The sequence below is a fragment of the Allorhizobium sp. NPDC080224 genome (genome assembly GCF_050281005.1).
Lineage (GTDB): Bacteria > Pseudomonadota > Alphaproteobacteria > Rhizobiales > Rhizobiaceae > Allorhizobium.
The window spans coordinates 113,335-153,820 of sequence record NZ_JBNNWJ010000005.1; the positions used below are offsets into that span (position 1 = coordinate 113,335).

The 40,486-nt window shown below is 62.4% G+C and carries 33 protein-coding genes and 2 pseudogenes (1 of these 35 cut by a window edge); 18 read left to right on the plus strand and 17 right to left on the minus strand.

The genetic code is table 11. The annotated features are described in order from the left end of the window. Positions 1 to 1,692 carry the 3' portion of a heavy metal translocating P-type ATPase gene (locus ACQKP1_RS22735; protein WP_077546193.1) on the plus strand. The gene continues 426 nt to the left of window position 1, outside the view, so only the last 1,692 of its 2,118 coding nucleotides appear in the window; its start codon lies off the left edge, out of view; its stop codon occupies positions 1,690 to 1,692. A 276-nt stretch (positions 1,693 to 1,968) separates the two neighbouring features. Next, positions 1,969 to 3,207 (plus strand): MFS transporter, encoded by a 1,239-nt coding sequence (locus ACQKP1_RS22740; RefSeq protein WP_427277130.1) that lies wholly within the window; start codon positions 1,969 to 1,971, stop codon positions 3,205 to 3,207. A gap of 60 nt (positions 3,208 to 3,267) precedes the next feature. On the opposite strand, the gene ACQKP1_RS22745 is transcribed toward ACQKP1_RS22740, so the two are convergent. From ACQKP1_RS22745 to ftsH, 4 genes are all read right to left on the minus strand, one after another. Then, positions 3,268 to 4,395 (minus strand): ABC transporter permease, encoded by a 1,128-nt coding sequence (locus tag ACQKP1_RS22745; RefSeq protein WP_077546191.1) that lies wholly within the window; start codon positions 4,393 to 4,395, stop codon positions 3,268 to 3,270. Positions 4,396 to 4,397: 2 nt separating this feature from the next. Further along, positions 4,398 to 7,166, minus strand: a complete 2,769-nt coding sequence (gene rbbA / locus ACQKP1_RS22750) for a ribosome-associated ATPase/putative transporter RbbA (protein WP_427277131.1) — start codon at positions 7,164 to 7,166, stop codon at positions 4,398 to 4,400. Continuing rightward, positions 7,156 to 8,142 (minus strand): HlyD family secretion protein, encoded by a 987-nt coding sequence (locus ACQKP1_RS22755; protein ID WP_077546189.1) that lies wholly within the window; start codon positions 8,140 to 8,142, stop codon positions 7,156 to 7,158. Before ACQKP1_RS22755 ends, rbbA begins: the two co-directional genes overlap by 11 nt. Before the next feature lie 63 nt (positions 8,143 to 8,205). After that, entirely contained in the window at positions 8,206 to 10,080 is a 1,875-nt protein-coding gene (gene ftsH, locus ACQKP1_RS22760) for an ATP-dependent zinc metalloprotease FtsH (protein WP_427277132.1), read from the minus strand. Between the two features lie 418 nt (positions 10,081 to 10,498). On the opposite strand from ftsH, the gene ACQKP1_RS22765 reads away from it, so the two are divergent. The 10 genes from ACQKP1_RS22765 (at position 10,499) to cls (ending at position 25,239) form a co-directional block, all read left to right on the plus strand. After that, positions 10,499 to 11,530 (plus strand): ribose-phosphate pyrophosphokinase, encoded by a 1,032-nt coding sequence (locus ACQKP1_RS22765; protein ID WP_235864173.1) that lies wholly within the window; start codon positions 10,499 to 10,501, stop codon positions 11,528 to 11,530. 47 nt (positions 11,531 to 11,577) lie between these two features. Continuing rightward, positions 11,578 to 13,965, plus strand: a complete 2,388-nt coding sequence (locus ACQKP1_RS22770; RefSeq protein ID WP_216331576.1) for a xylulose 5-phosphate 3-epimerase — start codon at positions 11,578 to 11,580, stop codon at positions 13,963 to 13,965. Between the two features lie 8 nt (positions 13,966 to 13,973). Then, positions 13,974 to 15,332, plus strand: a complete 1,359-nt coding sequence (locus ACQKP1_RS22775) for an MBL fold metallo-hydrolase RNA specificity domain-containing protein (RefSeq protein WP_427277133.1) — start codon at positions 13,974 to 13,976, stop codon at positions 15,330 to 15,332. Then, entirely contained in the window at positions 15,329 to 16,855 is a 1,527-nt protein-coding gene (locus ACQKP1_RS22780) for a thymidine phosphorylase family protein (RefSeq protein WP_112585230.1), read from the plus strand. The genes ACQKP1_RS22775 and ACQKP1_RS22780 overlap by 4 nt, the downstream gene beginning before the upstream one ends. Beyond that, positions 16,852 to 17,376, plus strand: a complete 525-nt coding sequence (locus ACQKP1_RS22785) for a cytochrome b (RefSeq protein ID WP_278025777.1) — start codon at positions 16,852 to 16,854, stop codon at positions 17,374 to 17,376. The genes ACQKP1_RS22780 and ACQKP1_RS22785 overlap by 4 nt, the downstream gene beginning before the upstream one ends. Before the next feature lie 43 nt (positions 17,377 to 17,419). Further along, positions 17,420 to 18,691: an MgtC/SapB family protein gene (locus ACQKP1_RS22790; RefSeq protein ID WP_427277134.1), complete on the plus strand. Its 1,272-nt coding sequence runs from the start codon at positions 17,420 to 17,422 to the stop codon at positions 18,689 to 18,691. 595 nt (positions 18,692 to 19,286) lie between these two features. Then, a complete protein-coding gene (locus ACQKP1_RS22795; protein ID WP_112585228.1) occupies positions 19,287 to 20,801 on the plus strand; it encodes a multicopper oxidase family protein in 1,515 nt (504 codons plus the stop codon). 169 nt (positions 20,802 to 20,970) lie between these two features. Further along, positions 20,971 to 22,011: a type II glyceraldehyde-3-phosphate dehydrogenase gene (locus ACQKP1_RS22800; protein WP_313014740.1), complete on the plus strand. Its 1,041-nt coding sequence runs from the start codon at positions 20,971 to 20,973 to the stop codon at positions 22,009 to 22,011. 39 nt (positions 22,012 to 22,050) lie between these two features. Then, positions 22,051 to 23,649: an ABC1 kinase family protein gene (locus ACQKP1_RS22805; protein WP_112585226.1), complete on the plus strand. Its 1,599-nt coding sequence runs from the start codon at positions 22,051 to 22,053 to the stop codon at positions 23,647 to 23,649. 153 nt (positions 23,650 to 23,802) lie between these two features. Beyond that, positions 23,803 to 25,239 (plus strand): cardiolipin synthase, encoded by a 1,437-nt coding sequence (cls, locus tag ACQKP1_RS22810; protein WP_112585224.1) that lies wholly within the window; start codon positions 23,803 to 23,805, stop codon positions 25,237 to 25,239. Between the two features lie 148 nt (positions 25,240 to 25,387). Here cls and ACQKP1_RS22815 read toward each other — a convergent pair whose 3' ends face one another. From ACQKP1_RS22815 to ACQKP1_RS22840, 6 genes and pseudogenes are all read right to left on the minus strand, one after another. Continuing rightward, positions 25,388 to 26,056, minus strand: a complete 669-nt coding sequence (locus tag ACQKP1_RS22815; RefSeq protein WP_077546179.1) for a DUF6629 family protein — start codon at positions 26,054 to 26,056, stop codon at positions 25,388 to 25,390. A 1-nt stretch (position 26,057) separates the two neighbouring features. Continuing rightward, complete coding sequence (locus ACQKP1_RS22820) at positions 26,058 to 27,068, minus strand: hydroxyacid dehydrogenase (RefSeq protein WP_050747022.1); 1,011 nt, start codon at positions 27,066 to 27,068, stop codon at positions 26,058 to 26,060. After that, positions 27,065 to 27,718: a CBS domain-containing protein gene (locus ACQKP1_RS22825; RefSeq protein WP_112585223.1), complete on the minus strand. Its 654-nt coding sequence runs from the start codon at positions 27,716 to 27,718 to the stop codon at positions 27,065 to 27,067. Before ACQKP1_RS22825 ends, ACQKP1_RS22820 begins: the two co-directional genes overlap by 4 nt. Before the next feature lie 12 nt (positions 27,719 to 27,730). Beyond that, entirely contained in the window at positions 27,731 to 29,425 is a 1,695-nt protein-coding gene (gene glgP / locus ACQKP1_RS22830; RefSeq protein ID WP_427277135.1) for an alpha-glucan family phosphorylase, read from the minus strand. Positions 29,426 to 29,483: 58 nt separating this feature from the next. Next, the gene (locus tag ACQKP1_RS22835) at positions 29,484 to 29,687 is read right to left on the minus strand and encodes a DUF2934 domain-containing protein (protein ID WP_050747024.1); all 204 of its coding nucleotides are present in this window, start codon (positions 29,685 to 29,687) and stop codon (positions 29,484 to 29,486) included. 190 nt (positions 29,688 to 29,877) lie between these two features. After that, a pseudogene (locus ACQKP1_RS22840) lies at positions 29,878 to 30,126 on the minus strand (efflux RND transporter permease subunit); the annotation flags it as partial. 297 nt (positions 30,127 to 30,423) lie between these two features. Here ACQKP1_RS22840 and ACQKP1_RS22845 point away from each other — a divergent pair. Continuing rightward, positions 30,424 to 30,882 (plus strand): DUF2933 domain-containing protein, encoded by a 459-nt coding sequence (locus ACQKP1_RS22845; RefSeq protein ID WP_112585221.1) that lies wholly within the window; start codon positions 30,424 to 30,426, stop codon positions 30,880 to 30,882. A 36-nt stretch (positions 30,883 to 30,918) separates the two neighbouring features. Beyond that, positions 30,919 to 31,851, plus strand: coding sequence for a LysR family transcriptional regulator (locus ACQKP1_RS22850; protein ID WP_427277136.1), 933 nt, complete (start codon positions 30,919 to 30,921; stop codon positions 31,849 to 31,851). A gap of 70 nt (positions 31,852 to 31,921) precedes the next feature. Here ACQKP1_RS22850 and copM read toward each other — a convergent pair whose 3' ends face one another. Both copM and ACQKP1_RS22860 read right to left on the minus strand, forming a co-directional pair. After that, complete coding sequence (copM, locus tag ACQKP1_RS22855; protein ID WP_427277152.1) at positions 31,922 to 32,236, minus strand: CopM family metallochaperone; 315 nt, start codon at positions 32,234 to 32,236, stop codon at positions 31,922 to 31,924. Positions 32,237 to 32,342: 106 nt separating this feature from the next. Continuing rightward, complete coding sequence (locus tag ACQKP1_RS22860) at positions 32,343 to 32,537, minus strand: heavy-metal-associated domain-containing protein (RefSeq protein WP_427277137.1); 195 nt, start codon at positions 32,535 to 32,537, stop codon at positions 32,343 to 32,345. Between the two features lie 161 nt (positions 32,538 to 32,698). Here ACQKP1_RS22860 and ACQKP1_RS22865 point away from each other — a divergent pair, with 161 nt between their 5' ends. Continuing rightward, positions 32,699 to 35,203 carry a heavy metal translocating P-type ATPase gene (locus ACQKP1_RS22865; RefSeq protein ID WP_427277138.1) on the plus strand — a complete coding sequence of 835 codons (2,505 nt, stop codon included), beginning with the start codon at positions 32,699 to 32,701 and terminating at the stop codon, positions 35,201 to 35,203. Positions 35,204 to 35,257: 54 nt separating this feature from the next. Continuing rightward, positions 35,258 to 35,707, plus strand: a complete 450-nt coding sequence (cueR, locus tag ACQKP1_RS22870) for a Cu(I)-responsive transcriptional regulator (protein ID WP_080843336.1) — start codon at positions 35,258 to 35,260, stop codon at positions 35,705 to 35,707. 31 nt (positions 35,708 to 35,738) lie between these two features. On the opposite strand, the gene ACQKP1_RS22875 is transcribed toward cueR, so the two are convergent. Together ACQKP1_RS22875 and ACQKP1_RS22880 are read right to left on the minus strand one after the other, a co-directional pair. Then, positions 35,739 to 36,779 carry a type II glyceraldehyde-3-phosphate dehydrogenase gene (locus tag ACQKP1_RS22875; protein WP_427277139.1) on the minus strand — a complete coding sequence of 347 codons (1,041 nt, stop codon included), beginning with the start codon at positions 36,777 to 36,779 and terminating at the stop codon, positions 35,739 to 35,741. Positions 36,780 to 36,856: 77 nt separating this feature from the next. Next, the gene (locus ACQKP1_RS22880) at positions 36,857 to 37,201 is read right to left on the minus strand and encodes a methyltransferase family protein (RefSeq protein ID WP_427277140.1); all 345 of its coding nucleotides are present in this window, start codon (positions 37,199 to 37,201) and stop codon (positions 36,857 to 36,859) included. Between ACQKP1_RS22880 and ACQKP1_RS22885 the strand changes: the two genes are divergently transcribed. Next, positions 37,200 to 37,913, plus strand: a complete 714-nt coding sequence (locus ACQKP1_RS22885; RefSeq protein WP_037095196.1) for an IS6 family transposase — start codon at positions 37,200 to 37,202, stop codon at positions 37,911 to 37,913. The two genes, ACQKP1_RS22880 and ACQKP1_RS22885, sit on opposite strands and share 2 nt — an antisense overlap. A 3-nt stretch (positions 37,914 to 37,916) precedes the next feature. On the opposite strand, the gene ACQKP1_RS22890 is transcribed toward ACQKP1_RS22885, so the two are convergent. The 3 genes from ACQKP1_RS22890 to ACQKP1_RS22900 form a co-directional block, all read right to left on the minus strand. After that, entirely contained in the window at positions 37,917 to 38,645 is a 729-nt protein-coding gene (locus ACQKP1_RS22890) for a hypothetical protein (RefSeq protein WP_427277141.1), read from the minus strand. A gap of 241 nt (positions 38,646 to 38,886) precedes the next feature. Continuing rightward, a complete protein-coding gene (locus ACQKP1_RS22895; RefSeq protein WP_427277142.1) occupies positions 38,887 to 39,327 on the minus strand; it encodes a universal stress protein in 441 nt (146 codons plus the stop codon). A 302-nt stretch (positions 39,328 to 39,629) separates the two neighbouring features. Further along, on the minus strand, positions 39,630 to 40,211 hold the full coding sequence (locus ACQKP1_RS22900; RefSeq protein ID WP_142589705.1) for an adenylate kinase: 582 nt from the start codon (positions 40,209 to 40,211) through the stop codon (positions 39,630 to 39,632). A 115-nt stretch (positions 40,212 to 40,326) separates the two neighbouring features. On the opposite strand from ACQKP1_RS22900, the pseudogene ACQKP1_RS22905 reads away from it, so the two are divergent. Then, positions 40,327 to 40,486, plus strand: a pseudogene (locus ACQKP1_RS22905) (IS5/IS1182 family transposase); the annotation flags it as partial.

Sequence of the window (40,486 nt, forward strand, 5' to 3'; positions counted from 1 at the left end):
GTCACGTTCGGTTTTCCGGGCGAAGCGTTCTACTGGGAGCTCGTCACCCTCATCGCCATCATGCTGCTCGGTCACTGGATCGAAATGCGTTCCGTGATGGGCGCGTCGCGCGCCCTGGAAGAGCTCGTTCGCCTCTTGCCCGATAGCGCGACCCGCATCGACGACGACGGCAAGATGCACGAGGTACCGATCTCCGCTCTCAAGCCCGGTGATCGCGTCATCGTCCGCCCGGGCGCCAAGGTTCCGGTCGACGGCGAAATCGTCGAGGGCTCGTCCGGCTTCAACGAGGCGATGCTGACGGGCGAATCGCGTCCCGTCACCAAGACGGTCGGCGCAACGGCGATCGGCGGTGCGATCAACGGCGCCAACGCCGTGACCATCAAAGTGACGAAGACAGGCGATGCGACCTATCTCGCCCAGGTCATCGATCTCGTGAAGAAAGCGCAGGCAACGCGTTCGCGGACACAGGATATCGCCAACAGGGCGGCCGCCTGGCTGACCTACATCGCCCTGGTCGTCGGCTTCGGAACGCTGTTCGTCTGGTGGCTTTGGCTTGGCGCGCCGCTTGAGTTCGCACTGGAACGCATGGTCACCGTGATGGTCGTGGCTTGCCCGCATGCCCTTGGGCTTGCCGTGCCGCTGGTGGTCGCCGTCAGCACATCGCTGAGCGCCAGCAATGGTCTTCTGATCCGTGACCGGGCGGCGTTCGAACGTGCCCGCAATCTTCAAGCAGTCGTTTTGGACAAGACCGGCACACTGACCGAGGGGCGCTTCGGCGTCAGCGACGTCGTGCTGCTCGCGGGTGGCGACGAGAACGCTGAGCTTGCCTTTGCCGCGGCAGCTGAGAGTCAGTCCGAGCACCCGATCGCTCACGGCATCGTGGCTGAAGCGAAACGCAGGAATATCAACATTCAGAAAGCCAGCGAGGTGAGCAATATCACGGGCGAAGGCATCGTCGCGAAGGTCGACGGGCAGGACATTCGCATCGTCAGCCCCGGCCATCTTGCACGACAGGGCAAACCCATCACACATGAAAGGCTGAAGCAGCTCGAAGCGCAGGGCAAAACGGTGGTGGCGCTGGTGCGCAACGGCGAAGCGCGTGCGCTCTTCGCGCTCGCCGACATCGTCCGACCGGAATCGAAAGACGCCATCGCGGAACTCACCCAGCTCGGCATCAAATCGGTCATGTTGACGGGCGACGCAAAGGGCGTAGCCGAGAGCGTGTCGAAGGAACTGGGGATCGCCGAGTACTTCGCGGAGGTGCTGCCCGATCAGAAGTCCGACAAGATCAAGGAGCTTCAGGCTCGGGGCCTCTCGGTGGCAATGGTCGGTGACGGCGTCAACGATGCGCCGGCGCTCGTCCAGGCGGATCTCGGCGTGGCCATTGGAGCCGGCACGGATGTGGCCGTGGAGTCGGCGGATGTCGTGCTCGTCAAGAGCGATCCGCGCGATGTCGCGGCGATCCTCGGTCTGTCACGTGCGACCTACCGAAAGATGGTGCAGAACCTCATCTGGGCAACCGGCTACAATACCATAGCCATCCCTATGGCCGCCGGCATCACGTTCGGCACGGGCTTTCTGATGACGCCGGCCATAGCCGCGGTGTTCATGTCAGCCAGCACCATCATCGTTGCCATCAATGCGCAGTTCCTGCGTTTTTACAGGCGCCAAGGCATGAAGGCCGTTTCATGACAAGCGTCCGCTCTTTGAGCTGCTCGCCAGACCAGCCAGGCCTCAGTCTGTTCCTGGCCGTCACCGTTCCTGACGTCTCAAATGGCACGGGGGATCGGATTCTTGTCGACGAGGCTTACCCTCACGTATCCTCACCGTTGACCTCGCCAGCGATGGCTGGTGCAGGGTGGCCTCGAATGCCCGAAAGATTCGGCCAGCTCTTCGTTCCGCCCGATCTGCGGATGTCGACGATGCCCGATCGCTCGGGCTGCGGGCTGGGCAGCAGGTCGCATCGGCATGGATCTGGCTGAACCCACCCGACTGAGCTGGAGCGCGCTCTCAGCGGTCCTCGTCGCGATGTTCGCGATCACCGTCGGCTATGGTGTCGCGTTGCCGATCCTGCCCTTCCTGATCGAGCAGATCGCCGGCAGGAGCACGCCGAAGGCTCTTTCATGGCACACGGGGCTGCTGACGGGCGTCTACATCATTGCGATCTTCGTCGGCGCGCCGGTCTGGGGACGCATTTCCGATCGCTGTGGCCGCAAGCCGATCATCCTGATGGGCCTTCTGGGTTTTGCCGCGACCTCCGGATTGTTCGCCATCACAGCAAGCCTGCCTCTTCTCTATCTCGGCCGCTTTCTTGCCGGGTTCTTCGCCGCCGCCATCACCCCGGTCGCGTATGCGCTGATCGGCGACTATGCCCCGTCGAAAGAATGGCGCGCCCATCGCTTCGCGCTGATCAACATCGCTGGAACCGCCGGCTTCTTCATCGGGCCTTTGCTCGGGGGGCTGGCGGTGCGTGTCGCTGGAAGCCTCTGGACACTCCCTCCCGACAGCTCGCTGGCAATGCCATTGCTAACGGCGACAGGCCTGGCCGTGATCGCGGCCGTGTTGGTGCTTTTCCTCCTTCCCTCCGGAACGCGGCGCGAGAGCGGCGATGCACCAACGGACGCCACACAGCTCGAACGGCGGGCGATGCTGCGGCTTCTGGCGATCGCGCTGGTGACGGCGCTCGCGATCGGCGTTTTCGAAGTCGGACTGGCGCTGCGCGGCAAGGTCCTCGGCCTAGATGCCGCACATATCGGCATCATGTTCGCCGAATGCAGCCTCGTGATGGCGGTCGTCCAGGCCCTGGTGTTCTCGCCTCTCATCAAGCCGGAGCTCACGCGCTGGTTCATCGCGCCTGGTTTGGCGACGCTTGCCATCGGGCTGGTCGTCGTTTCGGTCGTTAGTACCTCGGTCTTGATGTCGGTCGCCGTCGCGCTGGTGGCCGCGAGTGCCGGCATGCTGTCTCCGGTCGCAACCTACTGGGCGTCGTTTGGCATCCCGGCCAGCCAGGGAGCGCAACTCGGCCGCATGACCGCCGCCGCGAGTTTTGGTCAGGCCCTTGGATCGGTCGCAGGCGGCGCGCTGTTCAATCTGCCGATCCTGCCCGATGCGAGCTTCGTCCTCGCCGCGCTGCTTGTTCTGGGGACACTGCTGGCCAGTATCCGGCTGCCCCGGCTCCTGATGCCGGAACCGGCAGCGAGCCGATAACTGCCGGAACAGGAATACGCGCAGTTGCGCGTGTCGTGCGATATGCTTAGACGGCGATCGTCACGATTGGCGGGCGAGCATGGCTTTGAAACGATAAAGGGCAATCGCGACGAAGCCCGCGCCAAGGCCCGCCATGATCAGAAGATCGCGCCAGACCACATCGAGACCGGCGCCGCGGTAGAGCACAGCTTGTGCGAAACGCACGAAATGCGTGGACGGCGAAAGGTCCATAATCAGCTGCAGGGCTCGGGGCATGCTCTCGAACGGCGTGAAGGAGCCGGACAGCAGGAACATGAGCACGAAGACCGGGATGGAGAGCAGCGCAAATTGCGGCATGGAGTTCGCGACCGTGGCGAGGAGGATGCCAAGCGACGTCACGGCGAAGAGATAAATGGCCGTTCCGGCAAGAAACAGTTCGATCGAGCCGACGATCTGTGTGCGCAGGACAACCTCGACCACGACGTGAAGCGAGAACGCGGCTGCCAGCAATATGACCAGCCCGTTTGCCCAGATCTTGCCGGCGATGATCTCGCTGGCGCTCACCGGCATAACCAGAAGATGCTCGATTGTTCCATGCTCCCGTTCCCGCATCACCGCGGCACCGACCAGAATGATGGCGAGGATGGTGACATTGTTGATGACGCCCATGCTGGCCGTGAAGCTGATGGCTTCGAGGTTCGGGTTGAACATCGCGCGGATCACCGGCTTGACGGGGGCGAGCGTCTCGACGGGGGCCTGCTTGAGGAAGCGTGTTGTCTCCTGCGCGACGATCTCCTGGATATAGGCGGTGCCGACGCCGGCCTGTGAGATGCTGGTGGCATCGACATTGACCTGAACGGTCGGGTTGCGGCCGGCGAGAAAATCGGCTTCCAGACCATGCGGAATGTCGAGAACGAACGTGAAAGCGCCCTTGTCCATCAAACCGTCGAGGCTCGAGCGGTCGATCTCGACCGCCGGCCGGAAATAGGGAGGCCGCAGCGCGTCCTTGATCCGGCCCGAGAGGGTCGAGCGATCGCCGTCGATGACGGCCACCTTGGCGTCGTCGACGTCAGTTCGCATCGCTGTCGCTTCGGAATAGACAGCGAAGGTGAAGACGTAGCCGATGAGCACCACCATCACGACATCGCGCGACAGACTGGCGAATTCCTTGACGCCGAGACGGAAGGCGTTTTCGATCCAGCGCCGCATCGCTACGCCCCCTGCTTGCGGATCAAGAGCCGCGCCAGCAGCAGGAATCCAAGCGCGAACGCCGCCAGCACCAGAAGCTCGCGGGCGAACGCTGGCGTTTCGAGACCTTTGGCGAACACGCCGAGGCTGATGGTCTGGAACCAAAGCGGCGGGAAGGACAGGCCCATGATGCGGCCCGGCCCCTCGAGCGAGGAGGCCGGGATCAGGAAGCCCGAATAATGCGCTGCGGTCATCGCCGTCATAATGGCGGTGCCGAAGATCGCGGCGACCTGGGTCGAGACGAAGGCGGAAACGAGAAGCCCGAATGCCGTCGCGGCGTAGACATAGACCAGGGCTGCGAGCGAGAGCGCCAGCAGCGAGCCCTTCGGCACGACGCCCAGCACGCCACCGGCGAAAGCCAGCAGGCTGAGATAGCTCAGGACGCCGATCACAACATAAGGGAGCTGCTTGCCGAGTAGATACTCGCCGACCGTCGCCGGCGACGCATAGACATTCGCGATCGACCCCATCTCCTTTTCCCGCACAACCCCGAGGGCGGTCAGCATCGCCGGGAAGATGATCAGCAGCAGCATGATCGATCCCGGCGTGATCGCGAAGACGGAACGGAAATCCTGATTGTAACGAAAGCGCGGCTCGACCCGCAGCGTCTCGGCCGGCAGTCCGTTGGCGCCACGAGGGGCGCGCGCCAGCATGCCGGCATAGGTCTGAAGCGTGCCAAGAATGTAGGCGCGCGCGGTCTCGGCGGGGAAGGTATTGCCGCCGTCGAGCCAGAAGCCGACCTCGGGCCGGCGGCCTTGCAAGAGGTCGCGGCCGAAGCGGGGCGGGACGTCGATGGCGAATTTCATCTCGCCGGCGCGCAGGCGCCGGTCGATCTCGACATCGTCGTTCAGACGTGCCTGCTCGACGAAGTACCGCGAGTTCGAGAACTGGTCGAGGAACGCCCGGCTTTCCAGAGATTGGTCGCGGTCGAGCGCCGCGTAGCGCAAACCTTCGATATCAAACGATATCCCGTAGCCGAACGCCGCCATGAGCAGCAGCGGACCGATCAGGGCGAAGGCCAGCCGGATGCGATCCCGGCTGAGCTCGAGCGCCTCCCGGCGTGCAAACGTCCAGATCCGCTTCATCGAAGCAAGGCGCGGCGTTTGCGCCACCTCGGCATTGTTGTTCAGCCTCACTGAGGTCGGCTCGACCATGCCGACCGCTTCATCAGTCACGGACGGCTCGCCGGCACCCGTACCCGCCGCATCTTCCAAACAGGCGACGAAGGCATCCTCGAGGCTTGCGGCCTTACGTGCGGCCTGGAGCTCGCGTGGCGCGCCGACCGCCAGCACGCGGCCCGCATGCATGAGAGAGACGCGGTCGCAGCGCTCGGCCTCGTTCATGAAATGCGTCGAGATGAAGATCGTCACTCCGTCGCGGCGCGACATCTCGAGCAGAAGGCTCCAGAAGCGGTCGCGGGCCGCCGGATCGACGCCCGATGTGGGCTCGTCCAGGATCAGGACGTCCGGCCGATGCAGGCACGCCGCCGCCAGCTGAAGGCGCTGGCGCATGCCCAAGGGCAAGGCGTCCGGCAGCATCTCGGCGACATTGCCGAGCTCGAAGCGCGACAAGGCCTCATCGACCCGCTCACCCAGCCCCTTGCCGCCGATGCCGCAGAGTCGACCGTGCAGTTCGAGATTGCCGCGCACGGTCAGCTCTTCGTAAAGCGAAAAAGATTGCGAGACGTAGCCGATTCGCGTCCTCGTCGAGATGTCGCGCGCATCGACCGGCTTGCCCAGGAGCTCGGCATGACCTTCGGTCGCCGGAAGCAGCCCGGTCAACATCTTCATCGTCGTCGTCTTGCCGCAGCCATTGGAGCCGAGGAAGCCGAAGATCTCGCCGCGCTCGATGCGAAAGCTGACATGGTCGACCGCGGTGAAATCGCCAAACCGCATCGTCAGGCCTTCGGCCACGATGGCTGGAGGGCCGCCGTCGGGTTCGAGACGTGGGACGGACGGCGCCGCGCGCACCCCGCGCCGTTCCGGACGCTGTAGCTCGATATAGGCCTGTTCGAGAGTGGTGGCGCCGGTGCGCGCAAGCAGGTCCGTCTGACTTCCTTCAGCGATGATCGCGCCATCGTCGATCGCCACGATTCGATCGAAGGCGCCAGCCTCCTCCATGTAGGCGGTCGCCACGATCACCGTCATGGTCGGCCGCTCGGCCTGGATACGTCCGATCAACGTCCAGAACTGGCGGCGCGACAACGGATCGATCCCGGTCGTCGGTTCGTCCAGAATGAGGAGATCGGGATCATGAACCAGCGCGCAGCACAGCCCGAGCTTCTGCTTCATCCCGCCGGAGAGTTTCCCCGCCGGTCGTTCGGCGAACGGAAACAGCCCCGTGACCCGCATGAGCTCGTCGATCCGTCGACGCCGACCATCGTCCGGCTGGGTGTAGAGCCGGGCGAAAAAGTCGATGTTCTCGTAGACCGACAAGGTCGGATAGAGATTGCGTCCGAGCCCTTGCGGCATATAGGCGATGCGGGGCGCGGCCTCGTTGCGGTGCGCCGCCGAAGCCATGTCGCCGCCCAGCACATTGACCGAACCGCGCTGAATGCGGCGAACCCCCGCGATCAAGCCGAGCAAGGTCGACTTGCCGACCCCATCCGGGCCGACGATGGCGAGCTTGCACCCGGGCAGAACGGTCAGAGCCAGATTGCGAAGAGCGATCACCTTCCCATAGGCATGCTGGACGCCCGACAGGCTGACGGCAGTGGCGGGCTCAGCCTCCATCGGGCAGCCTCGGCGCAAGTTCGGTCGGCCAAAGCGCGTCTGGGGTCACCGGAACATAGGCGTTGCCGGTCATCCCCGCCTTGACATAGCCGCGCTCGGAGGTGACCAGCGCCGGGTCGAGATGCAGCTTGACGCGATACATCAGCTTCTCGCGCTCGTTCGCCGTCTCCACGAATTTCGGTGTGAACTGCGCGTCGGCCGAAACGAACGACACGATCGCCGGCAAGACGTAGCCGCCTGGGCCGTCCAGCACGAGGCGGGCCTGCGAGCCCACCGCCACACGACCGGCGGAGGCCGTCGGAAGATAGATCGTCATATGGGCGTCCGAGAGGTCGAAGACCGTCAATATGCGCCCCCCGGCGCCGACGACCTCGCCGGTTCGGGCGAGACGGTACTCGACGCGGCCGGATACCGGGGCCTTCAACGTCATGTCGGCAATGGCGGCTTCGATCTGGCTGACCTGCGCCTCGGCAACCTCGACCGAGGCCTTGGCGTCCTCAACCGCGGCTTTAGCGGTCTGCAGAGACGCGCTTGAGATGTCGCGTTGCGCCGTGCGGCGATCGAGCTCGGCCTGGGTCGAAGTGTTCGTTCGCATGAGGTTGACGACCCGCTGGAGTTCGATTCGCGCAAGATTGAGTTCAGCCTCGCGCAGGGCAACACTCGCTTGCGCACTGGCGACGCTCTGATGGCTGCGATGGACGGCGGCGCGCGCGGCCGTCAACTGGGCCTGGATCTCGCTCGTATCGAGGCGGGCAAGCACGTCGCCCTTGTTGACGTTCGCGCCCTCGTCGACCAGGACTTCAGCCAGTCGCCCGGCATACTTGCTGGTGATGTCGACCCGCTCGACCTCGATCCTTCCATTCACTCGCGCCAGGCCTGCTGGAACCCGGTTCTGCGTACCGAGCCAATAGACATAGCCGCCGGCCACAGCAGTGCCAACCAACACGGCGATGACGACAACGGATGATCTGCGCACCTTAGATTCCCTTAAACAGCGAGCGCCCGTCGAGCAGGCCTATCCGGCGATTTTCGATCCGCATCATTCGACCAGAGCGAGACCTGGCTTTCGCGGTGCCTCGCGCTCGAGACCCGTGGTCAGCTTGGCGAGCTCGTCGGGGCCGAGCGTCTCGCGCTCAAGAAGCTCGCGCGCACTGGTATCGAGCACGGATCGGTTGCGCTCGAGGATCGCGCGTGCCTTCTGGAAGGCGCTGTCAATCAGGTCTTTCACCATGTGATCGATGGCCTCGGCCGTCTCATCACTATAGGTGCGCGGTCGCCAGGCCGGGGTCTGTCCGACGAGGAAGCTGCCGGTCTCCGGTTCATATGCGACCTGTCCGAGCTCCTTCGACATGCCGAACCGGACCACCATGTTGCGTGCGATGTCCGTCGCCTTGACGAGATCGTCCGCCGCGCCTGTCGAAATCTCGTCGAACACCAGGCTTTCGGCGGCCCGACCGCCAAGCAGCACCGCCATGCGATCCTGCAATTCGGACTGGCTCATGAGGAAGCGATCCTCGGTCGGCCGCTGGAGCGTGTAGCCGAGCGCAGCAATGCCGCGCGGGATGATCGAGACCTTCTGCACCACGTCGGTCTGGGGAAGCGCCATGGCGACGAGCGCATGCCCCATCTCGTGATTGGCGACGATCTGGCGCTCGCGTGGAATGAGAATTCGGCTTTTCTTCTCCAGGCCGGCGACGATACGTTCCACGGCCTGCGTGAAATCGTCGAGCACGGTGGCGCTCGCGCCGCGGCGCGTGGCCACAAGCGCGGCCTCGTTGACCAGATTGGCGAGATCGGCGCCGGTGAAGCCGGGCGTGAGCGCCGCGACCGCCGCGACGTCGAGTTCGGGCGCCACGCTGATCTTCTTCAGATGCACGTTCAGTATGTCGATCCGGCCCTGACGATCGGGGCGGTCGACCAGAACCTGGCGATCGAAGCGACCTGCGCGCAGCAACGCGGGATCGAGAATCTCTGGCCGGTTCGTCGCGGCGAGAACGATAATGCCGACGCTCGGGTCGAAGCCATCCATCTCGGCGAGCAGCTGATTGAGCGTCTGCTCCTTCTCGTCATGTCCACCGCCCGGCATATCGACGCCGCGGGCGCGACCGAGCGCATCGAGTTCGTCGATGAAGACGATGGCCGGGGCCTGCGCGCGCGCCTGCTGGAACAGGTCGCGCACGCGCGAAGCGCCGACACCGACGAACATCTCGACGAATTCGGAACCGGTAATCGAAAAGAAGCGAACCCCCGATTCCCCGGCGACGGCACGCGCGAGGAGCGTCTTGCCGGTTCCGGGCGGACCGACGAGAAGCAGGCCCTTGGGAATGCGCGCGCCGAGCCGGCCATAGGTTGCCGGGTCCTTTAGGAAGCCGACGACTTCGGCGAGCTCCTGCTTGGCTTCATCGACGCCCGCCACATCGGCGAACGTCACCTTCACGGACTTCTCGCCATAGACTTTCGCCCGGCTGCGCCCGATGCTCATCAGGCCGCCATGCTGTCCGGCCATCATCGGCCGCAGCAGGAATATCCAGATCAGCACGAATACCGCAGCCGGCATCAGCCAGGAGAGCAGGTTTTCGAAGAGGCCCGGCGCCGGTTTGCCGGAGAAGGAAATGTTGCGCTTGGTTAGCACGTCGGCGATCTGCGGATCGACGCGAACCGTGGAGAAATGCTGGGGCGCATCCTTCTCGATAGGCGGCTTGTAAGCGCCGGTGATCTCCGTCGGTCCGACCACCAGGTCGGCGACGCCGTCCCTTTCGATCAGCCTCTGGAACTCGCTGTACGGAATGTCCTCGATGTGGCCTTGGCCGACAAGCAGATCCCGGATCAGCAGAACGGCAAAGAAGACCGCAATAAAATACAGGATGTCGAACTTGAAGACCCGCTTCGCGGGCGCCTTGTTCTCATTCTCCATGGGCCGCATTCCCGTACTTCTCTCGCGCGCGACGGCCAATGCGATTTATGTCATCAGCCAGGCGCGTTATGGATCGCCGCGTCTATTGAGCATCAGGATCGACAAGGTTCTCTGCTAAAAGTCACTTGAAGCCTGCTTGGTCGTCAAAATGCGCGCCTGGGAAGGCCGGAACTTTAACTCAGATCAAGATTGCGTCCGGAAAGGTGCTGCCCGGAGCCTTTATGCATCCCTTCGTGCATGACCGGAAATGCCGTTCCCACGCGAGGCCGAGTTGGCACGCAATGGCAAGAACTTAATCTCGATTAAAGAATCGAGCTTCCGTGCGGGCTTTATCTGAGACCTGTCTTCGCCTTTGGGCAAGAAATCATGAGCTGACCGCGCGTCGTGCTGCACGCCGGAACGAGACTGCGAAAGAACGATGATGGCCCCTGCCACAGCCCAGATGACTTCCGTCCCCGTCATCATTGCTCTCCCCGGCAATGAAGCATTTGCGCAAGCACTTGCGAACGCTGGCGCCGGCGAGCTGGGGGCGATCGAGACGCGCAGTTTCCCGGACGGCGAGAGCTATGTCCGCCTCGCGTGCGACGTCGCAGCAAAATCGGTTCTTCTGGTCTCGACGCTCGCTCGCCCCGATGAGGGCTTCCTCCGGCTCGTCTTTCTCGCTGACGCGGCCCGATCGCTCGGCGCCACCGCGGTGACGTTGATCGCTCCATATCTGGCCTATATGCGGCAGGATCGGCGTTTCCGGTCGGGTGAGGCCATCACCTCCCGAACCTTTGCGCGCCTGATCTCGTCCAGCTTCGACCGGCTCGTCACCGTCGATCCGCACCTGCACCGCTATCCGGCGCTGTCCGCGCTCTATGAAATCCCGGCGCTGACGCTGCATGCGGCGCCGCTCCTGGCGGAGTGGATCGCCGCGTCGGTTGCCGATCCGCTGATCATCGGTCCGGACGAGGAAAGCGAGCAATGGGTGTCGGCCATCGCCGCAAAGATCGGCGCGCCGCATGCGGTGCTGCGTAAGATCCGGCATGGCGACCGCGACGTCGAGATCGCGTTTCCCGACCTCTCCTCATCGAGCGGGCTGCAGCCCGTCCTGGTCGACGACATCGCCTCCTCCGGCAATACGCTCATCGAGGCGGCGCGAAAGCTGCCGCCGCTTGGATTCGCACGACCCGACGTCGCTGTCGTGCACGGCATCTTCGCCGGTGATTCCTATACGCGCCTGGCGCCGCTCTGCGGCAGGATCGTCTCCTCCGATTCGGTCAGTCATCCGAGCAACGCGATCGGGCTCGCCCGACTGGTCACGGATGCGCTGGCCATCGCCGACGCTCCCGATCCTGAACTCGTTCGTCATCGACGCCCGCCCGAGCCGCTCGACGACGTCGAACGCGCCGGCATCGATTCCTTTCCCGCCAGCGATCCTCCGTCGTGGACCGGCGGGGTTGAGTGATGCCATCGGCATCGGAAAGCAGACACATCCAGGAAAGGCAGCAGCGCATGGCCGCGACGACGTCCACAGCCTTCGAACACTCCCCAGCATTCGAACATTGGCGTGCCGGCTACGGCCCGATCACGCATAGCGACGAAACCGTCGAGCGCATTCGCGCTCTTGCGCAGTCGCCGAAGCAGAACCCGGACGCGCTTTACCGCCTGCTTGCCGCTGCCGACCGGCTGACCTCCGCCGCGATGTGGACGGTGGTTCACATGACCTATGCCAAGCGCGTCGACCTCTCCGGCGCGTCGCTGCCGCTAGAAGCCTTCAAAGCAACCCCTGAAGGCCATACCGGCGGTTCCCTGAACATGGTGCCGGCCTTTGTCGGCTACCTTGCCGCGAACACGCTCTCGGCCACCACCCGCTCCTGGGTGATGGGACAGGGCCATTGCGTCGCGGCGATCGAGGCGCTCAACGCGCTGACCGGCGACGTTTCGGATGCGCAGAAAGGGCGCTATGACCGGAGCGAGAAAGGGTTGTCCCGGCTCGCCGCCGACTTCTATTCCTATGCTATCAATGCCGAGGGCCGTCCGGCGGTGCCGATCGGCAGCCATGCCGGACCGAACACGGCCGGCGCCATTTCCGAGGGCGGATATCTCGGCTTCGCCGAGGTCCAGTACGTCCATGCCCCGCTACCCGGAGAGAGCCTGGTCGCTTTCGTGAGCGATGGCGCCTTCGAGGAGCAGCGCGGCTCGGACTGGACGGCGCGCTGGTGGCGAGCTGAGGATAGCGGTCTCGTCGTGCCGATCATGATCCTTAACGGCCGACGCATCGAGGAGCGGGCGCAGATTGCGCAGCAGGGCGGCGCCGATTGGCTCGCTGATCATCTCAGGCTCAACGGATTCGATCCGTTCGAGATCGACGGTCGCGATCCCGCGGCCTTCGTCTGGGCGATCCTGACGGCCGAGGAGCGCCTTGGCCGTTTTGCGGGCGATCCCGCCCGCGTCTATCCCGCTCCCATTCCCTACGCCATTGCCAATACCGTGAAAGGCTTCGGCTTTCCAGGCGCTGGCACGAACGCCGCGCACAATCTCCCGCTTGCCGGAAATCCGTCCCGCGACGAGGCCGCGCGAACTGCGTTCAACGAAGCGGCGCGGGTTCTGTTCGTCCCGCAGGAGGAGATCGCCGAGGCCGTTTCAGCAATTGCGATTCACCAGGAGCAGAAGCGTCCCCCGGAGAGCCGGCATCCGCTGGCGTCGCGCCGGCCGTCTGCGCCGAGCCTGCCGCAGCCGCAATGGACCGACAAAAGCGCGCCGGCCGATTGCGCCATGCATGCGCTCGACCGCTGGTTCGTGAGCCTTGTCAACGCAAATCCGTCGCACAGGGTGCGCGTCGGCAATCCGGACGAACTGCGCTCCAACCACATGGGTGCCACCCTTGACCGCCTCCGCCACCGCGTCAATACGCCCGAAGCCGGCGTCGCCGATGCCGTTGATGGCGCCGTGATCACCGCACTCAACGAGGAAGCGGTCGCCGCCGCGGCCCTTGCGAACAAAGGCGGGATCAACCTCATCGTCAGCTACGAAGCCTTCGCGATGAAGATGCTCGGTGGCCTGCGTCAGGAGATCATCTTCGCGCGCCACCAACGCACGGTGGGCCAGAGCCCGGGCTGGATTTCCGTGCCGCTTGTCGTCACCTCGCATACCTGGGAGAATTCCAAGAACGAGCAGTCGCATCAGGATCCGACCGTCGGCGAGGCGCTGCTCGGCGAGATGTCGGACACCGCGCGTGTGCTGTTTCCGGTAGACGCCAACAGCGCCGTCGCCACCATGGCCTCGGTGTTCGAGGGGCGCGGCCAGGTCGCCTGCGTGATCGTCTCAAAGCGCGACATGCCGCACCGCTTCGACGGCGCTGCCGCCGTCCGTTTCGTCGCCGACGGCGCTGCCCACATCGAGGGACAGGTTGACGGCGCCGAGCTGCAGATCGTTGCGATCGGCGCTTACCAGCTCGAAGAGGCGCTCAAGGCGGCGAACCGCCTGAAAGAGCATGGACGGCGGGTCGTGGTGACGGCGATCAACGAGCCCGGTCGCTTCAGGATCCCCCGCGATCCCATCGAGGCGCGTTTTGTGGCGTCCGACGAGGAGCTCGTGCGCCTCTTCCCGGTCGATGTCCCGCGCCTGATCGTCTCGCACACACGGCCCGAGCCGATGCTCGGCCTGCTGCGACGGCTCGACAGCGGTCCGAAACACACTGTGGCCCGCGGCTATATCAGCCGGGGCGGCACGCTGGATGTCGCGGGCCTGCTGTTCGCCAATCGCTGCAGTTGGGCGCATCTGATCGATGCCGCCGCACCTTTGGCTGGGTGGTCGCGCCGCGACTTCCTGACAGTCGCCGAACGCAATGCCATCGATGGGAAAGGCTCGCCCGCCGATCTCACCACTCCTACCAAATGAAGGACGCCATGCTGACACTTACGTCCCTCGGCGGCGCAGGCACCGTCACCGGCTCGAAACATCTGCTCACCAACGGCGACAAACGCATCCTGATCGACTGCGGTCTGTTTCAGGGCCTCAAGAACCTGCGCGAGTTAAACTGGGAACCGCTGCCGATCGACCCTTCGAGCATCGACGCCGTTATCCTGACGCACGCCCATCTTGACCATTCGGGCTACCTTCCCAAGCTTGTGCGCGACGGCTTCAAGGGAAAGATCTATGCGACGGCGGCAACGCGCGATGTGGCAGAGCTCATCCTCAAGGACAGCGGCCACCTGCAGGAGAAGGACGCCGAATACGCCAACAGAAAAGGCTTCTCGAAACACAAGCCGGCGCTCGCGCTCTACGGCATCCGGGATGCCGAGCGCAGCCTTGAATTCTTCTCGCCCGTGCCCTTCGACAAGCCGGTCAAGCTCCCGTTCGGCGCGACGCTGACTTTCCGTCATGCCGGGCACATCCTGGGCGCCGCCACCGCCGAGATCGAATGGGGCGGACGCCGTGTCGCCTTCTCCGGCGATCTCGGCCGCTATGACGATCCGGTTCTTCTCGATCCGGCCCCTGTACCGGAGGCGGACTATGTGTTGATCGAATCGACCTACGGCAACCGCATGCACGATCCTGCCGATCCCACCGAAGCGCTCGGCGCCGTCGTCGAGCGAACAGTCGCGCGCGGCGGGACGGTCGTCGTTCCCGCCTTCGCCGTGGGTCGCGCGCAATCGCTCCTTTACCATCTCTGGAAGCTCAAAAGTACTGGGCGCCTGGCGAAGGTGCCTGTCTATCTCGACAGCCCGATGGCAATCGACGCCACCGACCTCCTCCACGCCCACCGTGGGGACCACCGCCTGACCCCGGAGCAATGTAAGGAGGTCTGCGCGATTGCGACCTACACCCGCGACGTCGACGGCTCGAAGGGCATCACGGCAAGCCCGTATCCCAAGGTGGTTATCTCGGCGAGTGGCATGGCCACCGGCGGGCGCGTGCTTCATCATCTGAAGGCGTTCGCGCCGCATGCACGCAATACGATCCTGTTCTCCGGTTTCCAGGCGGCCGGCACCCGCGGTCGTGCTATGCTGCAAGGCGCGCAGGAGACCAAGATCCATGGTGAATGGATTCCCGTTCGCGCCGCGGTCGAGGAACTGTCAATGCTGTCGGCGCATGCTGATTCCAGCGAGCTGATGCGGTGGTTGTCGGGCTTCCGCCGACCGCCGTCCCGGGTCTTCATCGTGCACGGCGAAGACGAAGGCTCCGAAGCGCTGCGCGTTCGCATTGACCGGGAGCTCGGATGGGATGCCGTCGTTCCCCGCCAGAACCAGAAGTTCGATCTATGACGTTCGCCGACACGACAATTCCCGCTCAACCGACGCTACGGGCGAGGCGCATCCGCCTGCACACGCAGCATCAGGCCGTCGTCGTCATGCGCACCGATTGCCACGTCTGCCGGTCGGAGGGTTTGTCGGCGCGCTCACAAGTCCTTGTCTCCAACGGCAGCGGCGAGGTTCAGGCGACGCTGTTCCAGGTCGACGGTGACGGTCTAATCGCCCTCGACGAAGTCGGCCTCTCCGAAACCGCCTGGGAGCGGCTTGGCCTTGCCGACGGTGACGCGGTCAGGGTCAGCCATGCACCCGCGATCGACTCGCTGGCGAGCGTGCGTCAGCGCATCTACGGCAATCGGCTCGATTCGCGCGCCTTCGCAGAAATCCTGCGCGACATGGTCGCCGGGCGTTACACGGAAGTCCACCTAGCCGCTTTCCTCACGGCCAGCGCCGCCCTCCCCCTCGACGAGAACGAAACTGCCGACCTGACCGGCGCCATGGTGGACGTCGGCGAGCGGATGCGCTGGGACGCGCCAATCGTGGTCGACAAGCATTGCGTCGGCGGCCTTCCCGGCAACAGGACAACCCCGATCGTGGTCGCGATCGTCGCCGCGAACGGCTTGCTCATGCCCAAGACCTCGTCACGCGCCATCACCTCTCCGGCCGGCACCGCCGACACGATGGAAACGCTGGCGCCGGTGGAGCTCGACATCGCGACATTGAGGCGCGTCGTCGAACGCGAAGGCGGCTGCATCGCCTGGGGCGGCGCTGTGCATCTGAGCCCCGCCGACGACATTTTCGTCCGCGTCGAGCGCGAGCTCGACGTCGACACCGAAGGCCAGCTGGTCGCCTCCGTGCTGTCCAAAAAGATAGCGGCGGGGTCTACCCACGTCGTGATCGACATTCCCGTCGGGCCGACCGCCAAGGTGCGCGGTGAGAACGCGGCCGCTCAGCTCGGCCTGCGTCTCAACGCTGTTGCCTCACGGTTCGGGCTCGCCACGACTTGCATCCAGACGGACGGCTCGCAGCCCGTCGGTCGCGGCATCGGGCCGGCACTAGAAGCGCTGGACGTGCTCGCCGTATTGCAGAACGCAGCGGACGCCCCTGACGACCTGCGCCGCCGGGCGGCGACGCTGGCCGGTGCCGCACTCGAGATCGGCGGCAAGGCCGAACGGGGAGAAGGCGTCGTCCGCGCGCTCGAAACGCTCTCAAGCGGGAGGGCCTGGTCGAAGTTCGAGGCGATCTGCCGGGCGCAGGGCGGCCCTCGTACGCCACCGCGGGCGCCCAATGTCTATCCCCTGCTCGCGCCGCATACCGGGCGCGTCGTTCACATAAACAACCGCAAACTCTCGCGGCTTGCCAAGCTCGCTGGCGCACCCGAATCGAAGGCGGCGGGCGTTCACATGGAGGTTCGGCTCGGCGACGACATCGATCGGGGCCAGCCCCTGCTTCATGTCCATGCCGAGACGACGGGCGAGCTCGCCTATGCGCTCGATTATGCCGCGCGCGCAGGCGACATCGTCGAGGTCGAGACTTGAGATGGCGGCGCCCGGGAGGACGCCACCGGCGGAGTCCGCCCGAGGAATTCCCACTCGCCCATCGTCTGATGCATTGGACCGTGCTTGTCCTTTGCCTCGTACAGGTGCCGACGGCCTGGGCAATCCAGCGCACGCATATGGCGCACCTGTTCATGAAACCGCGCCCCTTCGACCTGTTCCTGCATCAGGTCCATGCCTGGAGCGGCTGGGCAATCCTTGGTCTTGTACTGGCGCAACTGGTCATGCGCCTTGCCTATGGCAGACCGCCGCCTGCCCGAGGCATGTCGGTCGTCGAGCGCATCATTGCCGCCGTTATGCATGTCGCGCTCTACGCCGTCTTGATCGCGCTGCCGGTCACCGGCACGATCGCCATGTATGTCACGTTCCGGATTGCGCCGGTTCACAGCCTGCTGAGCTGGACGTTGCTCGTTCTTGTCCTCCTTCATGCCGCAGCGGCGCTCTGGCATCATTTCTGGCGCCGCGACGACGTCCTTTGGCGCATGATCCGGAAGCCGCGATGATGCCGACTTCGTTTCATGGCCGTCAGCCCGCGGGAAGCTGACAGTGGAACCGTTGATCGCCAGGTTGGGCTTGGCGCTCGCCATTGGCCTGCTGGTAGGTCTCGAGCGTGGCTGGCGCGAGCGCGACGCCCCGGATGGCGCGAGAACGGCCGGTATCCGCACCTATGCCATTACCGGTCTTCTTGGCGGCCTGTTCGCCGCGCTCGCCAAGAGCGTCGCGGCACCATCGGTGCTGATCGCAGGGCTGCTGGCCTTCACCGCGGTCTTTGCCTGGTACAAGAGCCGCGAAGCCATTCAGGATGCGGATTTCAGCGTGACCGGTGTTGTCGCGGCCCTGGGCGTGTTCGTGCTCGGAGCACTGGCGGTTGCGGGGGATCACCGCGCCGCTGCCGCCGGAGGCACCGCACTTGCCGTCCTCCTCGCCAGTCGCGATCTGCTGCATGGTCTTCTCAGGCGCCTCTCCTGGATCGAGTTGCGCGCCGCGCTGGTGCTGGCGGTGATGACGGCGATCATCCTGCCGCTCCTCCCTGCGCAGGCGATCGATCCGTGGGGCGGCTTCAATCCGCAACAGATCTGGCTCTTCACAGTGCTGACTGCTGCAATCTCGTTCCTCGGCTATATTGCCGTCCGCCTGTTCGGAACCACACGTGGAGTGCTGGTGGGCGGATTGGCGGGGGCAGTGGTATCATCGACGGCGGTGACGCTGGCGCTCGCGCGTACGGCAACCGCAGGCGGCAATCCTTGGCCGCTGGCCGGAGCCGCCACGCTCGCCGCCGCCGTCTCGGTGCTCCGTGTTGCCGGCATCGTCGCGATCGTCTCACCATCAGTGCTCGGCGTCGCAGGACTTGCCATTCTTGCCGCGGTTCTGACTTTCGTGATGTGCGGCGGGGTGTTTCTGTCGCGCGGTGCAGTTCCAACCGACGCTGGTCAAATGCCACGCAACCCCTTCGAATTGTGGGCACTGCTGGCCTTTGCGATCCTGTTTGCTGTGGTTTCGACCATAAGTGCTGCAGTTTCGGTCGGGAACACTGGTGGCATGGTGGTCACGTCGGCGATCACCGGCACCTTCGATATCGACGTTGCCGTGCTGAGCGCATTGCGGCTCCTTGGTGTCTCGGCAGACAGAGAGACTGTGGGGCACGCCGTGCTGCTCGCCCTGACAACGAACGCGGCTGGACGGTTGGTTGTCGCGGCCGGGACGGGGCCGGTGCGTTTTTGGCTCCCGATCGCGGTCGCCACCATTACGGCAGTCGGCTTGGGCTTCCTCGTCTTCGCGACACTTCCGCATTTCGACTGGCCTGGTACGCCGTCGTGATTGGTCTCATCATGACGACAACACTATCTGGCTGGAACGGCTTTACAGCATCGGATTGGCATTGATCCCGATCAAACAGGAAAACTTCCTGATGCGCTAGAGTTGAATCGAGGTGATTTGAGGTGGCTCTGGTGGCGAACATTTGCGAACGATTGAGAACGGCTGTCGTGGCCGCGTTGGTATTCGCCTTTCTGACGGCGTCCTTGACGACTGCCCACACCTTGCCGTGTCCAGACCCGGCCAATACTCAAACCGTTTCGGCAAGCGCCAACGTGGACGGCGTTCTCGTGCATGCAGGTTATCATGGTAGCGGCAAGAGGACCGACAGAAGCCTCGATCAGTGCTGCCAAAAATACTGCCTCAAGTGCTTCAGCCTTGTGCCGCCTGCCGCCCTCTTCGATGGTGCCCCCGTGGTGAGGGATCATGCATTGCCGATCGAGACCCAATCGGCCGGCATTTCTGTCCATCCTTCCCACGGGCCTCCCCGAAGCTGATCTGACCGAAACGACCCGATCGCGCATTGGGTCGCCGACCAGCGTCCGAAAGACGCACCGATCAGCTTGCCTGCCGATGCAGGCCACATCAGGAGTGAACCATGAACAGACGTCGTTTTCTCACAACGATCATGACCGGGACCGCCGCCGTCGGCGCGGCTTCCGTCATCCGCCCCTTCGGCGCCCTGCCTCAGGCCTCGGCCGCCGCGCCACCGCTCAGGCTCGGAATTGCCAGCCGCACGATCGAGGTCAACGGCAAGGCAGCACGCGTGTTCGGATTGATGCAGCCTGACGGCAAGCAAGGGATCCAACTGGACGCTGGATCGAGTTTCGATGTCGAGCTTGCAAACGTGATCGATGAACCGACCATGATCCACTGGCACGGCCTGACGCCGCCCTGGAAGATGGACGGCGTGCCGGACAATCCGATGGCCCTAATCAAGGCAGGCGAGGTCGTGCGCTATACCTTCCCTGTCGGTGCCGGCGGCACGCACTGGATGCACGCGCACACGCTTCAGGAGCAGAACCTGCTTGCCGCGCCACTTGTCGTCCGCACCGCGGCCGACAGGGAACGGGATGAACAGAACGTCGTCATCCTCCTGCACGACTTTTCCTTTACGCCGGCCGAGGAACTGCTGGCCAGGCTCAAGAGCGGACAAGCCCACGACGCCCGGTCGAGTGTACCTGCGACAGGGCAAGGGAAAATGGCCGGAATGCCGATGATGGATCATTCCGCCATGGGGCACGGCAATATGGAGATGGATGGCATGAACAAGGGCGGCATGCCCGGAATGGACATGGGCACAATGGGGGCCATGGACCTCAACGACATCGATTATGATGCCTACCTGGCCAACGATCGAACGCTCGACGATCCCGAAGTCGTGCAAGTGGAAAAAGGCGGCCGCGTCCGCCTGCGCATTATCAATGGCGCGACTGCCACAGCCTTCACCATCGACACCGGCGTCGTGCAGGGAACGCTCGTTGCTGTCGACGGCCAGGAGGTCGAACCGGTCGACGGCAAAACATTCCCGATCAGCATGGGTCAACGCCTCGATATCCGCTTGGAACTGCCTCAAGGAGCCGGAACCTATCCTGTTCTGGCCCTGCGGGAAGGGGCAATGGAACGCACGGGCGTGATCCTCGCCACAGCCGGAGCCCCCATCCAGCGTATCGCTCCCATTGCCGAGGCCGACGGTCCGATCGTGGGCAATTCCCTCGAGCAGCGCCTGCGGGCCGTAAGGCCGCTGGCCGTTCGTCCGGCAGACAGACGTTTCGAGATCGCCCTGACCGGCCAGATGCAAAGCTATGTATGGGGCATGGACGGCGCCTCGGATATGCGCACGCGTCAAGGGGAGCGGATAGAGATCACGATGCGCAACGCATCCATGATGGCGCATCCGATGCACCTGCACGGTCATCATTTCCAGGTAACCAACGTGAACGGCACCGCAATCTCCGGGGCCGTGCGCGATACGGCGCTAGTGCCACCCGGCGAAACCCTGACCTTCGTCTTCGATGCCAGCAATCCGGGCAAGTGGCCGCTGCACTGCCATCACCTCTACCACATGGCGACCGGCATGATGGCCTATGTCACCTATGAGGATCTTGGCTAGAACCTGTCGTTGCCTGGTGCCGGAATCCGAGCCGGCACCACGACGACTGTGCATCCTTAACCTCGATCAAAGATGCAGCCGCCGAGCGCTGGCATACAAAATGGTGCTCTTTCCTCTTAAGGCGGCGGGAAGCGGCGCGATCGAACTTTCGTTTCTAAGGATTTCTGGAATGACACAGCACAGTTCCATCCGGGTTGCCGTGAACGGCTATGGCGTAATCGGCAAGCGGGTGTCCGACGCCGTGCGTCTTCAGGCTGATATGGAACTCGTCGGTGTCTGCGACATCGCGAGCGACTGGCGCCTGCGCCCGCTTGAAGAGAAGGCGATTCCGCTCTACGCGGCGTCCGATGAGACGGCTGGCCCGATGAGGGCATCCGGCTTGTCGGTCGCCGGTACGCTCGATGCGCTGCTCCAGACCGCGGACATCGTCGTCGACTGCACACCCAAGCGCGTCGCCGCAACCAACGTCGAGCGGTACCGGGCCCGCGGCATCAAGTTCATCGTCCATGGCGGCGAGAAACACGCCGTGACCGGACACTCTTTCGTCGCAGAAAGCTCCTTTGCGAGCGCGATCGGCCGCCAGTCGACGCGCGTTGTGTCCTGCAACACGACCTCCATCGTTCGCACGCTTTCCGTCTTGAAGCGGGCCGGCCTGCTCAAACGCGCGCGCGGCACGCTGCTGAGGCGCGCCACCGATCCGTGGGAAAGCCATGAAGGCGGGATCATGAACACGCTCGTGCCCGAGCCCGAGATCCCGAGTCATCAGGGACCAGACGCCCAGAGCGTCGACCCCGACCTCGACGTGGTGACCATGGCCGTCAAGGTTCCCGAGACGCTGGCGCATCTCCATTATTGGTCCGTCCAGATGACCCGGGCGGCCGAGAAGGAGGAGGTGCTCGGGGCTTTCGGCGCTTCGTCGCGGATCGCGCTGATCCGAACCACGGACGGGCTCACCGCGATCAATACCGTGAAGGAGCTGATGGCCGACCTCGGCCGACCGCACGACAATCTCTACGAGGTGGCGCTCTGGGAAGACATGCTGCGCACGGAAGGCGACGAGCTGTTCTACGCCTACATGGTCGACAACCAGGCGATCGTCATTCCCGAGACGATCGATGCCATCCGCGCCTTGACCGGCCTCGCATCGGGTGCCGACTCTTCAATCGCGCTGACGAACGCGTCGCTCGGCATCCGGCAGCGGTTGTTCTAACGCGATGCGCGGCGGCCGCCTATAACCGGGGTAAAGCGCGTGAGCTCGCGGTTTTTCAGGATCGTCGCCGCCGCAGTCTCATTGACTCTGCTCTATCTAGCCGAGCGGCGCCGCGGCGTCGCCGCCGATGCCTCGGCCCTGCCAGTTCGCCTACGCCAGACGCTCGATGAGCTCGGCGGAACCTTCATCAAGATCGGTCAGGCCCTCAGCATGCGGCCCGACCTGTTCCCGGAGGACTATCTCAGGCAACTGCGCGACCTGCGCGAGCGTGCCCGGCCATTTTCCTCGACAGAGGCCAGGGCGGAACTTGAGCGCGCCTTGCGCCGGCCGGTCGAACAGGTGTTCCAGACATTCGACAGCGAACCTTTCGCAGCCGCTTCGATCGCCCAGGTCCATCGCGCCACCCTGCCCGACGGCCAGGAGGTGATCGTCAAGATAAGGCGCCCGCACATGCGGGAGCGGATCGACAGCGACATGCGGATACTCGTTGCCGTTGCCCGGATCGCCGGCGCGGCGATCCCGAGCTTCCGCCGCCTGCAGCCCGAGCGCCTCGCCCGCGAAATGTGGGCCAATCTCCGGCGCGAGACTGACCTTCTCCAGGAAGCGCGAAACATTCGACGATTTTCTGATGCCTACAGGCAGCGCACCGACGTCTACGTGCCGGAAGCATTCGAAACGCTATCAAGCGAAGCAATCCTCGTCCAGGTCATGAGCCATGGCCGATCGATCGAGGATTCGGCCATATCGCAGGACGGTTCGCGGATCGCGGGCGTCCTGGTCGATTTCTATCTTGAGCAACTGCTGACGACCGGTCTGTTTCATGGCGATCCGCATCCCGGCAATCTCTTCGTTATGGAGGACGGCCGGATCTGCTTTCACGATTTCGGGCTCGTGGGCCATCTTGACCACACGACACGGCGCAATCTCGGGATCTTTCTCCAGGCGTTCGTTCACCAGGACGCCGGATGGATGCTCGACGCGGCCATCGCTCTTTCGCTGATCGACCGGCAGGCGGAACGCACGGCATTCGTGCAGGGTATCGAAGAAATCCTCAGCGACTATTCCTCGCTGCCGCTGAAGGACTGGTCTATCGCCGATGCTTTCCTCAGGGTGATGCGGCTCGGTGACGGCGCCCGCGTCGTCGTTCCCTATAACCTCATGGTTTTCGTCAGGGCGCTTTTTCTGATTGAGGGCTGCCTGCGCCGGCTCGATCCCAACTTCAATGTGCTGGATACGATCATTGCCAAAGGCGAGGCCGCGTTGGCGCACACGCTGGGCGGCAGGCCTGACCCGGCAGCCATGGCGCGTCTCAAAACCGAGCTGGCGCTCTCCGCAGAGGACCTGCCCTCGCTGTTGGCCTCCTGGCTTCATCGCGCCCATCAGGACGGCGGAGACCTAGCCCTTGGTGTGCGTGTCCATCAATCGGACGAAACCGAGCGGCGGCTCGACCGCCGGGCGGCTCTCGCGGCGCTGGCGCTTCTGTCGGCTGGAATGCTGGTCACGTCCGCGCTGTTGGCGCAAGCGCATATTGGACCTGAGGTGATAGGGCTGCCCGTCACGGCCCTGATCGGATTTATCGTGGCGATCTGGATCTGCATGCGCGTCCTGCGGTGGATTAACATACTGTGGCGACGATGAGCGCTGCGTCGGTGCGGGCGCACCTGCACCGCCGCGCGCAGCGGACGGGCGGAGATCACAGGACCGTGGAAGCCGAAGATCCTGGGATCGAACGAACGCTGCTACTCCACTCCTCAACCTTCGCGGAAAACATAGGCACACGGGACGACGGCGATGGCGCTTATTGGGAACGAAGCCTGGGCGATCGCCTACTTGGTAGTGGAATGGACAATCCGCATTGTCATGGTTTTTGTCGTGCCCTTTCGACGTTCGCCCGACGCCGCGCGCAGCTGGCTGCTGCTAATATTTTTCCTGCCCCTTCCTGCACTTGCGGTCTATCTTGTTATCGGCAGACCGACCTATCCCCGCTGGCGCAGGGAACGCTTCGCCAGATTGCCGGAGGTCCTGGTCGCGGCATCGAAAGAGATTGCCCATTCTCACTTCTGCCGCCGTCCCGACTTGCCAGGCTCGCTGGCGGGACCGGCGCTCCTGATTGAAACCCTCGGCCAGTTCCCCGCGCTTTCTGGCAACAACGTCGAACTTCTTTCCAATTATGAGGGTGTTATCGACCGCATGGTCGTCGACATCGATCATGCGGAACGAACTGTCCATCTCCTGTTCTACATATTCGCAGACGACCGGACGGGTCTGCGCGTAATAGAAGCATTGGAACGGGCGGTCCTGCGAGGTGTCACATGCAGGGTACTGATTGATGCCATCGGGTCCCGGCAATGGCGGCACCAGGTGACGAGGCTGCTAACCCGAGCAGGTGTGGACGTTCAATTCGCTCTGAAGGTGGGGATCTTTCGGCGCAGATCGGCGCGTGCCGACCTGCGTAATCACCGTAAGGTTGCCGTCATAGACAGCCGCATCGGCTATATCGGCTCCCAGAACATAACAAACGCCCTATCTGCCTCCAACATCGCAAACGAGGAGTTGGTCGCACGAGTTGTCGGCCCGATCACGACAGAGCTGCAAGCCGTCTTTGTCGCCGACTGGTTCATGGAAACGGAGGAGGAACTGGCGGTATCCGCCCTTTTTCCACACCATCATCCCGATGCCGGGGCCGTTGCACAGGTCCTTCCAAGCGGTCCTGACTACCCGAACGCAGGGATTGGCAATGTAATTGCGGCTCTGGTTCACGGCGCAAGCAAGCGTGTCGTGATCACGACGCCCTACTTCGTCCCGGACGAACCTCTCCTTCAAGCACTCAAAACCGCCGTGCTGCGTGGGGTGGAGGTGCGTTTGCTGGTCTCGCGTCTCACGGATCACATCCTGGTGAAATTAGCGCAGCAATCCTACTACTCCGAACTCCTCCAGGCCGGTGTCCAAGTGCATCTCTATGAGGAGGTCTTTCTGCACGCCAAGCATATGACGTTTGATGATGAGATCTCGCTGCTGGGTTCCAGCAATGTCGACATCCGCTCTTTTGTCCTAAACGCCGAGGTAAGCCTTATCGTTTTTGACAAGGGTGTCACGGAACAGTTGCGCCGTGAGCAAGTGCGCTGCTTCGACAACACCGCGACGCTCACGCTCGACGGTTGGGAAAAACGTCCAATGATCCACAAGATTGGCGAGAACCTGGCGCGGCTGGCGAGCCCTCTCCTGTGAACAGCATCAGCGGCTTCCAAATGGAGCAATCGAACGCAACGCGATGCCCCACTTCGGCTGCGGGTGCATATGGGCGTATTCGTCGTGCGGATCTTGCTCTACGCTCGCACTTGGCACGGCAAACGCCGGCAATGCGACCGTACAGCGATCACGCCAGTGCGGGCCTGGCTCGCCTGCGCCACATCAGCGCCAGGAGATAGAGGGAGATCACCGCACCGCCGAAGCAGAACACCGAGATATAGGCGTAGGAGAAGAACGCATAGGTGATGACGAGGACGCCGGCGACGAGCAGGCCGAAAATCTTGATCTCCCAGCCTCGCACCAGCAGGAAGGGCACGATGACGACAGCGACGTAGATCGCGTAGGTCACGGTCCGGGAGACGAGCCCGTCGAGCAGATTGATGTCCTGATAGCGAACTGCCCAACGCAGGAAGGTCGTTGCCAGCCAGCCGTCATGGACAAAGTACGGAATGAACTGCAGGCCGCCCAGCATCGCGCCCGCGATGACGAACAAAAGGATGAGGTTCCGGCGCCCACCGCCCTCCAGGAAGTAGGCCGACAGAGGTACCCAGATCGGCCAGGCAATCCAGGTGAAGAACATGTAGAGCAAGGAATACTGGCCGACGCGATGCGTGTTGCCTGCGTGGCCCTCGATCCAGATCAAACCCTCCACCAGTTGCTGCAGACCGAACAGAAGCGGAAGGGTTGCGATCATCAGATAGCGGCGATCTGCCCGCCAGGCCGACGCGCCCGCCACCGCGCCGCCCGGGATGAGGACGGCGGCGGCACCCAGACTGACCTCCGCGGAAAGGCACATCTCAGGCTACCCCTACCAGATTGACCGGGCGACCGGCCGCAAAGCCTTCGATGTTGGCAAGGGTGGTGTCGATGATACGTCGCAGCGCCGCGTCGGTGTTGTAGGCGTTGTGCGGCGTGACCAGAACGTTCGGAAAGCGCAGCAGCACGTGGTTGGCGACAAGCGCCTTGAGATCGACCGTATCGACCGCCATGTTCTGGCGGAAGATCTCGGCCTCCTCACGGATCAGCGGCTCCTGCGGCAGCACGTCGAGACCGGCCGCGCGCAACTTGCCGCTTGCCAGCGCCCGCACCAGCGCCTCCGTGTCGACCACATTGCCGCGCGCGGTATTGATGAGGATGGCGCCGTCCTTCATAACGTCGAACTGCCGTTCGCCGATCATCCCGACGGTGTCCGGTGATGATGGTACATGCAACGTCACCACATCGGCCTGCGCCAGGACCTCGTCGAGCGCGCCATAGGTGAAGCCCAGCCGTGTCGCGGCGGCAGCGTCCTCGACCTGATCGAAGGCGAGGACCTTCATGCCGAAGCCATGCGCGATCTCGATCGTGCGGCGGCCGATGCGCCCTGTTCCAACAACCGCAATGACCTTGTCCCGCAACTCAAGACCACGCATGCCGGCCATCGAGAAACCGCCGCGGCGGGTCAGCGCGACACTCTCGACGATGTTGCGCGCAAGCGCCAGCAGCAGCGCGAAGGCGTGCTCGGCGACCGTCGCATCCCCGTAATCCGGCACATTGGCAACGGCGATACTTCGCTCTCGACAGGCGGTCAGGTCGATATGATCGTATCCCGCCGAACGGGTCGCGATGAGTTTCAGATCGGGCAATCGATCGATGATGCCGGAATCAAGGCGGGACGCCACGAAAGGGCTGATCACCTCCGCGTCCTCGAATTCGCCGACCGTGGTGATATTCAGCGGAGCCGTCGTGCAGCGGACGTCGTGCCGGCGCATCAGTTTTGCGCAGGCTTTCTTCTCCCAATCCTCCGCTTCGAACAGAACAACCCTCATCGAGGCTCCTTCTCCACTGTCAAATCATCCTTAAACCCCGATCCCACGACACTGTCGACCACCATCCGCACGACGTCGATTTCCTCCTGCGAGCGCATGGTCCCTGCGACGTGCACCCGACCCGCGGCGACATGGAGTTCCGGCTGTCGGCGCAGCACGGCGCCCGCCTCCTCGAGGCGGGCGCGCAGAGCCCGCGAGACCGCCGCATCGCCCCTGATCTCCGCATCCGGTCCGCCCGCCGAAATGACCTTGAGCAGGTCCGCCCTGCTGACGATGCCCACCAGCCGCGCGTCGCGCAGCACCGGCAGACGCTTGATCCGGTTGAGGCCGAGCAGCATCGCCACTTGCGACAGCGGGGCATCCTCGTCGATGGACAAAACCGGGGCCGACATCAGCGCACCGACCTTCCAGCTGCGGCTCTTGACGTAGGCCCGCGCACGCTCTTGCACTCCGCCGTCACCGAGAGGTGTGCCGAGCTCGGAGCGCCGCAGCAGGTCGCCTTCCGTGACCATGCCGATCAAGGCTTGTGCGTCGTCGAGCACCGGCAGGCCGCTGACATGTTCGGTGAGCATGATCTGCGCGGCGTGCCAGACGCTGTGCTCCGGGCTGATGGTGACCAATCGCGTCGACATCACATCTTGCACACGCATCCTCGTCCCTCGTCAACGCAAATAGGCTTCGGTGACGTAGCGGCGCATCATCCGATGAGAATTGAAGGACGACCCGATCTTGCTGATGGCTTGCTTCATCATCCAGATCCAGCGTCCCCGGTCACCGTGATAGAGGGGAAGCACCACAGCCCGCAGCTTGTCATAGAGCGCTCCCGCATCGCTCGCCTCGGCACCATTGCTGGGGATCGACCAGCCCGTCACACTCTCGACACAGCCCTCGATCCACCAACCATCGAGGACGCTCAGGTTGAGCGCGCCGTTGAGGGCGGCCTTCATGCCGCTCGTGCCGGATGCTTCGAGCGGCGGCAGCGGCGTGTTCAACCAGACATCGCAACCGGCGACCAACGCGGCGGCAACGTCGAGATTGTACCCAGGCATGAATACCGCCGGGATCGTGCCTTCAAGTGCATCGATATGCGCCCCCAGCGCGCGTATCGCTTCCTGCCCGCCGCCATCGTTCGGATGCGCAAGGCCGGCCAGGACGATCTGGAAAGGTTGAGCGTTCGCGATCTCGCGCAAGCGCTCCATGTCGGAGAAGATGAGCTCGGGCCGCTTATAGGCGGTCATGCGCCGCGCATATCCGATCAGCGGCAGGTCGGGACGCAATTGCCTCCCCGTCGCCTGCGCGATCCGTGCCAGCAGATCATGCTTTGCGTCCCCGTGTGCCGACCACAAGGCGTTGTCGCCGATCTGATCGGCGAAGGCGAGGACCTCGGGCTCGTGCGCCCAGTTTGAGAATTGCTGCTCGAACAGTCTGGCAATGGCGCCATGCGTCCATCGATGGACATGAACGCCATTGGTGATCGAGGCGATCGTATAGCCTGGGAAGAGTTTGCGCGTCGTCTCCGCGTGCCGGCGGGCGACACCGTTGACATAGCCGCTGAGATTCAGCGCCAGATGCGTCATATTGAGCTGATCGGCGCCGGCGAGGTGCGCCAGGATATCGCGTTCAATGTAGTCGCCGAGCACGCGCTCAACGAGGTCATAGTCGAATTTGTCGAACCCGGCTTCCACAGGCGTGTGCGTCGTGAACACGCAGCGCTCGCGAACCGCCGAGACGTCGTAGCTGTCGATCGGATCGGACGCGTGAACGCCGTCTGGCCGCCGCGTTCCTTTTAGAAGGGGCAGGGTTAGCAGCGCTGCATGGCCTTCGTTGAGGTGATATTTCTCGATGCGGAAGCCGAGCGCACGCAGCACGCTCTGGCCGCCGACGCCGAGCACGATCTCCTGCTTCAGCCGATAGGCCTGGTCCCCACCATAAAGCGCATCGGTGATCCGGCGATCCTCCACGGCGTTCTCCGCGAGATCCGTGTCGAGCAGCAGCACCGGGATGACATGCCCCAGCTGGCATTCCAGCGCATAGAGCCAGGGGCGCACCCACACCGCACGTCCCTCGATTGACACAGCTACCATCTGCGGCAAGGCGGTCGCAAAGTCTTGGGGCGACCACGGATCAGCATGGCTGACCTGCGCATGATTGTTGTCGATCTCCTGCCGCGCATAACCCTGGCGGCTCACGAGCGTAACGAACACCATTGGTAGATCGAGATCAGCCGCCGAGCGCGCCGAGTCCCCGGCGAGCACACCCAGCCCGCCGCTGTAAGTATGCATCTCGGCGCGAAGCGCGATCTCCATCGAGAAATACGCAAAGCGCGTCCGCTGAACAGCCCGATCCAGAAAATCCAAGAGTACCCTCCCGGTGTGAGGAAGCCCGCTTGTCGGCGTCACTCGCGCGATCGACGGATTATTTCTTCTTCTTGGCAGAATCTGCGACCTCATCCGTCGCTTCGGGCTCGGCGCCCTCCCCCACGATCTCGGCTTCGGCGCGCAGCCAGTGCTCTAGGTCGTGACCTTTCGGACAACCCTCACGCACCCAGATTTCATAAGCTCGCAGCTCGATCTTGGGTCGAACAACGTCCTTCTCCAGAGTGGCCTGCGCTTCTGACATGATAGTGCTCCTTCTTCGATGTCGGACTTCTTTTTGCGCATGGCAGTGTGAGCCCGAGTTGGACAGCAATCGTTGATGGAGGTTAAAGATGACGTACTGGCCCCCCAACTCCTTAACTCCAATGCTGTGTTATTCACTGAAGGTATGAAATTAGGCTTGGACATCGGGAGCGCCATGCATAGAGCAGCTAGAAGATGATGATTAGTGTAACCGGCACGACGATCTTGATGCGTGCTTCGGCACGTTGCAGATATTCGAACTGGCCGTTCCACCCGATGGTGTAGCCGGGCGGCAGTGTCACCTGCTCCGCAACAGCCCTTCGGGCATCGGCGACATAGCCGCCGAGATCACGGCCTCTGACGTCGACGCAGACATAGTTCGCAAGCTGGCCGTTCTCGGTGCTGATCGAGGTGGCACCGCGCCTGAGCTCGACCTTGCTCCGAACTGTGTCGATCGGGAGCGACATGTCCGTTCCCGATCAAAGCGGTGATGGCGTAGCTCCTCTGGCCACCGAAGCCCTCCACATTGATGGGCGAGAAGTCGAACCGGACCCGTCCAGGCTGGCCTTTTGGCGAACCGCGCAGGGTAGCCTCGTCGTTCCCGACACCTTAATCGAGATTAAAGACTCCGCCAGACGGGCATTGCTATCTCAACAACAGTTGCCTCGCGGTCGGCTTACGGGCGGTGGCGCAAACCATGCACCTACCGAGCCCACGCGCGATACTGGAGGAGCAATATGACCAGAACTCAGATAGGCAAACGCGGTAACGCTCGCCGTTCAAAGCTTACAGCGAGCAGCGCCGCCCTCTACGGCTTTCGCGCTATCGCCGCCTTTTACCTGATCACGGAGCGTCGTGCTCACACTCTGGGCTGGTTGCCTTGGCTTCTCATTTTGAGTTGTCCGGTACTCCATATCTTTATGCATCGGAAGCATGGCGCATATGGACATAATCATCACGAAAGGCGTGCCGACCAAGACAGCCGCTGGCCTCCAATGGATCAGCTTCAGGTAGCGAGAGCGAAGCATGACCAACGGCACTTCGAATCGCGACATGCCAGATCCGAAACCCGTTACTCGCTGCGCGGCTCGTCGCTGCACGGATACGAGCGAACGAGGGGCGAGGGTGATCGACGCGGGTATCGGACAGCTTGGACCCGAACAGTGGCGCGAGCCGTTGGATTTGGCATCTCCTGAATTTAACGGCCTAGCGCCTCGTAGGAGGCTGCTGTCATGGCTAGGCGACCATCTGCAATAGAGCTGCGTCACCTTAACACCTTCGTGGTCGTGGCCGAGCATGGCAGCTTCCGCAAAGCCGGGGCGGCCATCGGGCTATCGCAATCAGCGGTCAGTCGATGTATTGCTGACCTTGAGGATCAAATCGGCGCCTCGCTGTTTCACCGGCACACCTGGGGGATTTCGCTGACCCATGCAGGGCAACGGTTCCTTGGGCGGGCAAGACAAATTCTCAGAAACGTCGACGACGGAGCCGAAGATATTGCTGCCATAGGGCGTTCTGAAGACGGCTTCGTGAGGATCGGAATATTCTCATCGATTGCCTCGGGGTTTCTTGCAGAACTATTGCGTGCATATCATCGCGCGCATCCGAGGGTTCAGGTTGAACTCATCGATGGCAATCATTCAGAGCATGTGGCGGCGATCCGCCAGTTTTCTCTTGACGTCGCCTTCCTTACCGGCACCCGCCTCTGGTCTGATTGCGACACCTCGTATTTTTGGTCTGAGCGCGTCTTTGCGGTTCTACCGGAAGATCATTCGTTAGCCGGGCGCGACGAGGTCGATTGGACCGACCTTGTTGACGAAACTTCCGTCGTGAACGACGTGGCCCCCGGCCAAGAAATTCACGACTACCTGGTTCAGCGCTTGGCTGGTCTGGGTCAGCACCCTGAGATCACCGTCCATTTTGTCGGACGAGAGAACCTGCTCCCACTCGTGGCTCTGGGCCGCGGATTGACGGTCGTTAGCGAGGCGATGACTGCGGCTCAGTTCCGCGGCGTGTGCTATCGGGCGATTCTCGGGGAAATCTTGCCATTTAGCGCCGTATGGTCTCCACGTAATGACAACCCGGCCTTCCGAAGGTTGCTTAGCATGGCGCGTTCTATGGCAACGTCGTGGTCTCCGGGCTCGACAGGGTCAAACGCGCAATAGCGCGCCCTCTCCTGAGCCTGTGTAAGATGCAGGGATTGGTCGGGCGGCTCAAGAAGCCGCCCGACCGGCGTTATTTGCCACGATCGGCGAGCCACTTCTTCATCATGGCGATCTCGCCTTCCTGGGCTTTGATCACGTCTTCTGCGAGCTTGCGGACCTCAGGGGCGCGACCGTACTCGAGAACGACCTTTGCCATGTCGATAGCGCCCTGATGATGGGGAACCATGCCGCGCATGAAGTCGACATCGGCATCGCCTGAATAGTCCATCAGCATGTTCTTCTGCATGCTTTCCATGACGGCCATGTAAGCCCTGGTCGAGGGTTCGTCCGCGGCGGACATGTCCATGCCCTGCATGTTCATGCCGGGCATATTGTGCCCCTGCATAGCGCCATTGTTTTCCATCTGGGTTTGAGCGAGTGCCAGGCCCACGCTGATGGCGATTGCGCCACCTATGAAAATCGGGGTTAGCCTGTTCATCGTTTCATCCTCATCAGGTTGCGACCGCAGGATAGCCGGCTTCTTCCAGAACGCGCTCGATATCGGGGACGGTTGCCGCCGTCTCGACCTTGACCGTGCGAGCGGCGGGGTCCGGCTTGACCGTAGCGTTCGGGTCGACGGACTGGATCGCCTTTGTCACCGACCTTGCGCAGCCCCCGCAGGTCATGTTTTCGATCTTGAGCAGCATGAGAAATCTCCTTTGTTCGGCTCTCATGCTGAACAAGATGGTCCTTCCAACGATGGTAAGGTCAAGGGGCACATGCTAGGATTTTTTCTATTGACCTTCCTATCGTTGGAAGCCTGATCCTCCTCCAGAATTTGATTCTTCGAATAAGAAAGGAAGAGGCGATGAATGCCCCCGTCCGCACCAATGAGATGTCTGAAGCTGTATCGCTGCCGATAGAGGGCATGACCTGCGCGTCGTGCGTTGGCCGAGTCGAACGAGCCCTGAAGGCTGTTCCCGGTGTCGAGGCCGCATCGGTCAATCTGGCTACGGAACGCGCGAATGTCACCACCAGATCATATGTTGACAAGGCAATTCTGATCGAGGCGATCGAGAAGGTTGGCTATTCGGTGCCGTCCCAGGCCGCAGGGCCGACCGGCCTCGTAGAGCTGTCGATCCAAGGCATGACATGCGCGTCGTGTGTCGGGCGGGTCGAGCGCGCCTTGAAAGCTGTTTCAGGGGTTACCGAGGCAGCGGTCAATCTGGCCACGGAACGGGCCACGGTGCGCGGCGGCGCCAACATGGCTGAGTTGATCGCCGCCATCGCAGATGCCGGCTACGAGGCCGAGGTAGTGCGTGCAAATGCCGGCCCTGACCACGAGGATGCAAATGCCGAGCAAGCGGAGAGAAAGGAAGCGGAGCGGCGCGAGCTGGCCCGTGATTTCACGATGGCTGCGGCGCTTACAGCTCCAGTCTTTCTCATGGAAATGGGATCCCATGTCATCCCAGGCGGTCATGCATTGATCGAATCGACAATCGGCATGCAATGGAGCTGGTACATCCAGTTCGTGCTGACGACCCTCGTGCTCTTCGTTCCGGGCATTCGCTTCTATGACAAGGGACTTCCAGCCCTCTGGCGGATGGCGCCCGACATGAATTCATTGGTGGCGGTCGGTTCGCTTGCTGCCTACGGCTACTCCTTGGTTGCAACCTTCGCACCGGGCTTCCTCCCGCCTGGAACGATCAACGTTTATTTCGAAGCTGCGGCAGTCATAGTCACTCTCATCCTGCTTGGCCGCTTGCTGGAAGCCCGTGCCAAAGGGCGCACGTCCGAGGCGATCAAGCGGCTGGTCGGCCTTCAGGCAAAGACTGCGCGGGTTCGCAGGGATGGCAAGACGGTCGACCTGCCGATCGGTTCGGTGATTTCCGACGACATCGTTGAGGTTCGCCCCGGCGAACGCATTCCCGTCGATGGTGAAGTGGTCGAAGGTGACAGCTATGTCGATGAGTCGATGATCACCGGAGAACCTGTTCCGGTCTCGAAGGCGATCGGTAGCGTGGTCGTGGGCGGCACTGTCAACCAGAAGGGCGCCTTCGCTTTCCGGGCGACGGCGGTCGGCGGGGATACGGTTCTGTCGCAGATCATCCGTATGGTGGAGGAGGCACAGGGTTCCAAACTTCCCATCCAGGCGCTGGTCGACAAGGTAACCATGTGGTTTGTGCCAGCGGTCTTTGTGGTAGCGGCGTTCACTTTTGCTTCCTGGCTGTATTTCGGGCCGTCGCCCGCCCTCACCTTCGCGCTGGTCAACGCTGTCGCCGTCCTGATCATCGCCTGCCCCTGCGCCATGGGTCTGGCTACGCCGACGTCCATTATGGTCGGCACAGGCCGCGGTGCGGAGCTGGGGGTCCTCTTTCGCAAAGGCGAGGCGCTCCAGTTGCTGAAAGACGCCAGTGTGGTCGCCGTGGACAAGACGGGTACGCTAACCGAAGGAAAGCCGGCCTTGACCGATCTGGAACTTGCCGCAGGCTTCGACCGACCCGAGGTTCTGGGTACGGTGGCTGCTGTCGAGGCGAAATCGGAACATCCAATCGCGCGGGCGATCGTGGATGCGGCCGCTGCGGAAGGCGTTCGGATGCCGGCGGTGTCTGACTTTGAATCGGTAACAGGCTTCGGTGTGAAAGCTTTGGTCGAGGGTCGGCGCGTCGAAATCGGCGCTGATCGATACATGGTCGAGCTCGGTCATGACGTTGCGCAGTTTAGCGAGACGGCCGAACGTCTCGGTAACGAGGGTAAGTCGCCGCTCTATGCTGCGATAGAGGGAAAGATCGCGGCGATCATCGCAGTGGCCGACCCGATCAAGGAGACCACGCCCGCCGCAATCAAGGCGTTGCACGGTCTTGGCCTGAAGGTTGCGATGATCACCGGGGACAACATGCGCACCGCCAAGGCCATCGCCGCTCAACTCGGGATCGATGACGTGGCGGCGGAGGTGTTGCCGGACGGCAAGGTTGATGCGGTTCGCCGTCTCAAAGAACAATATGGCAAGGTGGCCTTCGTCGGCGACGGAATCAACGACGCCCCGGCCTTGGCGGAGGCGGATGTAGGTCTCGCCATTGGGACGGGTACGGACATAGCAATCGAAGCCGCCGACGTCGTACTGATGTCAGGCAGCCTGCAAGGCGTGCCCAACGCGATAGCGTTGTCGAAGGCGACAATCGGCAACATTCGACAGAACCTATTCTGGGCATTCGCTTACAATACGGCGCTCATCCCTGTGGCGGCGGGCGCGCTTTTCCCCGGATTCGGTATCCTTCTCTCGCCCGTGTTCGCGGCGGGCGCGATGGCCTTGTCGAGTGTGTTCGTGCTGGGCAATGCCCTGCGGCTTCGTCGCTTTCGGGCTGCTCATTAATAAAGGGTGACGCCGCCTGCCAAGGACGGTGTCCACTACGAAGGGAAATCGCTCATGAACATTGGACAAGCATCCAGAGCATCCGGCGTTTCGGCCAAGATGATCCGCTACTACGAGCAGACCGGCTTGATACCACGGGCAGATCGTACAGGGTCCGGCTATCGGGACTACTCAGATACAGACGTGCATATGCTGCGTTTCATCCGTCGCGCACGCGACCTTGGCTTCTCCGTCGCTGAGATCAACGGACTTCTGGAACTGTGGCGGGACGAGTCGCGCCAGAGTGCGGAGGTCAAGCGGTTGGCCGAGGGTCATATCGCGGAACTTGAGAGAAAGATCCAAGCCTTGCAGGAAATGGCACAAACACTGAAGATGTTGGTTAACGCCTGCCGTGGCGACCATCGCCCTCACTGTCCAATTCTTATGCGCCTGGAGACCGATGAGGAGGACGAGGATGTGTCGATTAGACCGCGCAAAGGCGCAGTCGCTGGCATTTCCGAATGAGTGCCGCTTTTGGGCGGCACTCGCTTGCGGGTTAATAGAACCGTTGCCTGACGCCGAGGGCGGTGTTGGTCCGTGCAATGGAAAACTCGGCATTCTGTGTCAGGCCAGACAATGCGCGAATGGCGTCGATCGTATCAGGAATAACGATCGCTTGATTGTCCACCATGTAGGCGTAGAAGAGCTCATCCCGCTCGGTGCGCAGCATGTCCTCCCATAGCGCGACTTCATATAGGTTGCCGAACGGCCTATGGAGGTCAGCCATCAGTTCCTTGATCGTGTTGATAGCGGTGAGGCCGTCGGCCGTTCGTACCAGAGCTATCCGAGACGACGCGCGGAATGCGTCAAGGACTTCCTCCTTCTCCGCATTTCGCGTGAGCTGCACCGACCAGTAGTGCAGATGTGCAATTGTCTCCGGCACCTTCACGGCCATGGTCACGACATCCAGATCCGGGTCGACTTTCTGGACATCTGGACCCTGATGGCTAGGTATCTCGGGCTCGGGAACGAGCGTATTCATTATGCCGCCAAGGTGGCTTTCCCAAGGGTCCGTTGCCCGTCTCAGCAAGGTGCCGCGAGCGCGCTTCAGCAGACCTGCCTGCTTCAGAGCGGTCAGCGTTCGGACGATAGACGTGGTGTTGCACGACACGACGCGGGTCGCATCACGTCCGACCGCACTGGCGAAGGAGCTTTCGGCGACAAAGGAATGGCCTGTGACCGAATGCTTTTCGCCGCCATGGACAATGAACTTGATGCGGCGAGATTTGTAACGCTCGACGTTTGCTGCGGCGACGTGCTTCGGAGTGCAATCGACAACGATGTCGGCTTTGTCAAGGAGATGATCGAGCGTGCCAGAAACCTCAAACCCCGCGTCCTTCAGGCTGAGAACAGCTTCTTCCGAGGCACCGTACAGGGTGACGTCCTTTTGGCTGAGGGTTCGCAAACGCCAGTCGCCGACGACATCGCACACACCTGCGAGCTCCATGTCCTCTTGTCGAAGCACCGCGTCCACGACACGTTTGCCAATAACGCCGAAACCGTTCACCGCGACGCGAACAGAAGTTCTATGTGTCATTTTGCTCTACCTTTTTCGTGATCTAGCGCCGTCGCGTCCTTCAGCAATGGCGGAAGGTGGATAGGTCAGGCCGGCAATTAGGGGCGTGCTTTATCGGCCGGCGGGCCAAGAAAGCGAGGGATGAAGCCGGGGACATCCCGCATGTACCGCTCATATTCGCCGCCATGCTCCGCAATTGCCTGCCGCTCCTCAAAACGAGCGAGGCGCCAGTACATGACGACCAGGAAAGGAAACATTCCCAGGGTCAGCAGTGTGGGCCATTGCAGGAGAAAGCCGAACAGGACGAGCACGAAGCCGGCGTACTGCGGATGACGAATCCAAGCATATGGCCCGCTCGTGGCAAGTATCCGAGTGCGCTGAGCTTCATACGGTGGCGTCGCCTTAACCGCCTGTTTTAGCCGACTTGATATTCGGATTATCATGACCGAATTCCCTGCCGCCCACTTCAGACGCCACCGCTTTCCTGCCGAGATCATCACCCATGCGGTCTGGCTGTATTTCCGATTTCCGCTCAGTTTACGCGACGTCGAAGATCTGTTGGCCGAGCGCGGCATCAACGTCTCATTCCAGACCGTCTCGGAATGGGCGGCGAAATTTGGCTTGAAGTTCGCCAATCAGCTCCGACGCCGCTCACGAGGCCAGTTTGCCGACAAGTGGCAGCTCGATGAGATGGTGGTGACGATCAAGGGAAAGAAATACTGGCTGTGGCGCGCCGTCGATGCCAACGGCTACGTTCTCGACGCCCTCTTGCAAAGCCGAAGGAACAAGGCAGCAGCCTTGCGTCTGATGCGCAAACTGCTCAAGGGTCAAGGTATCGCCCCGCGCGTGATGCTGACCGACAAGCTGCGTTCCTATTCGGCTGCGAAGGCGGATTTGATGCCGAAGGTCGAACATCGCTCGCACAAGGGATTGAACAACCAGGCTGAAAATTCCCATCTTGCTGTGCGACGACGAGAGCGGCGCATGATGCGCTTCAAGTCCGCGCGGCAATGTCAGCGTTTCGTCTCCACTCACGGCCAGATCGCCAATCTCTTCCTTCTTCACCGCAAAGACTTGACCGCCGCAGACCATCGCCAGCTTCGCACTCACGCCATCTCGACCTGGCGGGAAATCGCTTTGTCGATTGATGCGTGAAGTTCAGGTCGAAGAGACTACCGCATCCCAAACTCGGTTAAGGCGACGCCACCGATGCCGTCCATCGGCCACGACGGCCTCGATCCCGTGCCTTTCGAAAAAGCGCTGGGCCAGGACGAATTCAGGGTAAAGGTACTGAGCCTCGGGATCGTCATCGACGATTGCTACGCGTCTCGGGCTCCCGGAGCGCCCCTGCCGTGACCACTCGCTCTGAAACATCTGCAGCACGGCCGACTCGAATTGATCGGCATCGGTTCGGCCGCGCGATTGGCCGGCATCCTGGCAGCAACTCCGCTGTGCTCGCGCGAGAGGCGCAATGAGAAAGGCTCCGCCGGCGTTGGTGTTGACCTCGATCAACTTTGGTCCGTCCGCCTCGATGTGGAAGTCGTATCCCATGAACACGCCGACCGGCCCTGGGTCATAGCGCGCGACCTCAGGCGCCCAGGCGAGAACAGCGTCACGGTAGGCGGGCAGGCCAGATATGGTCTCGATCGCCCGCACTACGGCCAGCATTTGCTTGACCATCTGGGTCGAGGCGAAGATGGCTACGTTAGAGAACAGGTGAGGGCGCGTTTTTAGCAGCGTTGCTGAGAAGGCAGCGTCGCCCGTCTCCCGTTCGAAAGCCCGACCAAGGACCTGTCGGTCGAGGGTGATGCAGAAGCAACTGCGGTTGAGTCGATCTGATGCCGCCTCGTTCGGTATAGCTGTGTGGGTTTCCTCCTGCTCGTTCATGCCTTTTCCTCCGCATTGCATGGGTCGGCATCTCTTGCGAGGAATGTCTGCGCCGCCACCTTAAGCCTATGTCCGATGCTCTTGTCATGCCCGTCCAGAGCTCGATGTGTTCTGGCGCGACTAATCCGATCTTCGTCCTTCACAGGCTACCACGAGATTGAGCTAGCGCCCGACGTGGCCACGGCCGAGTTCGAAATTGGATCGAAGGTCACGTTCGAAGCGGTGGTCATCCGCTGTCGAACTATCTTACGACGAGGACAGGAAGCGATGAGCGGCTCACCACCTCCTGGGTTTGGCTGCCCAGAAAGAGGCGTTCGAGACCCCGGCGGCCATGGGACGCCATAACGATCAGGGAGCAATCTTCCTCAGCCGCCGTATCAAGGATCGCTTCCGCCGGGCGGCGGTTAGGAACGTGGCGCGTTTCGCACGTAACGCCTAGTCTGTCGGCGCTCGCCTTGATGGGAGCCAGCAGTTCCTGCGCGAACTTGATCTGGTCTGCATCGTAGCGCTCGAAGTCGCCGGGTCCAAGGGCCCAGCCTTCTCCCGCGTAAATCGGAAACGGCTCGGTGACTGTGACCACCATGACTTTGGCGTCGAGATTCTTTGCGAGCAAGAGCCCGTGATCGACACCTTTTTGGGCAATTTCCGAACCATCCGTAGCGATGAGGATATGCTTGTACATAGCTGTAGTATCCGTTCTGGTTCATTCGAGTGAGAATGTCGTGCCTGCGCGCCGTTCAAGAATGGCACGCGCATCTTCAAGTTTGCCGATACCAGAAAGCCGGCCGGCAATTGACGCGAACGCAGCTTTCCTCGATCTGACGGCATTGCCGCACCCAGCGCCTCGTCCGCCAGCATGCTTCGGTACCCCCAAACGTCAACGCACTGAAAAACTCGATAGATCGATGTTTCAGCGAGTAAAAGTCTCCGATTGCGACGCGGGCTGTAGACTGCGCCAGGAAAACGTACTCCACTTAGCCAAAACTACGTTGTCAATACGTTCTCAATGTCGCGCATAACGACGTCCATGCCCTGCATACCATCGATCGTAACGAGTTCTCCTCTCCGGCGATAGTAGTTCAACAGCGGCTCTGTTTTATGCCGGTATTCGTCGAGACGCCTGGCAAAGGTAGCCCGATTGTCGTCTCTACGAGCCGTGCCGCCAGCGGCCAGCGTATCGGCGACGCGCTTTTCCATTCGTTTGATGAGCGAGGCCTGCTCGACCTTCAGTTCGATCACCGCATCAATCTTGACGCCCTTTTGCTCCAGCATCGCCGTCAGGGCTTCCGCCTGCGCGACCGTCCGGGGAAAGCCGTCTAGAATGAAGCCCTTGCGGCAATCCTCTTGATCGATCCGGTCGGATACCATCTGGTTGACTACATCGTCGGGTACGAGTTCGCCGCGATCCATGATCGCCTTGGCCCGGCGCCCGATTTCGGTGTCGTTGGTCACTGCAGCGCGCAGCATATCGCCTGTGGAAAGCTGAGGAATGGAGTGGCGTTCGGCCAATCGCTGCGCCTGCGTTCCCTTCCCTGCTCCCGGCGGTCCGAACAATATCAGTCTCATTGTCTCGTTTTTACTCCTCGGATCTTCGACTTCCTGAGAGGCTGCCTCAAAAAGAGGTGGGTGATTTCAACAGGTTATGATTCCTCCGGATTTGCGAGATTCGATGGAGTTCAGAATGGCCTGGAGCGAAATCACCCGTCGGCACTATGCCCGGCAAACGGCACGCTATGCAAGCGACATGACAGATCGGGAATGGGCACTGGTTGAGCCTTTTCTGCCCATGCCCCGCCGCCTGGGTCGCCCGCGGACCACGGACTTGCGTGAGGTCGTGAACG

Coding starts and splice junctions, on each gene's coding strand:
- ACQKP1_RS22740 (WP_427277130.1), top strand. CDS start 1,969: ATGGATCTGGCTGAACCCACCCGACTGAGCTGGAGCGCGCTCTCAGCG.
- ACQKP1_RS22745 (WP_077546191.1), bottom strand. CDS start 4,395: ATGCGGCGCTGGATCGAAAACGCCTTCCGTCTCGGCGTCAAGGAATTC.
- rbbA (WP_427277131.1), bottom strand. CDS start 7,166: ATGGAGGCTGAGCCCGCCACTGCCGTCAGCCTGTCGGGCGTCCAGCAT.
- ftsH (WP_427277132.1), bottom strand. CDS start 10,080: ATGGAGAATGAGAACAAGGCGCCCGCGAAGCGGGTCTTCAAGTTCGAC.
- ACQKP1_RS22765 (WP_235864173.1), top strand. CDS start 10,499: ATGATGGCCCCTGCCACAGCCCAGATGACTTCCGTCCCCGTCATCATT.
- ACQKP1_RS22770 (WP_216331576.1), top strand. CDS start 11,578: ATGGCCGCGACGACGTCCACAGCCTTCGAACACTCCCCAGCATTCGAA.
- ACQKP1_RS22775 (WP_427277133.1), top strand. CDS start 13,974: ATGCTGACACTTACGTCCCTCGGCGGCGCAGGCACCGTCACCGGCTCG.
- ACQKP1_RS22780 (WP_112585230.1), top strand. CDS start 15,329: ATGACGTTCGCCGACACGACAATTCCCGCTCAACCGACGCTACGGGCG.
- ACQKP1_RS22795 (WP_112585228.1), top strand. CDS start 19,287: ATGAACAGACGTCGTTTTCTCACAACGATCATGACCGGGACCGCCGCC.
- ACQKP1_RS22800 (WP_313014740.1), top strand. CDS start 20,971: ATGACACAGCACAGTTCCATCCGGGTTGCCGTGAACGGCTATGGCGTA.
- cls (WP_112585224.1), top strand. CDS start 23,803: ATGGCGCTTATTGGGAACGAAGCCTGGGCGATCGCCTACTTGGTAGTG.
- ACQKP1_RS22815 (WP_077546179.1), bottom strand. CDS start 26,056: ATGTGCCTTTCCGCGGAGGTCAGTCTGGGTGCCGCCGCCGTCCTCATC.
- ACQKP1_RS22820 (WP_050747022.1), bottom strand. CDS start 27,068: ATGAGGGTTGTTCTGTTCGAAGCGGAGGATTGGGAGAAGAAAGCCTGC.
- ACQKP1_RS22825 (WP_112585223.1), bottom strand. CDS start 27,718: ATGCGTGTGCAAGATGTGATGTCGACGCGATTGGTCACCATCAGCCCG.
- ACQKP1_RS22835 (WP_050747024.1), bottom strand. CDS start 29,687: ATGTCAGAAGCGCAGGCCACTCTGGAGAAGGACGTTGTTCGACCCAAG.
- ACQKP1_RS22845 (WP_112585221.1), top strand. CDS start 30,424: ATGACCAGAACTCAGATAGGCAAACGCGGTAACGCTCGCCGTTCAAAG.
- ACQKP1_RS22850 (WP_427277136.1), top strand. CDS start 30,919: ATGGCTAGGCGACCATCTGCAATAGAGCTGCGTCACCTTAACACCTTC.
- copM (WP_427277152.1), bottom strand. CDS start 32,236: ATGCAGGGGCACAATATGCCCGGCATGAACATGCAGGGCATGGACATG.
- ACQKP1_RS22860 (WP_427277137.1), bottom strand. CDS start 32,537: ATGCTGCTCAAGATCGAAAACATGACCTGCGGGGGCTGCGCAAGGTCG.
- ACQKP1_RS22865 (WP_427277138.1), top strand. CDS start 32,699: ATGAATGCCCCCGTCCGCACCAATGAGATGTCTGAAGCTGTATCGCTG.
- cueR (WP_080843336.1), top strand. CDS start 35,258: ATGAACATTGGACAAGCATCCAGAGCATCCGGCGTTTCGGCCAAGATG.
- ACQKP1_RS22875 (WP_427277139.1), bottom strand. CDS start 36,779: ATGACACATAGAACTTCTGTTCGCGTCGCGGTGAACGGTTTCGGCGTT.
- ACQKP1_RS22885 (WP_037095196.1), top strand. CDS start 37,200: ATGACCGAATTCCCTGCCGCCCACTTCAGACGCCACCGCTTTCCTGCC.
- ACQKP1_RS22880 (WP_427277140.1), bottom strand. CDS start 37,201: ATGATAATCCGAATATCAAGTCGGCTAAAACAGGCGGTTAAGGCGACG.
- ACQKP1_RS22890 (WP_427277141.1), bottom strand. CDS start 38,645: ATGAACGAGCAGGAGGAAACCCACACAGCTATACCGAACGAGGCGGCA.
- ACQKP1_RS22895 (WP_427277142.1), bottom strand. CDS start 39,327: ATGTACAAGCATATCCTCATCGCTACGGATGGTTCGGAAATTGCCCAA.
- ACQKP1_RS22900 (WP_142589705.1), bottom strand. CDS start 40,211: ATGAGACTGATATTGTTCGGACCGCCGGGAGCAGGGAAGGGAACGCAG.